The 57,671-nt window shown below is 66.5% G+C and carries 41 protein-coding genes and 1 pseudogene (2 of these 42 cut by a window edge); 16 read left to right on the top strand and 26 right to left on the bottom strand.

The features are described 5' to 3' along the window. The 4 genes from ACW17V_RS11735 to ACW17V_RS11720 form a co-directional block, all read right to left on the bottom strand. A protein-coding gene (locus ACW17V_RS11735) for an alpha-N-arabinofuranosidase (RefSeq protein ID WP_492105307.1) crosses the window boundary here: on the bottom strand, positions 1-1,031 show its 5' portion. It extends 571 nt beyond the left edge of the window; only the first 1,031 of its 1,602 coding nucleotides appear in the window; it begins with the start codon at positions 1,029-1,031; its stop codon lies off the left edge, out of view. A 97-nt stretch (positions 1,032-1,128) separates the two neighbouring features. Then, positions 1,129-3,618, bottom strand: coding sequence for a glycoside hydrolase family 3 C-terminal domain-containing protein (locus tag ACW17V_RS11730; protein ID WP_492105306.1), 2,490 nt, complete (start codon positions 3,616-3,618; stop codon positions 1,129-1,131). A gap of 628 nt (positions 3,619-4,246) precedes the next feature. Beyond that, positions 4,247-4,705, bottom strand: coding sequence for a tellurite resistance TerB family protein (locus ACW17V_RS11725; RefSeq protein ID WP_492105305.1), 459 nt, complete (start codon positions 4,703-4,705; stop codon positions 4,247-4,249). Between the two features lie 239 nt (positions 4,706-4,944). Further along, positions 4,945-5,844 carry a LysR substrate-binding domain-containing protein gene (locus ACW17V_RS11720; protein ID WP_492105304.1) on the bottom strand — a complete coding sequence of 300 codons (900 nt, stop codon included), beginning with the start codon at positions 5,842-5,844 and terminating at the stop codon, positions 4,945-4,947. 117 nt (positions 5,845-5,961) lie between these two features. On the opposite strand from ACW17V_RS11720, the gene ACW17V_RS11715 reads away from it, so the two are divergent. Further along, entirely contained in the window at positions 5,962-6,948 is a 987-nt protein-coding gene (locus ACW17V_RS11715; protein WP_492105303.1) for a sodium-dependent bicarbonate transport family permease, read from the top strand. A gap of 240 nt (positions 6,949-7,188) precedes the next feature. On the opposite strand, the gene ACW17V_RS11710 is transcribed toward ACW17V_RS11715, so the two are convergent. From ACW17V_RS11710 to ACW17V_RS11700, 3 genes are read right to left on the bottom strand one after another with little or no spacing between them, the layout of a single operon-like run. Beyond that, a complete protein-coding gene (locus ACW17V_RS11710) occupies positions 7,189-8,628 on the bottom strand; it encodes an SLC5 family protein (protein ID WP_492105302.1) in 1,440 nt (479 codons plus the stop codon). A gap of 36 nt (positions 8,629-8,664) precedes the next feature. Beyond that, entirely contained in the window at positions 8,665-10,011 is a 1,347-nt protein-coding gene (locus ACW17V_RS11705; protein WP_492105301.1) for an alpha/beta hydrolase family protein, read from the bottom strand. Continuing rightward, entirely contained in the window at positions 10,008-11,972 is a 1,965-nt protein-coding gene (locus ACW17V_RS11700) for a beta-galactosidase (RefSeq protein ID WP_492105300.1), read from the bottom strand. Before ACW17V_RS11700 ends, ACW17V_RS11705 begins: the two co-directional genes overlap by 4 nt. A gap of 206 nt (positions 11,973-12,178) precedes the next feature. Here ACW17V_RS11700 and ACW17V_RS11695 point away from each other — a divergent pair, with 206 nt between their 5' ends. After that, positions 12,179-14,317: an alpha-galactosidase gene (locus tag ACW17V_RS11695; RefSeq protein WP_492105299.1), complete on the top strand. Its 2,139-nt coding sequence runs from the start codon at positions 12,179-12,181 to the stop codon at positions 14,315-14,317. Positions 14,318-14,448: 131 nt separating this feature from the next. On the opposite strand, the gene ACW17V_RS11690 is transcribed toward ACW17V_RS11695, so the two are convergent. After that, a complete protein-coding gene (locus ACW17V_RS11690) occupies positions 14,449-17,211 on the bottom strand; it encodes a TonB-dependent receptor (RefSeq protein ID WP_492105298.1) in 2,763 nt (920 codons plus the stop codon). Positions 17,212-17,411: 200 nt separating this feature from the next. Further along, positions 17,412-18,128, bottom strand: a complete 717-nt coding sequence (locus ACW17V_RS11685) for a FadR/GntR family transcriptional regulator (protein WP_492105297.1) — start codon at positions 18,126-18,128, stop codon at positions 17,412-17,414. A 430-nt stretch (positions 18,129-18,558) separates the two neighbouring features. Here ACW17V_RS11685 and ACW17V_RS11680 point away from each other — a divergent pair, with 430 nt between their 5' ends. Together ACW17V_RS11680 and ACW17V_RS11675 are read left to right on the top strand one after the other, a co-directional pair. Then, on the top strand, positions 18,559-21,366 hold the full coding sequence (locus ACW17V_RS11680) for a M16 family metallopeptidase (protein ID WP_492105296.1): 2,808 nt from the start codon (positions 18,559-18,561) through the stop codon (positions 21,364-21,366). Further along, positions 21,363-23,504, top strand: coding sequence for a tetratricopeptide repeat protein (locus ACW17V_RS11675; protein ID WP_492105295.1), 2,142 nt, complete (start codon positions 21,363-21,365; stop codon positions 23,502-23,504). The genes ACW17V_RS11680 and ACW17V_RS11675 overlap by 4 nt, the downstream gene beginning before the upstream one ends. An 840-nt stretch (positions 23,505-24,344) precedes the next feature. Here the strand turns inward: ACW17V_RS11675 and ACW17V_RS11670 are convergent. After that, positions 24,345-24,626, bottom strand: coding sequence for a hypothetical protein (locus tag ACW17V_RS11670; RefSeq protein WP_492105294.1), 282 nt, complete (start codon positions 24,624-24,626; stop codon positions 24,345-24,347). Between the two features lie 544 nt (positions 24,627-25,170). On the opposite strand from ACW17V_RS11670, the gene ACW17V_RS11665 reads away from it, so the two are divergent. The 5 genes from ACW17V_RS11665 (at position 25,171) to ACW17V_RS11645 (ending at position 32,546) form a co-directional block, all read left to right on the top strand. Further along, the gene (locus ACW17V_RS11665; protein ID WP_492105293.1) at positions 25,171-26,130 is read left to right on the top strand and encodes an AraC-like ligand-binding domain-containing protein; all 960 of its coding nucleotides are present in this window, start codon (positions 25,171-25,173) and stop codon (positions 26,128-26,130) included. A 134-nt stretch (positions 26,131-26,264) separates the two neighbouring features. Next, positions 26,265-28,847 carry a TonB-dependent receptor gene (locus ACW17V_RS11660; protein WP_492105292.1) on the top strand — a complete coding sequence of 861 codons (2,583 nt, stop codon included), beginning with the start codon at positions 26,265-26,267 and terminating at the stop codon, positions 28,845-28,847. An 80-nt stretch (positions 28,848-28,927) separates the two neighbouring features. Next, a complete protein-coding gene (locus ACW17V_RS11655; RefSeq protein ID WP_492105291.1) occupies positions 28,928-30,442 on the top strand; it encodes a benzaldehyde dehydrogenase in 1,515 nt (504 codons plus the stop codon). An 82-nt stretch (positions 30,443-30,524) separates the two neighbouring features. Then, on the top strand, positions 30,525-31,625 hold the full coding sequence (locus ACW17V_RS11650) for an NAD(P)-dependent alcohol dehydrogenase (RefSeq protein ID WP_492105290.1): 1,101 nt from the start codon (positions 30,525-30,527) through the stop codon (positions 31,623-31,625). 75 nt (positions 31,626-31,700) lie between these two features. Then, the gene (locus ACW17V_RS11645) at positions 31,701-32,546 is read left to right on the top strand and encodes an alpha/beta fold hydrolase (protein ID WP_492105289.1); all 846 of its coding nucleotides are present in this window, start codon (positions 31,701-31,703) and stop codon (positions 32,544-32,546) included. A gap of 118 nt (positions 32,547-32,664) precedes the next feature. On the opposite strand, the gene ACW17V_RS11640 is transcribed toward ACW17V_RS11645, so the two are convergent. Beyond that, positions 32,665-34,962 (bottom strand): TonB-dependent receptor, encoded by a 2,298-nt coding sequence (locus ACW17V_RS11640; RefSeq protein WP_492105288.1) that lies wholly within the window; start codon positions 34,960-34,962, stop codon positions 32,665-32,667. Between the two features lie 269 nt (positions 34,963-35,231). Further along, positions 35,232-36,452 (bottom strand): 3-(3-hydroxy-phenyl)propionate transporter MhpT, encoded by a 1,221-nt coding sequence (gene mhpT / locus ACW17V_RS11635; protein WP_492105287.1) that lies wholly within the window; start codon positions 36,450-36,452, stop codon positions 35,232-35,234. 143 nt (positions 36,453-36,595) lie between these two features. Between mhpT and ACW17V_RS11630 the strand changes: the two genes are divergently transcribed. Continuing rightward, positions 36,596-37,057 carry a MarR family winged helix-turn-helix transcriptional regulator gene (locus ACW17V_RS11630; RefSeq protein WP_492105286.1) on the top strand — a complete coding sequence of 154 codons (462 nt, stop codon included), beginning with the start codon at positions 36,596-36,598 and terminating at the stop codon, positions 37,055-37,057. A gap of 27 nt (positions 37,058-37,084) precedes the next feature. On the opposite strand, the pseudogene ACW17V_RS11625 reads toward ACW17V_RS11630, so the two are convergent. Next, positions 37,085-37,195 (bottom strand): annotated as a pseudogene (locus ACW17V_RS11625) (hypothetical protein); the annotation flags it as partial. A 185-nt stretch (positions 37,196-37,380) separates the two neighbouring features. On the opposite strand from ACW17V_RS11625, the gene ACW17V_RS11620 reads away from it, so the two are divergent. From ACW17V_RS11620 to ACW17V_RS11610, 3 genes are read left to right on the top strand one after another with little or no spacing between them, the layout of a single operon-like run. Next, entirely contained in the window at positions 37,381-38,793 is a 1,413-nt protein-coding gene (locus ACW17V_RS11620; protein ID WP_492105285.1) for an aldehyde dehydrogenase, read from the top strand. Between the two features lie 39 nt (positions 38,794-38,832). Continuing rightward, positions 38,833-39,660 (top strand): p-hydroxycinnamoyl CoA hydratase/lyase, encoded by an 828-nt coding sequence (locus ACW17V_RS11615; RefSeq protein WP_492105284.1) that lies wholly within the window; start codon positions 38,833-38,835, stop codon positions 39,658-39,660. A gap of 41 nt (positions 39,661-39,701) precedes the next feature. Beyond that, positions 39,702-41,192: an AMP-binding protein gene (locus ACW17V_RS11610; RefSeq protein ID WP_492105283.1), complete on the top strand. Its 1,491-nt coding sequence runs from the start codon at positions 39,702-39,704 to the stop codon at positions 41,190-41,192. Positions 41,193-41,256: 64 nt separating this feature from the next. Here ACW17V_RS11610 and ACW17V_RS11605 read toward each other — a convergent pair whose 3' ends face one another. Together ACW17V_RS11605 and ACW17V_RS11600 are read right to left on the bottom strand one after the other, a co-directional pair. Continuing rightward, positions 41,257-42,201 carry a PDR/VanB family oxidoreductase gene (locus ACW17V_RS11605; protein WP_492105282.1) on the bottom strand — a complete coding sequence of 315 codons (945 nt, stop codon included), beginning with the start codon at positions 42,199-42,201 and terminating at the stop codon, positions 41,257-41,259. Further along, positions 42,201-43,277: a Rieske 2Fe-2S domain-containing protein gene (locus tag ACW17V_RS11600; protein WP_492105281.1), complete on the bottom strand. Its 1,077-nt coding sequence runs from the start codon at positions 43,275-43,277 to the stop codon at positions 42,201-42,203. Before ACW17V_RS11600 ends, ACW17V_RS11605 begins: the two co-directional genes overlap by 1 nt. A 133-nt stretch (positions 43,278-43,410) precedes the next feature. Here ACW17V_RS11600 and ACW17V_RS11595 point away from each other — a divergent pair, with 133 nt between their 5' ends. Together ACW17V_RS11595 and ACW17V_RS11590 are read left to right on the top strand one after the other, a co-directional pair. Continuing rightward, positions 43,411-44,142, top strand: coding sequence for a GntR family transcriptional regulator (locus tag ACW17V_RS11595; protein ID WP_492105280.1), 732 nt, complete (start codon positions 43,411-43,413; stop codon positions 44,140-44,142). A gap of 100 nt (positions 44,143-44,242) precedes the next feature. Then, positions 44,243-44,683 carry a MarR family winged helix-turn-helix transcriptional regulator gene (locus ACW17V_RS11590; RefSeq protein WP_492105279.1) on the top strand — a complete coding sequence of 147 codons (441 nt, stop codon included), beginning with the start codon at positions 44,243-44,245 and terminating at the stop codon, positions 44,681-44,683. Positions 44,684-44,759: 76 nt separating this feature from the next. Here ACW17V_RS11590 and pcaDC read toward each other — a convergent pair whose 3' ends face one another. From pcaDC to pobA, 8 genes are read right to left on the bottom strand one after another with little or no spacing between them, the layout of a single operon-like run. Next, a complete protein-coding gene (gene pcaDC, locus ACW17V_RS11585) occupies positions 44,760-45,941 on the bottom strand; it encodes a bifunctional 3-oxoadipate enol-lactonase/4-carboxymuconolactone decarboxylase PcaDC (RefSeq protein ID WP_492105278.1) in 1,182 nt (393 codons plus the stop codon). Further along, positions 45,941-47,095, bottom strand: a complete 1,155-nt coding sequence (pcaB, locus tag ACW17V_RS11580) for a 3-carboxy-cis,cis-muconate cycloisomerase (RefSeq protein ID WP_492105277.1) — start codon at positions 47,093-47,095, stop codon at positions 45,941-45,943. Before pcaB ends, pcaDC begins: the two co-directional genes overlap by 1 nt. A 20-nt stretch (positions 47,096-47,115) precedes the next feature. Beyond that, complete coding sequence (gene pcaG / locus ACW17V_RS11575) at positions 47,116-47,766, bottom strand: protocatechuate 3,4-dioxygenase subunit alpha (RefSeq protein WP_492105276.1); 651 nt, start codon at positions 47,764-47,766, stop codon at positions 47,116-47,118. Further along, on the bottom strand, positions 47,759-48,472 hold the full coding sequence (gene pcaH, locus ACW17V_RS11570) for a protocatechuate 3,4-dioxygenase subunit beta (RefSeq protein WP_492105275.1): 714 nt from the start codon (positions 48,470-48,472) through the stop codon (positions 47,759-47,761). Before pcaH ends, pcaG begins: the two co-directional genes overlap by 8 nt. Before the next feature lie 10 nt (positions 48,473-48,482). Then, positions 48,483-49,682, bottom strand: coding sequence for a 3-oxoadipyl-CoA thiolase (gene pcaF / locus ACW17V_RS11565; protein WP_492105274.1), 1,200 nt, complete (start codon positions 49,680-49,682; stop codon positions 48,483-48,485). After that, entirely contained in the window at positions 49,679-50,326 is a 648-nt protein-coding gene (locus ACW17V_RS11560; protein ID WP_492105273.1) for a CoA transferase subunit B, read from the bottom strand. The genes pcaF and ACW17V_RS11560 overlap by 4 nt, the downstream gene beginning before the upstream one ends. Continuing rightward, a complete protein-coding gene (locus tag ACW17V_RS11555) occupies positions 50,326-51,051 on the bottom strand; it encodes a CoA transferase subunit A (protein WP_492105272.1) in 726 nt (241 codons plus the stop codon). The genes ACW17V_RS11560 and ACW17V_RS11555 overlap by 1 nt, the downstream gene beginning before the upstream one ends. Positions 51,052-51,069: 18 nt before the next feature. Further along, the gene (gene pobA / locus ACW17V_RS11550; protein ID WP_492105271.1) at positions 51,070-52,245 is read right to left on the bottom strand and encodes a 4-hydroxybenzoate 3-monooxygenase; all 1,176 of its coding nucleotides are present in this window, start codon (positions 52,243-52,245) and stop codon (positions 51,070-51,072) included. Positions 52,246-52,398: 153 nt separating this feature from the next. Here pobA and ACW17V_RS11545 point away from each other — a divergent pair, with 153 nt between their 5' ends. Continuing rightward, complete coding sequence (locus tag ACW17V_RS11545) at positions 52,399-53,331, top strand: helix-turn-helix domain-containing protein (RefSeq protein ID WP_492105270.1); 933 nt, start codon at positions 52,399-52,401, stop codon at positions 53,329-53,331. A 606-nt stretch (positions 53,332-53,937) separates the two neighbouring features. On the opposite strand, the gene ACW17V_RS11540 is transcribed toward ACW17V_RS11545, so the two are convergent. The 3 genes from ACW17V_RS11540 to ACW17V_RS11530 form a co-directional block, all read right to left on the bottom strand. Further along, on the bottom strand, positions 53,938-55,353 hold the full coding sequence (locus tag ACW17V_RS11540; protein ID WP_492105269.1) for a DUF2254 domain-containing protein: 1,416 nt from the start codon (positions 55,351-55,353) through the stop codon (positions 53,938-53,940). A gap of 134 nt (positions 55,354-55,487) precedes the next feature. Continuing rightward, positions 55,488-56,567, bottom strand: a complete 1,080-nt coding sequence (locus ACW17V_RS11535) for an AI-2E family transporter (protein ID WP_492105268.1) — start codon at positions 56,565-56,567, stop codon at positions 55,488-55,490. Between the two features lie 104 nt (positions 56,568-56,671). Then, a protein-coding gene (locus ACW17V_RS11530; protein WP_492105267.1) for a translocation/assembly module TamB domain-containing protein crosses the window boundary here: on the bottom strand, positions 56,672-57,671 show its final stretch. Its footprint extends 3,131 nt past the window's final position; only the last 1,000 of its 4,131 coding nucleotides appear in the window; its start codon lies off the right edge, out of view — the gene reads right to left on this strand; it ends in the stop codon at positions 56,672-56,674.

Raw genomic sequence — 57,671 nt, 5'->3', positions numbered from 1 at the left:
GGCGCCAGCCACAAGCCCCATTCATCGACCACAAGCGGCACCTTCTTTTCCGGGTCGTGCTTGTCCATGATCGCCGAATGCGTGGCGATCAGGCCGTCCATGCCCAGGGTCTCCTTGACCAGTCGGGCATAGGCGGCCTCGTCGAAGCTGGTGCTGGAGTACGAGGGCGGCCAGCCGCCGGTCGTATAGGAGTGCAGCGACAGGCCTTCGATATTCCAGGCCCAGTCATGTCCCTTTTGCGCAGCCATCACCGCCTCGGTGTAGGCAATATCACCCTGGTTGGGGCCGACGGCGATACGCTGCATCGCTTCGGCGCCGGTCTGCTTTGGGTTGTAGTTGCGCACGAAGCGGGCGTAACGCTTCATCTCGTCGGTGTAGTATTCGGGGCGCATCGCCCCGCCGCAGCTCCAGCTTTCGTTGCCGAGGCCCAGGTATTTGACCTTGTAGGGTTCCCGCCGGCCGTTGGCGGCGCGCTCCTTGCCCGCGGTCGTTTCGGGATCGGCGGTCATGTACTCCAGCCATTCGGCCGCTTCCTGCACCGTTCCCGAGCCAACATTGACCGAGACATAGGCCTCCGATCCGATCTGATCGACGAAGTCCATGAATTCGTCGGTGCCGAAGGTGTTCGGCTCGACCGCGCCGCCCCAGTTGGAATTGATCGTCTTGCGACGGTTCTCGACCGGACCGATCCCGTGGCGCCAGTGATACTCGTCGGCGAAGCACCCGCCGGGCCAGCGGACGTTGGGAACCTTGATCGCGCGAAGCGCCTCGACGACGTCCTTGCGGACGCCGCGCGTGTTGGGGATCGGCGAGTCCTTGCCCACCCAGACGCCGCCATAGATCCCCGTTCCTAGGTGTTCGGCGAACTGGCCGAAGATGTTGCGGTCGATCTTGGCGCCGGGCGCGGTGGCTTCGATCCGCAGGGCGATCGGCGCGTCGGCCCTGGCCTGGGCCTGACCCAGGGTTGGCGCGGCCAACGCCAGGGTTAGGGCTAGCGCGGAAAAGGCCAGCGGTCGGGTCAGCGTGATCATGTCGTCTTCCCTTGGAGGCAGGCGCACCCCGAAAGGTGCGGTGTTGCTGGATGCGGGTGTGGATGGGTGCTGGTTGTGATGGAGGTGGCGACGTGGATTATCGCGCCAGGCTGGCGGCGCCAGTGATCTCGAACGCCAGCGGCAAGCCGGCAACGGGGTCTCCTTTGCGGCGCGTCAAAGGTTGCCCTCCGCCTATCCAGAGATTGGCCTTGCCCGGCGCGACGCGCCGCTCGCCGCGCGGGTCGACCGTGCTCAGAGCCCGATTGTCCACCGTCAGTGACAGTTGGCGACTCTCGCCTGCCGCCAGATGGACCCGCTGGACGCCGACAAGGGCGCGGATAGGCGCGTCCGTCAGACCCGGGCGATCAAGATAGAGCTGGACCACTTCATCGCCCGCGCGGTCGCCGGCGTTGGTCACGGTGACGCTGACCTCGATCGATCCGGTCGCGAAAATGCGCCGCCGCGACAGTTTCGGCTCGGTGTAGGCAAAGCGCGTGTACGACAGGCCGTGGCCGAAGGGATAGAGCACCGGTCCTGTGTAGTAGCGGTAGGTGCGGCCCTTCATGGCGTAGTCGGAGAAGGGCGGCAAATCGTCCGCCGACCGGTAGAAGGTGACGGGCAAACGGCCCGAAGGATTGACGTCTCCGGCCAGGACGCGCGCCACGGCGTCTCCGCCCTGGCCGCCTGGATACCAGGCTTCGAGGATCGCCGGCAGGTGCTGGTCGGCCCAGTTGACGGCGAGGGCGCTTCCATTGATCAGCACCAGGACGACCGGCGCGCCAGTGGCGTGCAGGCGCTCGAGCAGGGCCTGTTGGGGCGCGGGAAGATCTAGGCTGGTGCGGTCACCGCCGGCGAAACCCGGGACCGACATCGGCATCTCCTCGCCTTCGAGCTGCGAGGTCAGGCCGCCCACGAAGAGGGTCAGATCGCTGTCCCGCGCCGCCGCGACGGCGGCGGCGCCGCCCGGATCCGAAGGCGGACTCCACAGCAGCCGCTCATGGCCATCGGTCTCCCGCTGGAACGCCTCGACGCGCAGGCGATAGGTCACGCCCGCTTTCAGTCTGACCGCGCCGGTGGCGATGGACGGACGCCAGTCGACGTTCCAGGCGTCGACCACCTGCTGGTCGTCGACAAAGATCCGGTAGCCGCCATTGGCGTCATAGCGGAAGACGTACTCGCCATCCTCGGGCGCCTTCAGGAAGCCGGAATAGCGCACGGCGCCGCTCTTCAATTCGCCCGACCAGTCCAGTTGGGCGGTCATGGCGTCGGTCGTCGAGCGAGGTAGTCCCGTCAGCGTGCGATCGGCGAAGTGTTCGATCCTGAGACCAGCCTCGCGGCAATCGGCGTCCCTGCACAGGACCGCGCCGGGAACGGCCTCCAGCGCCCGATTGATCAGCCCCGATCCCTCGACATAGGTCACCTGGGCTTCCGGGAACCGGCGCCGGATACCCTCGAGGATGGTGACGGGATGCGAGGGCTCTCCGTTGTAGTTCCCCACCAGCGCGGCCTTGCTGTCGGCGTTCGGACCGATCACCGCGATCCGGCGCGGCGCGGTCTTCAGGGGCAGCAAGCCGTCGTTTTTCAGCAGCACCAGCGCCTTTTCGGCCGACCTCAGCGCCAGCGCACGGTGAGCATCCGTGTCGAAATCGCGCGCGGTGATGGTCGGAAAGACCTTCGCGCCATCGTCGAACTGCCCAAGCTGAACGCGCGCGGTGAACAGCCGCACCAGGGACTGATCGATCGCGGCCTGGCTGAGCACGCCGCTGCGCACGGCCGAGACGATGTGTTCGCTCTCGACCGCGCCACCGCAGATCAGGTCCATTCCCGCATTGAACGCCGCCGCGACGCCCTTTTCCGGCGTGGCGGCGTAGCCATGGTGGTCCGGCTTGTAGATGTCGGCGACCGCCTCGCAGTCCGACACTACATAGCCGTCGAATTTCCACGCATCGCGAAGGTATTGGGTGAGCAGCATGGGGCTGGCGCAGGCGGGCGCGCCATTCACGGCGTTGTAGGCGCACATGATCGATCGGGCGCCGCTCTCCATCACCGTGGCGCGAAAGGCGGGGAGGTAGGTGTCAGCCAGGTCGTGTGGGCTGGGGTGGATGTCGTCGCGATGCCGGCTCGCTTCGGGTCCCGAATGCACCGCGAAGTGCTTGGGCGTGGCGACCGTGCGCAGATAGGTGGGATCATTCCCCTGCAGTCCGCGCACGAAGGCGACGCCCAGCCGCGAGGTCAGGTAGGGGTCTTCGCCGTAGGTTTCCTGCCCGCGACCCCAGCGCGGATCGCGGAAGATGTTGATGTTGGGCGACCAGACCGTCAGCCCGGCGAACCAGTCCGAGCCGCCAAATCTGTGACGCTGGTCCAGGTGTTTGGCGCGAAATTCGGTGCTGATGACGTCGGCGACCTGACCGACATGCGCTTCGTCAAAGGTCGCCGCCAGGCCGATCGCCTGCGGGAAGACGGTGGCGTAGCCCGCGGCCGCGACGCCATGCAGGCCCTCGTTCCACCAGTTGTATTCGCGGATGCCGAGGCGCGGAATGGCCGGCGCGTCGTTGACCAGCTGCGAAGCCTTTTCCTCAAGCGTCATGCGCGACACGAGGTCTGCGGCGCGCTTCGCGGCGGGGGGCGCACGATCGTGAACGATGGGCTCAGCGGAGCCGGGCAGTTGGGCGCTTACTGGCTCCGCCATCCCCGCAATGATCGCGGCGAGCAGTAGACAGCGTTTGATTAGTTTCATTCCGCCCCACCTTGGCCTTAGGCCCCAAGAGTGCGCAGCCGTCACCGGCCGTCGCCAATTGTCGGAGTATTGTGACTCGGAGCATGGTTGAAATCTAGGCTCAAACGCCCGTGGCGATCGGGTGACCCTCATCAGGAAGAAGCGGCTAGGCGCCTGGCCCGCGGCAAGGTTCAACCGACTTGAGCCTGGAGAGCGGAGGCCGGGCCGTATGCATGGGCCGTGCGTAGCTGACCGCGCGCAGTTTTGCGGTCTCTTTTTCGACCGCCGTCACCGTCAAGGCTGGGTCGGCGGCCCAGCCTTCTCCGGCGCGGATATCATGATGATGCTCGCGCTCAACGCGATCACTGCAAAATCCAGGCGCGTCCGACCTACCAGCGCGTGCTCGTCAAGGCCCGCCCCGACAGTTTGCCGCGCTTGTCGCAACATGCACTGCCTGGTCCGCGAGAGGCGCCGACCGAGCCGAAATAGGCGCGGGCGCTCATCGAGTCCCGCGGGTGGTGATCAGCTCGAACTGGATCGGGTCGAGCGCCAGCAATGTGCAGATCCGCAACAGGGCGTCGCGCTCTTCTGCGTCGAGCCCGCCATCCGCCACAGCCACCGCGCAGGCAGAGTTGACGACAACCCGAGCCGCGTCGTCGCGTCCGCGCAGGCGGCGCACCGCGATTTCAGCTTCGATCCGGGCGGCTTCGGGATCTTGCTCAAAGCGTCGGTCGAGAGCTTCAAAGACCTCCAGAGCATCCTCGACGCCAAAGACGGCAAAGACCGCCAGGCCCCGCATCCTCTCCAGCATTCGCCCGCGCTCTTCAGCGGTGACCCGACCATCGGCATGGGACACCAGCGCGCAGGCGGCGACCAGAGCGTCCAGGTGCTCCAGCTGCGCCGGTGTCCAGGCGTCGATAGTCAGCGGACGCGAAGCATGAATAGGGTTCAAGGACATCGATGGCTCTCCTCTGGTGGGAGGGCGCGCCCGATGTCGGGCTTGCTGGGCTCTCGGGGGAACAACCCTCTGGATCCGGCATCGAGCGCACCCGATGCGGTCCGACATCACGATCGCGCCGGTCGGCGTCGCGTTTCGTCAGAGGGGCCCGGCCCGCTTTTGATAGATTGGACTCAACCTCCGCCGACACAAGGTCAGAGTTGATTGATCTTCGGCATGGCTCAGATGAGATATCGAAATCATAACGGAGGTCCGGCCACCTTGGGCAGTGGCTCAAGTCTCTGACGATCAAGGGCGGAGAGGATGTACTCCGCCAGCCGCTCCGCGGCGGGCAGGGCGCCGCCCCGCGCCTTGATGAGAGCGATCTCGGCGTCCTGGAGCTGCGGCAGATCCTCGGTCAGGATCGTCAGGTCGTCCGGAGCCATCTCGCGGGGCAGCACGCTGACGCCAAGCCCGCCCCGCAGGGCGGCCAGCTGTCCGGCCAGGGAGGGGCTGGTATAGGTGGCGCGCCAGGCGCGGCCACTGGTCTCCAGCGCGGCGACGGCGCGTTTGCGATAGACGCAAGGTGAAGGCGCGGCGACCAGCGGCATGGGCCCGTCACGCCGAAGGATATCAGAATCCAGACCCACCCAGACCAGGGGCTCCCGCCAGACCCGGACGCCGAGATCAGGCCCCAGCGGCTCGCGCTTGACCAGCGCGATATCCAGAGCGCCCTCGCGAAGCCGGTCGAGGAGGTTGAGCGTCAGATCGCAGGTGACCGTCAGAGCCACCTTGGGGTGACTTCGGGCGAAGGCGCCCAGAACCGAAGGCAGATGCAGGGTCGCGAAATCCTCGGGCGCTCCCAGTCGCACCTCGCCCTCGACATCGTCAGCCGCCAGGCCCGCGAGAATGTCATCGTTCAACCGCAACAGGCGACGGGCCTGCGGCAGAAACGCCTCTCCGTGCTCGGTCAGGACGACGTGACGTGGATCACGCGACAGGAGCGACTGGCCAAGCTGGGCCTCCAGACGCCGCACCTGCAGGCTGATGGCCGACTGCGACCGCCCCAGTCGACCGCCCGCCCGCGTAAAGCTTCTTTGCTCGCACACCACCAGGAAGGTGCGCACGAGATCCAGGTCGAGATTGGTCAGGCGAGGCATGGCGGCTCCATGATGATCATTTGTGATTATACAAATGATCAAAATCAACAATGGAAATCGGTCGGCATCCCTTAGAGCGGCCGCGCGCCGGTCTGGCGCGCCGGGTCGGAGCGCTTCGTGGACATCATCACCCAAACTCTTGCCGCAGCCTCGACCAACTTGCTGCAGCCGGCCGTGCTGTTTTTCGCCTTGGGGGTTTTTGCCGCCCTGGCGCGCTCGGACCTTGTCCTGCCTCGCGAGGCGGCCAAGACGTTATCCCTGACCCTGATGCTCTGCATCGGCTTCAAGGGCGGCGTGGAGGCGCGCGCGCACGGCCTGGACGCGCACTTCCTCAAGGCCGCGGGTCTCGGCCTGGCCTTGAGCGCGATCATGCCCGTGCCGGCCTATCTCCTGCTGCGCCGCTCCGGGTTGAACGCGGTTACGGCCGCCGCCACCGCAGCTCACTATGGATCAGTCTCCGTCGTCACCTTCGCGGCGGGCCAGAGCTACCTGACCTCGATCAATCAGACGCCGGGCGGCTATATGTCGGCGGTTCTGGCCCTGATGGAGACCCCCGCTCTGTTGACGGCGATCGCGATCGCCGTGTTCAGCGATCGGCAGGGCGCTGACCGGCCGCCTATCGGGCGACTGACCCATGAGGTCCTGCTCAACGCCGCCAGCGTCATACTGGTAGGCAGCTTCGTCATCGGCCTGCTTACGGGTCCCGCGGGAGGCGCCAAACTCGCTGTGTTCTCCGGGCCGGTGTTCCAGGGCGTGTTGTGCCTGTTTCTGCTGGATCTGGGGGCGAAGGCCGGGCGACACTTGGCCAACGCGCGGGGCCTGGATGGCCGGGTTCTGACCATGGGCCTGATCCTGCCGATCCTCGGGGGCGCGACCGGCTTGGCTGTCGGACGACTGGCCGGGTTGGGGGCTGGCGACCTTGCCGCCCTGGCGGTGCTGGCCGGCTCAGCCTCCTACATCGCGGCGCCGGCGGCGATGGGTCTGGCCCTGCCCAAGGCAGACGCGGGAATCTATCTGACTCTGTCGCTGGGCGTAACGTTCCCGTTCAATCTCGCCTTGGGCATACCGCTCTACAGTTTGGCGGCCCATTGGCTGACTGGGTGAAGCAGTTCCTGCTCTCCCTCGTTTCAGTCGGCGCCCTTGCTGGAGTTTCGCAACTGGCGAGGCGCCTCTACGACCGACGCCATAGCTAGCCGATCGCGCCTATATCTTACCGGTAGGAGGTGGCGCTACCCGGCCGCCATCCTCTTCCCCGGCTCTGTCGCAGGATCTTCGAACACCTGGCCGCTATTGGCTACCGGCCAGGTGTTGTGAGATCGGCAGGCGTCCGTTCTCCGGAAGGGGCTAGGCCGCGATCGCCTTGCGAGCAAAGATGAATTCAGCCTTCCTGCCGAAGACCCAGCGATTGAGGGTCAGTGAGAAGGCGACTGTGGTCCACAGCGTGATGAACATCATGTGGATGTAGTGTAGCGGCGCCCAACCGAAGCTGAAGATCGCATAGAGGGCGACCCCGAACACCAGGCCGGCGATGGCCGCGCGGGCGTCGACGTTGCGGAACATCAGCCCGACGATGAATACCGACAGAACCGGCATGCTGGTCAGGCCGTTCAGCTTCTGAACCAGGTTGATGATGCTGTCGGCGCCGTCATAGATCGGGACCAGGATCAGCGACGCAATCACGAAGCCGATGCTGACCAGCATGCTCAGACGCGGCACGTTCGGCTTGGGCTGAATGTACTTCTCGTGGATGTCGCAGACGTACAGAGCGGCCGACGAGTTCAGAACACTGGCGAAGTGAGCCAGAACGGCCGAGGCGATGGCGGCGGCGAAGATGCCTGACATCCAGGTCGGCAGGACGTGCCAGACGATCTTGCCGTAGGCCGCGTCGCCCAGATGGCCGAACAGCTTGTAGGAGACGATGCCGGGGATCACGACCATCGGCGGCACGATCAGCAGGCGCACGACCGTGGCGGCGAAAACGCCTTTCTGCGCTTCCTTGAGGTTCGGCGCGGCCATGGCGCGCTGGGTGATGGTCTGGTTGGTCGACCAGTAGAACATCTGGATGAAGATCATCCCGGTCAGCAGGGTGTGCCAGGGGATCGGCGAGTCGTTGCCGCCGATCATGGTCAGGCGCTCGGGCGGTATGCCGCTGAAGTCGAAGCCGATGGCTTGGAGCGACAGGAAGACGATCAGCATGCACATGGCCAGCAGCAGGATGCCGCTATAGGTGTCGGTGACCGCCACGGCGCGCAGGCCGCCGAAGATGGCGTAGAGCGATCCGGCGACCGCGAAGGCAGCGGCCAGCACAATGATCGGGATCTCCAGCCCGAACATGGACTTCATCATCAGCGCGCCGGTGTAAAGCATGATCGGCTGATAGATGACGACGTTGCCGACCAGGAAGATGGTGGCGATCGTCGAGCGGATGCCGACGTTGTTGTACTTCTTCTCCAGAAGCTCGGTCACTGTGGTGCAGTTGTGCCGGTAGTAGATGGGCAGGAACACCCAGGCCAGGATAGACAGGCCGACCACGCCCGAGAGCTCCCACCAGGCCAGCAAGGCCATCTGGTTGCCGTTCATGCCCACCAGCTGATCGGTGCTGAGGTTGGTGATGGTGATCGAGCCGGCGATGAACATCCAGGACAGGCCGCCGCCGGCCAGGAAGAACTCCTTGTTGCCCCCTTCGGCGCCCCGACCCTGGCCCCGGCACTTCAGATAGGTGATCAGGCCGATCAGGGCCGTCAGGCCTGCGGCGATCCAGGCTTGCGTCAGTTGCAGATGCATGGCGAGAGCGTTTCCGGTGGTTCTTGTTTTTGTCGTTTATCGGGGCTTGGGCGTGTCGTGGCGCAGGGTGAGACCCAACGCCCAGCGGCGCTGGAAGCCCGGCCAGTAGCCGGCCGTGGCGGCGTCATCGGGACCCGCGAAGCGGCTGCCGACTGAAGCGCCCTGAGCCAGCGGCCAGGTTCCCTGGGCGGCGCGAGGCGTCGGCACGGTGAGATAGGCGCCATGCACGCTGTCGCCCTTGAGCTTGGCGTCGAGGAAGGCCGTGATGAAGTGGCGGTTGATCGCCAGGATGCGGTCGCGGCGCCAGACCGGCTCTTCGTGGCGCTCGATGGCCCGGAAGTTACCGGCTTCCGCCTCGGTGGCGCCGTTCAGAGCGACGTTGTGGCGGGCGTTCTCGTAGACCAGCATCTGGCGCTCAGCGCCGCCCAGATTGTCGTAAAGCCAGGCGACGCCCTGATCGTAGCCGCTGACATCGTCCTGATCGCCGACGACCATCAGCGTTGGCGTTGTCACGGCGGACAGGCCCTCGACGCTCCAGGCGCGCAGCGGCGGCGAGCCGCCCCACGGCGCAAAAGCCACCATGGCCTTCACGCCCTTGGGCAGGCTGGCGGTGAAGGTTGGATCCTGGACGGTGAACGGCTTGAGCAGATCGTAGGGGACGAGCTTGTAGAGCGCGCCCTGCGGATCCAGCCCAGCGCCCATGGTCGTCAGCGCGCCGAAGCCACCCATCGAATAGCCGATCAGGGCGACGTCATCGGGGTCATAGACGCCCTTTAGAGGACCCTTGTCGGCCTGGCGGGCGAGCTCGGCGATGACGAAGCGCTGGTCGGCGACGCGGGTGATCAGCGTGGTCGCGAACGACAGCTGAGGCGTCTTCATCAGGGAAGGTTCGAGGTCGCGGTGATCGATCGACGCGACGACATAGCCCTTGGACGCCAGGTTCTCGGCAAGGTCGCTGAAGCTGGTGGCCCAGTTGCGATAGCCGTGGGACAGCACCACGAGCGGGAAGTGCTGGCCCCGAACCGGCTTGGCGTCGGCATAGGCGCCGCCGGACTTGTAGAATACCTGCGGCGCGCCTGAGCTGGGCGTGTCCGGGCTGGGCGCAGGCATGGTGTAGGGGGCGGGCTTGGCGTCTCCGGCGGGTTTGATGGCGGGATACCAGATCGTCACCGGCAGCACGCGGTCGCGCCGGGCGATCACGCCCTTGGCGAGGTCGCTGGCCAGCAGGTCCGGCTGGTCGGCATGGGTCAGGGTTTCCTGGCGGACGCCGACGGCGTAGGCCCCGGCGGACGAGAGGGCCGGACCATCGTCCACAACCTGCGCCTGAACGCCGAGCGGCGCCATCAAGGCCAGAGCGATGGCCAGGGAAGCAAAATGCGTCATGCCGAATGTCTCCAGACGGCGACATCGCGCGCGCCGATGCTCGGGCCGCCGACGACGAACCGCGCGGTGGTGGGGGCGGGGGCGGCCACGGGCTGATCGCCATAGTTGAAGGCGAACGTCAGGTCGCCGCGTCGCCGGACCCGCAAGTCCGGGGCAAGCCGCTGGGTCTCGATACCGGCCTCGCCGCAGAGGCCTTCCAGGAAATCCGTGAGGAAGCGCCGATCGGTCAGGCTGGCCAGATAGATCGCGCGGCCCGCCCGGACGATGGCGGGGCCGCCGTCGTCATAGCGGCCAATGGCCGTGGCCTCGCCGACGATCTCGATCTCTTCGCGCCAAGTCGCGCTCTGATAGGTCTGGCCATTCCAGTTCAGGGTTCCCGAACAGTCGGGGCGCAGGGTCTCGACCGACAGCACGCGGATCGGCAGCAGGTCCCGCAAGGGGCCGGGCGGGAGCTGGTTGGGCAGGGTCAGCTCGTCGGTCTTGGCGCCCGAGCGGGGCCCGAAGACCACGATCGCGGCGCTTGCCTTTAGACGCGCGATCGTCGCGACGCTGGGCATGGCCAGGGATGGAATGACGACCAGCGCATAGGCCGATACGTCGCCGTCCGGAGAGACGAAGTCGACATCCACACCCAGGGCTCGCAGGGCGCGATAGTGATCCAGCAGGATGTGGGTGTAGTCGTAGCTGCGGCCCTGGCGTTCGATCTCGCCCAGCCATTGAGCCTGCACGTCGACCATCAGCGCCACCTTGGCGCGGCTGGTCGGGTGACTCTCCAGATCCAGGGCGGCCAGGTCGTTGACCACAGCCTCGATTTCCGGCCAGGCGGCGGCCTCGCTGCTGTCGGGACGCAGCAGGCCTGCGTGCATCTGCTCCTGGGCAAAGGGCGCCTGACGCCAGCGGAAATAGCTGACCACGCCCGCGCCGTGAGCGAAGGCTTCCAGTGTCCACAGGCGCACCATGCCTGGCGCAGGGCGAGGATTGTGATTGGCCCAGTTCACCGGGCCGGGTTGCTGCTCCATGATCCAGAACGCGCCTGGAGCCAAGCCTCGCGTCTGGTCGAAGAAGAAGGTGCCGAAGTCGGGGTGACCTGTCCGCATATAGGGCGCGAACACCTCGGCCGGCTCGTGCGTCATCAACAGGTCGGTGCGGCCCAATGGGTAGTTGTCGTAGCTGGCGAAGTCGAGGTCGGCGGCGACAGCGTGGTTATCGACACCGGTCTCGTTCATCGGAATGAAGTTGTGGGTGATGAACCGGCCGGGTGAGTGGGCGCGCAGGATCTTCACCTGAGCGTCGTGGAAGCGCACCACTTGGTCGGACGAGAATCGACGATAGGCCAGTCGATGGGATGGGCTGGTTTCGGTGACGGCGCCGACCGGCAGCTCGATCTCATCGAAGCTGCGGTATTCCATCGACCAGAAGACATTTCCCCAGGCGGCGTTGAGCGCATGGATGTCGGCATAACGTGCGGCGCACCACGCCTGGAAGGCCGTCCTGGCGACCGGCGAGGCGCTGAGCGTGGTGTCATGGCAGCTGAGCTCGTTGTCGGTTTGCCAGCCGGCCACACCACGATGGGCTCCGTAGCGTTCGGCCAGCGCCAGGACGATGCGCTCGCATTCGCGCAGATAGACCTCGCTGGAAAAGTCGTAGTGCCGACGCGAGCCGAAGCCGCGTACGCGGCCGGTGTCGGGATCGACGGGCAGGATCTCGGGGTGGCGATCGATCAGCCACTTGGGCGGCGTGGCTGTCGGCGTGCCGATCACCACCTTGAGGCCCGCCTCGGTGAGGATGTCGAGGATCTCGTCGAACCAGCCGAAGTCGTAGACGCCGGGCTCGGGTTCGAAGCGCGACCAGGCGAACTCGCCGATGCGCACATAGGTCAGGCCAAGGGCCTTCATCCTGCGCGCGTCTTCCCGCCAATGGCTGGTCGGCCATTGTTCCGGATAGTAACAAACGCCCAGCATGTCTTTCCTCCCGAAGCGCCGCGCGGGCGGCGCCAATCGTTATTCTCTTCAGCCTCTGGAGAGGCAAAGCGAACGTTCGTATGGCTCGCGACGCGCACTGTACGCAGCGTCTTTTTATGAGATCGTATTTATCCTACAAACGCATCGCGTCAACCGTCGCAGTTCGCAACGGTCTACTGCTTCACTCCAGCGTCACAGGCTTGTCGATGTCCGATCCCGCCCCCGGTTCCTTCGTCCGTCTGGATGGCGCCAGAACCAGCTTGATCATCGACTGCAGCGGTGATGCGCCGGCGATCCTGCACTGGGGCCCCAGTCTGGCGCCGGATGTGGATCCGATGTCGCTGGTGTTCATGGCCACACGCGAGGCCGCGCCGTGCTCGCCCGCCGTTCCTCCGCCTCTGGCGCTGACGCCGTTGCTGGGGCAGGGCTTTCCGGGAACGCCCGGCTTGCAGGCCCATCGCGACGGCCAGGCCTGGGCGACCTTCACCCGCATCGAGCGGATCGATTGGATCGAGGCCAGTGTCGTCGAGATCGTGTCGCGCGACGACCACAATGCCATCCGCCTTGTGCATCGGCTGGAACTGCAAGCCGATCAGGATGTGCTGGTCGCCTCGACCCGCATCGCGAACGAGGGCTCTGCGTCTCTGACCCTGGACGTCTGTGCGGCGCCGACCGTGCCGCTGCCGCCTGCCGCGACGCACCTGATCAATCTGGACGGACGATGGTCTGGCGAGTTCCAGATGCGGCGGACTGAGCTGGGGCAGGGCGCCATGGTGCGCGAGAACCGGCGGGGCCGCAGTTCGCATGACGCCTTCCCCGGCTTGATCGCGGAATGCGCGCCGTGCGGTGAGAATATCGGCGAGGCCTATGGCTTCCATCTGGGCTGGAGCGGCAATCACCGCATCGTCGCCGAGACGCTCTCTGATGCGCGGGCCTTCGTCCAGATGGGCGAGCTGTTCATGCCGGGCGAGATCCGCTTGGCGCCAAATACGACCTATGAAAGCCCCAAGCTTTACGCGGCCTATTCTGACGTCGGTCTGAGCGGGCTTTCACGCGCCTACCATGACTGGATGCGCGCGCGGCCGCAGCATGCGCGCCTGCGGGCCAAGCCCAGGCCTGTTCACTACAACACATGGGAAGCGGTCTATTTCGACCACGATCCGGACAAGCTTATGGCCCTGGTCGACGCCGCCGCCGGCATTGGGGCAGAGCGCTTCGTGCTGGACGATGGCTGGTTCAAGGGCCGTCGCGGCGACGCTGCCGGCCTCGGCGACTGGACCGTGGACGAGGGCGTCTATCCACAAGGCCTCAAGCCGCTGATTGATCGGGTGATCGGCGCCGGCATGGAGTTTGGTCTGTGGGTCGAACCCGAGATGGTCAACCCCGACAGTGACCTCTATCGCGCGCACCCCGACTGGATTCTGGGTTGCCCGCCCGCGCCGCAGTTATCATTCCGCAACCAGCTGGTGCTGGATTTCGGTCGGCCCGAGGTGCGCGACCATCTCTACGAGCGGATCGACGCGCTGCTGGTCGAGCATCCCATCGCCTATCTGAAATGGGACATGAACCGCGATATCAGCCATCCGGGCGGTCGTGATGGATCCGGCGGCGCGCATGCTCATGTCGAGGGGCTTTATGCGGTTCTCGACCGCCTGCGCGTTGCTCACCCTGACGTCGAGATCGAAAGCTGCGCTTCAGGCGGCGGTCGCGCCGACTTCGGAATCCTGGAGCGAACCGACCGGATCTGGACCTCCGACAGCAACGACGCCCTGGATCGCTTGTCGATCCAGAAAGGGCTGTCGCTGTTCGTTCCGGCCGAGCTGATGGGCGCGCATGTCGGCCCCACGGATTGCCACATCACCGGACGCCGGGTGTCTATGGCGACCCGGGTCTCGACGGCCCTGTTTGGACACTTCGGCATCGAGGCTAATCTGCTGGCGCTGACCGAAGATGAGCGCGCCGAGTTGGCGCGGGGCGTGGCTCTTCACAAGCAGCTTCGCAGCCTGATCCATGGCGGCGATCTCTATCGACTGGATCGACCCGCCAATGAGAACGCTTTCGGCATCGTCGCGAGCGATGGGTCCGAGGCGGTCTTTGCCTATACGCTGATCCGCGAACAGGACGCCTATTTCGCCGGCCGTTTGCGGCTTGCTGGTCTCGATCGCGAGGCGAGCTATGAGGTCAAGCTGGTCTGGCCCGATGTTTTGCCGACCCGCTCGACCATGATCGAGCCGCTGCGCCAGGGCGTCGAACTGGACGGTCTGAGCCTGATGACGGTGGGGCTGCAGCTTCCGCGTCTGCATCCGCAGACGGCGTTTATTCTGCACCTGCAGCGGCGGGCCTAAGGCGGCCAATCAGCCTTTAGCCGAGAACGAAAAAAGGGCTGGCCGAGGCCAGCCCTGAAGTCGGGGACGAAACGCGCCATCGCAAGCGCGTCGCGTAAGGCGGGGCGCGCGCAGGGCGCCCCGCCTTACGATCAGAACTGGGCGCGGACGCCGACCGCGTAGCGCGGTCCCGTGTCGACCAGGCTCAGGAACTGGTTGTCGTACTTGCCGACAGTCTCGGTCTTGGCGTCGTTGAGGTTGGTGCCCTCGACAAAGATCGAGAAATTCGACGAGACGGCGTAGCGGGCCTGGGCGTCGATCTGGCCCTGGCTCTTGGTGAAGATGGGATCGCCGCCCGTGCCGTTGGCCGCCGTGCTGACGAAGCCGTCTCGGTGGTTGTAGGCGACGCGAACCTCGATCGGCCCCTTGGCGTAGAAGCCCACCAGGTTCTGGCTGTCGCCGAGGCCTTCCAGAGCGAAGGTCGAGGACGCGGCCGTCAGGTTGGCCTTGCTGTCGACGAAGGTGGCGTTGGCCGTGACGCCCAGACCGTCGAACGGCGCGGGCAGGTAGTCGAAGGTGTGCTGGAAGCCGACTTCCAGGCCATAGACGTCGGCGCTCTGGGCGTTGCGCGGGCGCAGCACGTTGAAGTTGGCGACGCCGCCGGGGAAGTTACCCGCCGAATTGGCGACAGTGAAGGTTTCCGTGCCCAGCGAGCTGACGATGAAGTCGTCGATGCGCTTGTAGAACACGCCCGCCGTCAGATAGCCGGCCTTCTGGTAGTACCACTCCAGCGATCCATCGAAGTTGGTCGACTTGAACGGCCGCAGTTCGGGATTCCCACCGCTGGCCGCCAGGTTGCCCGGGCGAAGGCTGGTGAAGGTGATGCGCGGCGCCACGTCGGTCAGGTTGGCGCGTGACAGGGTCTTGGTCGCGGCGAACCGGCCCACGATGTCTGGCGTGATGTCGACCTTGACGTTCAGCGACGGCAGAAAGTCGTCATAGGTCGTGCTCTTGGAGACCGGCGCCGAGGTCGCTGCGAACACGGCGGTGTAGGCGGTGCTGTCGCCGACGATCGGCAGCAGGTCCAACAGGGTCTGCTGAGTGCCGTTCGATGTCAGCTGGGTGTGCACATAGCGCAGGCCCAGCGTAGCGCTCCAGGGCAGACCGCCGATGTCGGCCTCGAAATCACCCTGCACGTAGCCGCCGGAAATCTTCTCGCTGACCGAGTAGGCCGAGGGCTGGCGGGTGGGCGCATAGCCGTTCTTGGACGCCACGAAGGCGCCGGTAGCGCCCAGCGGACGTCCCGCGGCGACGTCTTCGGCAAGGCCGGCCGCAGCCGATTCCAGGAACTTGAAATAGGCCTCGGGGTCAAACGACAGCCACTGACGCGGGAAGTTGCCGCTTTCGCCGCTCAGGAACGAGCCGGGATCGAAGGTCTTGAGCAGGCCGGCCGGTACAGCGATGCCATAGCCGCAATAGGCGCAGCCGACATCATTGTCCGAGCGGACCAGCGCGTTGTCCTTGCTGCGATCGGTGTAGATGCCGCCGAAGCGCAGCTTGGTGAAGACCTCGTAGTCGGTGCTGAACGTTGCATCGAGGCGGGTCTCGTAGACGGTTTCCTTCACATCGACGCCTTCACGCGTGGCGAAGTGAGCGCGACCGACGGACGGATTGGTGAAGCTGTTGGCGGCCGTCAGGTTGGGCAGGCCGGTTCCGGTGTTGGAGAACGTGATCGGGTTGGTGAAACCGATAACCGCGAAGATCTCGTTGCCGCCGTTGTTGGACGCCGCCTTCGAATAGGCGGTGTCGAACTTGACGTTGATCTTGTCGGTCGGATTCCAGTCCGCGTTAAAGCCCAGCGCCGTCAGCTTGGTCGGACGGTTGAACGTGCGGCTGACATAGTCGGTGTGGGAATTGGTGTTCTGCGAGAACGCCGTGACCGTGCGGTTGGAGTCCAGAGTCACGCCGCTGGCGTCGGCCGGCGAGAAGAAGTGACCGACGCTGTTGGCCGTCGAGTCGACTGTGAACTTGTTATAGAGCGCGTCGGCCGACAGGGTCAGCGAGTCGGTGGCCTTGAACTGGACAGTGCCGGTCACGCCGAGGCGTTCGCGTTCCTGCAGGTCGGAAATCTGGTCGTAGTTGGCCGGGAACAGGGCGTTAGCGATCGCGCTGGCGCCTGAGCCCACCGTCGTCTTGTAGTAGCCGTTGGTCGCGGCCGTATCGACCCGCGCCTTGCGCTGTTGGTACGAGATCGAGCCCAGCACGCCGATCCGGTCGTCGGCCAAGCGCGTGGAGAACAGGCCGAACACCTCGGGAGCCGACTTGCCCGACAGGTCCTCATAGTTGCCCTTGGCGCTGAGAATGACCTTCGAGCCGCGCGTGTCGAGCGGGCGGGCCGTCTTGATGTTGATGGTCGAGCCGATGCCGCCTTCCTGCAGGGTGGCGTTGTTGCTCTTGTAGACGTCGGCGCCCGAGATCAGCTCGGCGGCCAGCAGGTCGAAGCTGAACTGGCGGCCGGTGTTTTCGGTGGCCAGGGTGCGGCCGTTGACCAGCACGTTGTTGAAGGACGGGCCAAAGCCGCGAACCGTGACGAAACGGCCTTCGCCGCCACTGCGGTCGATCGAGACGCCGGTGATCCGCTGGAGCGACTCGGCGACGTTGCTGTCGGGAAACTTGCCCAGGTCTTCGGAGGCGATCGAGTCGACGATGACGGCCGCGTTGCGTTTCACGTCGATGGCGCGGGTCAGGCTGGCGCGCAGACCCGTGACGATGATCTCATCCACCGTGTCGGCGGAAGCCGATTGGGCGGCCGCCGGGCTTGCCAGCGCGGCCAGACCAAGGGCGCCCACGCTGGCGCCGATCATCAGTTTGAGGCCAAAGGCGCGGCCGCGAGCACCGTCTCTCGTACGGATCATAGTTCCCTCCCAAATGCGCAAGGACCGCTTCAATTAGGGCGAGCGATCTTGTCTCGCCGACGTTGCGGCGCATTAAAATGATAAATCACAATAATAGATTTGGGTCAAACGTACGTTCGTTCACTGAGTAGGTCAGCGCTCCGAACTCGGAATAATCTTTGTGGAAGAATGACTTAGGAACGCCCGTTATCGGGCGCCGCTCAGGAGGCCAGAGAGCCTCGCATCGACGCGGTGTTATGGATGAGTCGCAGGACGTCTTGAATGATCGCCTCCATTGCGGCCTGGGCGGCGACGGGATCCCGCGCGGCGATGGCGTCGGCGACCTGTTGGTGGGCGGGGAGGGTGGCCAGATGCCCCTCAATGCTATTGGTGAACCGGATGGAGATCCGCAGCGCCGTGTTCACCAATTCATGCAGGTCGCGATAGAAGGCGTTCTTCGTCGCGTTGAGGATCGCGACATGGAACGCGACGTCGGCCGACAGGGCGTCATCCTGCCCCGCGGCGGCGTCGGACATCCGCGCCAGCGCCTTCTGGATGCTCGCGAGCCCGGATTCATCGGCGTTGCGCGCGGCGAGCGCCGCTGCGGCGGGCTCGATACCCAGTCGCATTTCGGTGAACTGGATCATCAACTTCAGTGAGAATTTGCGTTCAAGCAGCCAGCGCAGGACGTCAGGATCGAGCAGATTCCAATCCGCTTCTGGCGAGACCGCGGTTCCATGGCGTGGTCGTCCGCTGATCAGTCCCTTGGACGTGAGCATCTTGATCGCTTCACGGGTGGCGGTGCGGCTGGCGCCGAGCTGCTGAGAGAGCTCGGCCTCATTGGGAAATTCCGTCCCGACATATTGTCCGGTGATGATCGCGAGGCCGAGCGTCTCCACCAGTCTATGGGTGAGGCTCAATCCATTGGTCTTTCGCATTTCCCCTCCCGCAGGGCACAGATGAGCCCGATCCGCGCCGGAGGACAAGCCGATCAGTTCTCAATGGGGGAAAGCCTCAAACCGTCTTCAACGGCTCAGTTCCGGGGCGCCTTGTCGGCAACCGGCCACGGCGACTTGGGACGATCACAATCCGACCATCCACCGACAAGGGAAGAAGCGCAGCCTCAGGAAGGCTGGCCTGCGAGCGACGGCATGCCGCTCATTCACTTGGCGCGCCGTTGTTCCGCCTCCGGTGGAAAAGACGCGCGGCTCATCAACCTAGTTCTGGGCCGTGAATCGCAAGTGGCATGTCGTAAGCGGAACGCGTGTGGCCAAGCTTCCGGCAAACCTTTAAGTGTGTCCGACTTTAGGGTTGAGTGGCGTCGGGGGCGAAGTGTTTCGTTTTTTGAATTTCGTGCCGGCGCCCGTCTTGCTGGCAGGACTGTTGGCGGTCGGCGATGCGTGGGCGGCGGAGGCTCCAGCCAAACCTGACCACGTCACCATCCGTCCCGATCCGGCGGTGCGCCGGGGCGTGCTGCCCAATGGCCTGCGCTACATGATCATGCGCAACGCCAGCCCCAAGGACGCGGTGTCTCTGCGTCTGACGATCGACGTCGGCAGCTATGAGGAGGCCGACACCGAGAGGGGCTGGGCGCACTTCGTGGAGCACATGGCGTTCCGCTCGACGCGCGGGTTTCCTGATGGCGCGGTGAATCGCGTTTTCGCGCCGCTGGGCGTGGCGTTCGGGCGAGACCAAAACGCGACGACCACGATGTTCTCCACCAACTATCAGCTGGACATGCCCAAGCCCGACCAGGCCGAGCTGAAGAGTGGCTTCGACTGGCTGCGCGACGTGGCTGACGGCATCGTCTTCACCGACGACGCGGTCGCGCACGAGCGGGGGGTGATCCTGGCCGAGATGGAGACTCGCAATAATCCCCTGCTGATGGCGCAGGAGGCTATCGGCGCGTTCCAGGCCGGCGGCCAGCGATCGGTCAATCGCTCGCCGATCGGCTTGCGCACCACCCTGGACGCTGCGACGGCCGCTGGCCTCAACCGTTTCCACCAGACTTGGTACCGACCCGGCCACGCCATGGTCGCGGTGGTCGGCGACCGGTCGGTCGAGGAGATGGAGGCGCTCGTCAAGGCGACGTTCTCAAGTTGGACGGCCAGCGGGCCGCCTCCCACCCGCGCGCCCCTGGTCCAGCCGGGCCTCGAGCGTGGCGTGGAGGCCTTCAACGTCTCGGGGGCGTCCCTGCCGATGGCGCTCAGCGCCTGTCGGCTGCGCTCCGCCTCCCCGCGGGGACCCGATGACGTCCCGCGTCTGCAGCGATTGGCGCGCAGCCAGATCTGGCAGGATGTTCTCAACCAGCGTCTGGTTCGTCTCGTCAACGCCGGAGACTCCGGTCTGATGAGCGCCGGGATGATGGGCAATGACGCCCGTGATTTCGCGGCCAGTTGCCTGGTGGCCGTGCCGACGGGCGACACCTGGTCTCAGGCCCTCAGCGCCGCGCGCGACGAGATGAACGCCTTCGCCAGGGAGGGGCCGACCGAGCTGGAGATGGAAAAGGCCGTCGAGTTGCAGCGCTCGCGCCTGCGCGGCGCCATCCTGGGCGCGGGTTCGCGCGCCTCGCCCGACCTTGCCAGCGCGCTGGTGAGCCGCGAGGTGGCCGGCGAGTTGTTTGTCGCGCCGGACGAGGCCCTCTACGCCTTCGATCTGGCGGTCGAGGACCTGACGATCGAAGACGTCAAGGCCAGCTTCGCCACCGATTGGTCCGGCGGCGCCCCCCTGCTGGCCATGACCAGTCCAAAGCCCTTGGCGCGCGAGGCGATCCTGGCGGCCTGGACACAGAACGCGGCGGGCCCCGTGACCGCTCATGTCGCTGATCAGGCGGCCGCGATCTGGGCCTACGCCTCGTTCGGCAAGCCGGGCAAGATCGTCGAGCGCCGGGGCGTGGACAATCCCGGCTTCACGCGCCTGCGCTTCGCCAACGGTATCCTGGTCAACTTCAAGCAACAGAAGATCGAGCCCAACAAGGTCGAAATACGCCTGCACTTCGGCGGTGGGCGCGGCGAGATCGCCAGCGGCGATTACATCACCGCCGAGTTCGGCGGCATGCTGGTGGTGGCCGGCGGTCTGCGCCGCCACAGTTTCGTCGATCTCCAGGGCATGTTCGCATCCGAAGCCAATTGGAACTTCGCGCTGGGCATGGGTCCGCAGACCTTCGCCATGTCAAACTCGACCTTCGTCGGCAACCTTGGCACGCAGTTGGCGCTCATGGCGGCCTACATGTCCGATCCCGGTTTCGATTCGTCGCTGGACGCGCGCATTCCCACCAGCGTGGACCTGATCTATCGGACGCTCTTCACCCAGCCGGCCGTAGTGGCCAACATCGCCATCGTCGAGCGGGTGGCGCCGGACTCCGACAGTCGCACGCCGCCGCAAGCGGTGATGGCTGGTATCCGATCGGCCGATTTCGAGCGCGTGCTTAAGCCGATCCTGACGACGGCCCCGATCGAGGTGACCATCGTCGGCGATCTCGACGAGGCCAGCGCGATCAGCCTGCTCTCGACCACCTTCGGCGCCCTGCCAGCCCGGCCCCAGGCCACGCGGCCGCAGGGCCGGGCGCGGTTCCTGCGCTATCCCGAGACCTCGCCGCCGCCGATCCTCGCCGAGCATGACGGGCCCATCGACAAGGCCTCTGCCGCGATCGTCTGGCCGCTCTATGTCTCCACCCCCGAGCGGCGCCAAGAGGAGTATGCCTTGAAGCTCCTGGCCTCGGTTTTCGACACCGCCTTACGCCGGCGCATCCGCGAGGAGCTGGGCAAGACCTATGCGCCGAGCGTGCAGACGACCGGTCCTGACTTCGGCGACGAAGGCGCGCTGCAGGTCTCCATCGACGCCGCGCCGCGCGATCTGGAGGCGCTGATCGTCGAGGCCAGGGCGGTCGCCGCGCGGCTGATGGCCGGCGAGATCACTCCGCAGATGCTGGAGGACGCCCGTCAGCCCCTGATGGCCGCCGCGCGCGCGCGTCGCGAGACCAACGCCTGGTGGGCCGGCGCAATGGGCGGCTCTGCTCGCGAGCCGGCGGTGCTGGAGGAGTCGCTGAAGTACGAAGCCCTGATGTCGACCTTGACCGTCGATGACCTCAAACGGGCTGCCGCCCGCTGGCTGGCGCGCGAGCCCATCGTCGGCATGGCCTATCCCCGAGCAACCTCGACAGGAGCAGCCAAATGATCCGTGCGACGCTTCCCCTGGCGGGCTTCCTCGCGCTGTGGCTGACCTCTGCGGGGGAGTCGGCCCTGGCCGCCACGCCGCCGGCCGCCGATCCGCTGACCGCTTGCCTGACCTCCGACTCCTATCCGCCGAGGTCGGATCGCGAGAAGATCGTCGCTGATTGCGGCAAGGCGCTCGACGCCGGCGTGGCCGATCAGGCCCAGCGCGTCCGGGCGCTGGTCAATCGCGGCCTTGCCGCCTGGCGGCTGGACCGCAACGCCGACGCCGAGAAGGACGCCGAGGCGGCGTTGAAGCTCGCGCCGGACGACATCGACGCCCGGTTGGCTCGCGGCTTGGCGCGGATGGACCTGGATCGGGTCGATCAGGCGCTGGAGGATTTCAACGCCGTACTGGCGGCTCATCCGGGCCATCCGTTCGCCTTGCTGTATCGCGGGCGGGCGCGCCAATGGCACAAGGACGATCCCGCGGGGGCCAAGGCCGACTACGACGCGGCCCTCGCGTCCGATTCAAAGTTCATCCGGGCCTATATCCAGCGCGCCGATCTGTTGTCGCAGAGCGATCCGGCCGGCGCCGAGCGCGACCTGAAGTTCGCCCTGTCCCTGGACCCAGGCAACGGCTCGATTCCGCTACAGATGGCGGGGCTGTACGAGGGGCAGGGGCGTACCAGGGAGGCGATGGCGCTCTATGACGGCGCCATCCGGGCCGAGCCGGACAACGTCTACGCCGTGATCTACAGGTCCGGGCTAAAGCGCGGGCAGAACGATGGTGAAGGCGCGCTGCGGGACGCCGATCGGGCGGTCGAGATCGATCCCAAGCTGGCGCGGGCGCACGAGAGCCGGGGCGACGCCCTGGCGATGCTGGGCCGCAACGAGGAAGCCCTCAACGCCTATCGCGACGGCGTTAAGGCCGATCCGGATCATCTCGGTTCGCTGATCGGCGTGGGCTATATGGGCCGCAAGACCGATCACCTGGACGAGGGGCTAGGGGCCGTCGATGCGGCGCTGAAGATATCGCCCAAGGACACCGACGCCCTGTTCAACCGGGCGATGATCCTGGCGGCCAAGGGCGAACCCAAGCGCGCGATCGAAGCGTACGGCGCCGTGATCGCCGTCACGCCCGGCGTCGCGGCTTACTATAATCGCGCGCAGCTGTTTTCCGAGGCAGGCGACCACAAGGCCGCCCTGGCTGACTATCGCAAAGCTGCCGAGTTCGACCCCAAGGACCCAGACCTGTGGAACGGTATCGGCATCGAACTGGGCGAGCTGGAACAGGGCGAGGAGGAGCTGAAGGCCTATGAGACGGCGCTGCAGGTCGATCCGGCCAACGCGGCGGCCAAGGTCAACAGGGCCATCTATCATGTGGAGCGGCAGGATTGGCCTCGCGCGATCGAGGCCTATCGCGTGGCGCTGCTAGGCCAGCCCAAGCGCGCCGACCTGCATTTGGCGCTGGGCGACTGCCTGCTCAACCAGGGCCAGGAAGCGGCGGCCCGCAAGGAATATGACCTGGCCATCAAGCTGGATCCCAAGAACACCGACGCCTGGAGCGCCAGGGCTTCGCTTAACCAGCAGGCCGGACGCCTGCGCGACGCCATCGCCGACTATGGCCGCGCGGTGGCGCTGGCGCCCGACAACATCAACTTCCTGGTCAGCCGGGCGGCGGCGCTGCGGCTTGATGACCGGGACGCCCTGGCCCTGGCGGACCTCGACAAGGCGGTCGGGTTGGCTCCTAAGTCGGCCTATGTATTCAACAATCGCGGCTTGGCCCACGCCAGCGCAGAGCGCTACGACGCTGCTTTGGCCGATTTTGGCCAAGCGATCACGGTCGAGCCAGATTACGAACCCGCCTATTACAATCGCGCCGACGTATTCATCGCCCAAGACCGCTTCGACCGCGCCATCCGGGACCTCAACGTTTCGCTGCGGCTATCCCCGGCAGATAAGATGACCCTCGCGCGCAAGGGCTACGTCTACACGCTACTGAAGGACTATCGGCGCGCCCTCGAGGAACTGGACGCTGCCTTGGTCGTCGATCCCAACTATGCTCAGGCCCTGAAATGGCGCGCTGAGGTGAAGTCCTCGCTAGGAGACGCAGTGGGCGCCGACGCGGATCGCGCCAAGTCTGAGCGGGGCGGTTCGTAGCCGATCGGCATTCGCAACTTCTTCCGGGGTGCAATTTAAACTGCGAAGTCTGGTGACCGCTCGAAGCCGCTTCACGACCCGGGCGGACCAGGGAACCCGTTTGATCAGCAGGTCCGCTCCCCCAACCCATTAAGTTGCTAGCGGCCGATTGACGGCGTCTATCGGCGTGGCGCTGACCGTCCCGTATGCCGGTGTCCTCCAATCGTCTGGACTCACGGTGGTGATGGGCTAACGGAAACTGCACCTACCGCCCAATTTTGACGGGCTGCGCGTCAAGAGGGGCCCGAAACAGCGGAACACGGATGGAACGTTGTGAGGGACTATTGTGGGAAATCGGGTCGCGCAATGGCGATTTTTACCCGTTTGTTCCACCTTCACCGCCAACGCTCGGGCGAATACTGCCAATTGGATTATTGTTTTTCATTATTTATTGTCGTTCCAATTTAGGGCTGTCCGATCAAGTGGTTGAAATCATTGAAATCGGTCTGGCGTCACAATTTGAAGAAACAACCTAACGCTGGCCCAAAAAGGGCTCGAGACAACTTAACGCTGACCCGATTGGCTCGCTTTCGCAGCGCCGCAAAACGCTGCATCACCCGAGACCGTCCAATTTGGGCCGCTAACTTCCGGTGCAAGGTTGGAGGCGTCGGCGTCTCGTCCAGGGTCCGCTGCCCGCGCCGTTCGCCCGCGTACGCTTCGGTAGGCAGGAGTTCGAGGCGATGAAGTTTCGCTCCTTCAGGATTTTGAGCCAATGCCACCAGGCTAGCCACGACCATGAGTCCGGCGAGCGCAACGTGGACAGGGTCTGGCTCCCAAGGTTTGGGCTCTGTCGGCGCTTGGTCACCGTCCGACACCGTCGCGGTCGCGGCGGCGACTTGGATTGTTACCGGCACAACGACCCTGGGTTTTGAGTCGCCTGAGGCAAAGGCGAGATAGATAGCTGTCGTGCCGGCCGAGAATGCCGCCAGCAGGTTTAGTCGCGTAACGCTTGCCCTCAAGAATGGCTCGTTCGGTCTTGAGCCGACGCCCCCGCGCCGCGAGCTGGTCGACCGGGTAGGCGCGCAGTCGCTTGATAAGATCCTGTTCCTTGCGCCAATTCTCCTCAAGAAGCACGAGGACCACGCTCGGAGTCTGAAATGTCCGGATCGCTGTTGGCGCAAGGTCGCCCTGTCCCTAATGCGATATCTGTGTGGCTTCGGAGATCAGCAGGCCGGCCGATACGCGCTGGCCTTAATACACCGCGGCGAGATGGTCCGGGACTAAACCGGCGGCCGCGATTACGCGGGAGGGGGCATCACGATCCGATTGGAGAGAGTCAGGGGACTGAGCGCATAGGGCTCGAAGGGGGATTTGTTACTCATGTCATGGCTCTTCTGCGCCGATGACTGAGAGGCGGCGGTTGAATCCTCGCTGAGTCTTCCATCTGGTCGACGGCGTGACCGCAGTCGAACGCGCTTTGCCGCGGTGACGTCTCGGGCGCGCCGAGCGATGTGTCTGGCTGGGGTTGCCGTTTCGACTCAGGTAGTTATGCTGCATACCTGTTTGGCGCGGGCGTTTCGCCGCCTCGGGCGTTTGGCCTGAAAGGCATTCTCCGACGGCGTCCGACTGGAGAACGTTCTGGATGAGAAGCGGCGCTTAGCCGCCTTTCAGAACAAGGGAGGAACCGATGCAGCAGAGCAGCTTGCCGCGCGACGCGTTCATCGTACGGACCGTTATTCAGAAGCTCGACGACTGGAACGGCGTCGTCAACGGCGCTTTCGAGAACCTCACCGTCGATGCCGTGCGCGACGGTTTCGAAGGGGTGTTGGATGTGCGGCGGTTCGGGGATCTGGACCTGTCGCGGGTGGCCTCGAGCCCGGCGGTCGTGCGTCGAGCCCGTCCCGGCGGCGAGCCCTCCGCCCACAGGCGCTATTTCAAGCTGCATCTGCAGGACCTGGGGTCCAGCCTCAACATCCAGGATGGTCATGAGGCGGTGCTGCGGCCGGGCGATCTGATGCTCTGCGACTCCTCGCGGCCCTACAGCATCCGCTTCGACGATCCCAACCGCATGTTGGTGCTGCGCCTGCCCGAAGCGAGGGTCGTCGCCCGCCTTGGCGATCCCGACGCCATTGTCGGCCGTCGGCTGGGCGTGGAGGGTTTGGGAGCTTCGATGCTCTCGGCCTTCGTTCACAATCTCTGGGCCGCGCCGCCGATGGCGGGCGAGGCCGATTGCGAGGGCGCGTTGCTCGACGCGGCCCTGAACCTGTTGGCGGCCGCCTGCGGTTCCAGCGCTTCGGAGAACGATGGGAGCCCCCGGCAGATTGGCGCTGCGCAGATGAAGGACCGCATCAAACGCTTCATCGACGACAATCTGCGCGATCCGGACCTCAGCGTCAGCGGCGTGGCCCGGACCCTAGGGGTGTCGCCGCGCTACGTACAGATGGTGTTCGCCGCCATGGCGACCACGCCCCTGGCCTATATCCGCCGCAGGCGCCTGCAGTTGGCCGCCCAGCACCTGCGCCGCCACGGACCCGACGGCAGCATCACCGACCTGTCGTTCAGCCTGGGTTTTAACGACCTGTCCCACTTCAGTCGGGCGTTCAAGGCGCGTTATGGCGTCGGCCCGCGCGAGTATCGGGCGGGGTAGGGCGCTCTTGCATCCGAAGAAAAGCGCAATCCCTTCGCGGCTGTGAAAGTCGCCTTCGCGCCTGGCCAAGCATGGCCGCGCCGTCCGTGTTCCCCTGAGATCAACAAAATATAACCTTGGGGAAGGCTCAGGACATGTATCGCAAGCCATCGTATCGAGGCGCGCTCGTCGCCGCCTCGGCCATATCCGCCCTGTTGGTCTGCTCGCCGGCCGCCCATGCCCAGAGCGTCGTCGAGGAGCTGGTGGTTACCGCCCAGAAGCGATCCGAGAACGTTCAGGACGTGCCGATCGCGATCTCGGCCTTCACCGCCAACGCCTTGCAGGAGCGCGCGGTTGGCAATGTCGCCCAGCTTTCCAACCTGGCCCCCAATGTCACCCTGGACGGCGGCACGCCGTTCTCGGGCTCTCCGTCGGTGCTTTCGGCCTATGTGCGCGGCATCGGTTCGGACGACTTCGCCTTCAATATCGATCCAGGCGTCGGCATCTATGTTGACGGCGTCTATCTGGCTCGCACCGTCGGGGCCAACCAGGATCTGCTCGATGTCGAGCGGATCGAGATCCTGAAGGGCCCGCAGGGCACGCTGTTTGGCCGCAACACCATCGGCGGCGCGATCTCGATCGTCACGCGTGACCCCGGCGACACGTTCAGGTTCAAGGGTGACGTCACCACCGGCAGCTTCAATCTGATGCAGGCCCGCGGCAGCGCCGATCTGCCTTTGGCGGAGGGGTTGAGTTCGTCGATCACCTTCGGGATCAAGAGCCGCGAAGGCTATCTTGAGCGGATCCCGTATCCTGACGCGCGGGCCCGCAACAGCACGTCCTACACGGCCTTCCCCTCGTCGGGCTTCGACACCGCGTCGAAGGAAGGCGGCGAAAACAGCTGGAACCTGCGCACCAAGCTGAAATGGACGGGCGACGACACCAGGGTCGTCCTGTCGGCCGACTACACCCGCGAGGACAGCGGCGGTCTGGCCAACACCCTGCTCGGCACGACAGTGACGGTTCCGGGCAATTTCGCGGGCGCGACCAACCTGCCGGGCACGGCCTTCGATCCGACCGGGACGACCGGCTTCCTGTTCGGCGGCCTCTACAATTTCTGCATCGGCGCCAATTCGGCCCAGATCGCCGCCCGCAACGCCCAGGCGCTGTGCGGCGTGCGCGGCACCCAGTACAGCCCAGGTCTGCGGGTGGCCTCGCTGGCCGGGGTCAATGTCGACGGCAATCCCAACAACGACCTGCTGCCCTATGACGGCCGCTTTGTCAGCCAGGACATCGACAAGAGCTACGCCACCGGCAACAGCTTCTCGAAGCTGACCAATTGGGGCCTGGGTACCACCATCGAGCACAGCCTGACCGACGAGGTCACGGTCAAGTCGATCACCGCCTACCGCAAGCTGCTGTGGACGAGCGGCACCGACGCTGATGGCTCGCCGCTCAATGTCGGTCAGCTGAGTTTCAACATGAAGCAGTGGCAGTTCAGCCAGGAACTGCAACTTCTGGGCTCGGCTTTCGACGAGAAATTGAACTACGTGCTCGGCGGCTACTACTTCAAGGAAAAGGGCACGCTGCAAGACTACGTCACCTTCGACGAGGGCCTTTTGCAGGTCGATGGCCTCAATCAGCTGGAGACCAAGAACTACGCCGCCTTCGGTCAGATTGACTGGCGGCCCACCGACCTGATCGGCGTGACGATCGGCGGGCGTTACACCAAGGAAAAGAAGCTGTTCGAGGGCGGCCAGCAGGACCTGAACGGCTTCAACTACAAGCTCTTCGGCTGCTCGGACGCCAATGGCAATATCGCGCCCAACGGCGCCTTTCCGCTGGCCCCGGTCCCTTGCCAGGCGGCGCTGAGCTATCCGGATCCGACCAATCCGGTGCGGGTCTACGCGCCGGGCGTGAACGCGCAGGAGTTCACCAACTTCTCGCCCAAGGTCGGGGTCCAGCTGCATCCCGCCGACGACCTGATGGCCTATGTCAGCTGGTCGAAGGGCTACAAGACCGGTGGCTGGACCACGCGCCTGACCAATCCCCAACTGCTCGCCCAACCCTTCTCCGAAGAAAAGGCCGCCACTTGGGAACTGGGCTTCAAGTCCAAGCTTCTGGACAAGCGCCTGCAACTCAACGGCTCGGTCTTCAGCACCGAATATGACGGCATTCAGCTGAACTTCCAGCAGGGTACGTCACCGACCATCCGCAACGCCGGCGACGCCAAGATCGAGGGCGTCGAGCTGGAAGCGGTGGCCGTGCCGATCGAGGGCCTGACCCTCAACGCCTCCGTCGGCTACCTCAAGGCCCGCTACACCGATGTCCTGGCCGGTGTGCTGGCGGTCAGTGGTCCCAATCCGTTCCAGGCGGGCACGTTTGTCGATGCGCCCCTGCCCAAGACCCCGGAATGGAAGATCAATGTCAGCCCGCGCTACGAGTTCAAGCTGGGCAATGGCGGCGCCGTCACGGCGATCGCCGACTGGACCTACACCTCGAGCATCTGGAACAACGCCCAGCGCACCTACCTGCTGAAGCGACCGGCGGTCCAGGTGGTCAACGCCAACATCGCCTACGCTGATCCGGGCGGCGTCTGGTCGATCACGGTCGGCGGCACGAACCTGACCGACAAGCGCTACCTCACGACCGGCAATGAGAACATCGCCGCCGGCGCGATCTTCGGCACCTACAGCCGGCCGCGTGAGGGCTATGTCCGCTTCGGCGTAACGTTCTGAACCGAAGGGTTCGGCGCGCCGCCAGGTCTCGATAGGCGCGCCGAACCCACCCAGTATCCGCATTCAAGGGTGATGCAGCGATGACCATTCTCCAAGACCGCCCAGCTTCGGCTTCCCAAGAGCGCGCGGCGTCCGCAAAGCCCTTCCTGGGAGACTCGGTGTGGAGCGATCGGCTTTTTTCCAACGGCTGGGTCGCGAGTGGCGGCGGGCGGCTGGAGGTGATCGAACCGGCTACGGGCAAGGTTCTGAGCCGGGTGGCGCGGGCCGGCCGTCAGGACGTCGCCTCGGCGGCGGCGGCGGCAAAGGCCGCTCAGCCGGCCTGGGCCGCCTTGTCGCCCGACGCCCGCCAGGCCGTGTTGCTCAAGGCCGCGGATTTGATAGGCGAGAAGGCCGGCGAGGCCGCGCCCTGGATGATCCGCGAGACGGGCTCGATCGACGCCAAGGCCGGGATGGAGCTTGAACATGCCGCCGGCTTCGTGCGCCAGGCGGCGATGATGGCCACCGAGGCCCAGGGCCTGCTGCTGCCATCGTCAGACGGCCGGCTCAGCATGGCCCGGCGGGTGCCGCTGGGCGTGGTCGGGGTGATCTCGCCGTTCAACTTCCCGCTGGTGCTGTCGATCCGCGCCGTGGCTCCGGCCCTGGCGGCCGGCAATGCCGTGGTGCTCAAGCCCGATCCGCGCACGCCGATCAGCGGCGGCTTCCTGATCGCCCGGCTGTTCGAGGCGGCGGGCCTGCCGGCGGGACTGCTGCATGTCTTGCCTGGCGACGCCGAGGCCGGCGACGCCATGTGCCGAGATGCGAACATCGCCATGATCGCCTTCACCGGCTCCACCGCCGCCGGCCGCAAGGTGGGCGAGGTGGCGGGCGCGCACCTGAAGAAGGTGGCCCTGGAGCTGGGCGGCAAGAACGCCCTGCTCGTGCTGGATGACGCCGATCCCGACGTCGCCGCCTCCAACGCCGCCTGGGGCGCCTGGCTGCACCAGGGCCAGATCTGCATGACCACCGGCCGGGTGCTGGTGCAGCAGGGCCTGCATGACGCCCTGGTCGAGCGGCTGGTCGCCAAGGCCTCGCATCTGCCGGTCGGCGATCCGACCACCGGCCGCGTGGCGCTGGGACCGCTGATCACCCAGGCGCAGCTGGAACGGGTCCACGGCATCGTCACCGACACGGTCGCGGCCGGCGCCACTCTGGTGGCCGGCGGGACCTATGAGGGGCTGTTCTATCAGCCTACCGTGCTGACCGGCGTCCGGCCTGGCATGCGCGCCTTCGACGAGGAGATCTTCGGCCCGGTGGCGGTGGTCACCGCCTTCGGCGATGACGCCGAGGCCGCCGTCCTGGCCAATCTCGGTGACTATGGCCTGTCGGCCGGGATCATCACCGGCTCGGTCGGTCGCGGCATGATCCTGGGCGAGCGCCTGGACGTCGGCCACCTGCACATCAACGATCAGACCGTGGATGCGGGCCCGCACTCGCCGTTCGGCGGAATGGGAGCCTCGGGCAACGGCAGTCGCATCAGCGGTCCGGCCAATCTCGATGAATTCACCACCTGGCGCTGGACCACGGTCAAGCCCGCGGCGACGCCCTATCCGTTCTGAGATCCTCCCACTGTCCCGGTCGGCTTTCGGGTCGTCCGGGGCCTTCTTCCTGGTCCCTGCCTTCGTCACCTAGGAACATCCCATGCAGATCACGGCCGCCGTCCTTCGCAGCCGCTCAGGCCCGTTCGGCCTGGAAACCGTCGACCTTGAAGAGCCTCGCGCCGGCGAGATTCTGGTGCGGGTGATGGCCACCGGCGTCTGCCATACCGACATGGTCATGCGCGACCAGGACCTGCCGACCCCGCAGCCGGTGGTGCTGGGCCACGAGGGCGCCGGCGTTGTCGAGCGGGTGGGCGCCGGTGTGACCAAGGTCGCGCCCGGCGACCACGTGGTCATGACGTTCAATTCCTGCGGACATTGCCCATCCTGCAGCGATCACGCCCCGACCTATTGCCACGAATTCTTTCCGCGCAACTTTATGGGTGACCGGAGCGACGGCACGTCGGGCCTGTCGAAGGACGGCGAGACCATCCACGGCAACATCTTCGGCCAATCCTCGTTCGCCACCTTCGCCCTCTGTCACGAGCGCAACGCCGTGAAGGTGACCAAGGATGCGCGGCTGGAAATCCTGGGTCCTCTGGGGTGCGGGGTGATGACCGGGGCCGGGGCGGTGATGAACGCCCTGGAGGTCAAGGCCGGCCGTTCCCTGGTGGTGTTCGGGGCGGGGGCGGTCGGCCTCAGCGCCGTGCTGGCGGCCAGAGCTGTGGGCGCCGCACCGATCATCGTCGTCGATATCAATCCCGCCCGGTTGGCCCTGGCTCTCGAGCTCGGCGCCGATCATGCGCTGGACGGCCGCAGCGAACCGGTGGTCGAGCGGATTCAGGCGATCACGGCCGTGGGCGCCGATTACACGATAGACACCACGGCCAATCTGAAGGTCATGCGCCAGGCCGTCGATTGCCTGGCTCCGCGGGGCGTCTGCGGCCTGGTTGGAGCCTCCAGGATGGGCGACGAGCTGGCCCTCGACGCGGTGGCGGTGATGAGCGGTGGCCGCACGGTGCGCGGCATCGTAGAGGGCGACGCCGATCCGGACGTATTCATTCCGCGTCTCATCGACCTGCATTTGGCCGGCCAGTTCCCGTTCGAGCGGTTGATCGCCTTCTATCCGATGGACCTGATCAATGAGGCCGTGAAGGACGGCGAGACGGGCACGGTGATCAAGCCGGTGGTCCGCATGGCTTGATCAGCCGCCGGGCCATTCGCAGACCGTCCAGGTCGCTCCGATCGCCATCTTGGCCTTCACCCTTGAGAGAGTTTCATGATCGATAAGTGGGTCACAGTCGGCGGTCTCGAAATCCGCTACGTCGATACCGAAGGGGAGGGGATCCCGATCCTTCTCTGCTCTGGCATCGGCGGGTCTCTCGAGCTCTGGTCCAGGCAGCTGGAAGCGCTGGGCGACGGCTTGCGGCTCATCGCGTGGGACTATCCCGGTCACGGTCTCTCCAACACGGGCGACGGGATCCACGATCCCGACAGCTTGGCCGCCTTTGCCCTGGACCTGATGGACGCACTTGGGCTGCAGCGCGTGGTGGTGGTCGGCAACTCGCTGGGCGGGGCGATCGCGTTGCGCATGGCCGGACTGGCGCCGGATCGCGTCGCCGGCATGGTGCTCGCCTCACCGGCGATGACCGGCCCCGAGGTCTTCCTGCCGTTTCGCCTGATGACATTGCCTCTTCTCGGCGAGGTGATGACCAGGCCTGGCAAGCTGGCGGTTGAGCAGCAGATCGCTGCGCTGTTCCATGACCCTGCGGTGGCGACCGACGAACTGCGGCGGGTCATCTGGCGCAATGTCCATAAGGACGGGGCGTCGCGAGCGCTTCTGGCGACCTTGCGCAAGACGCTTCGGGTCGGGGGAGTGCGCAAGTCCTACTGGCTGCGAAGTCGCGATCTATTGAGGGCGTCGACCTGTCCGATCCTGTTCATCCACGGAAAGCAGGACGTCGTTCTTCCATTCCAGCAGTCAGTCGATGGTTGGTCTCTGGCGTCGCGATCCAAGGTGAAATTGCTCGAAGGGTGCGGGCACACGCCTCAAATTGAGTGCGCTGAGGCCTTCAATGAGGCGCTGGCGGCGTTCGTAAGTGACGTCGGCGGCGGTCTTGCGTAGCGGCGTGAGCGCGGCCGTCTCCACCTCACGCGATGAGGTCGAGACGGCCGGGACGGCCCTGAAAGAAGGGCTCGCGCGGGCGGCGGGAGCGACGCAGAGCGAGCCCTTCAGGCCTTGGCTAGAACTTCCTGCTGAGGCTCAGGCCCCATTCGCGCGGACGGCCGAAGCTGGCTTCCTTCAGGCCAAAGCCGCTGGAAGCGTTGCCCGACACCATGTAGCGCTCGTCCGACAGATTGGAGCCGAACACCGCCACCTGCCAGAGTTGGTCGGCCGAGGTGTAGCCGAGCCGTGCGCCGTAGAGGTCGTAGGCCGGTTGGGTCAGGTCTGGGTCGTTGGCCACGTCGTTATAGACGGTGCTGTAGTGGGTCCAGTCGACGCGGGCGACGATGCGACCGCCGACTGGTAGTTCGCGGGAATACTCGATCCCGCCGTTGGCGGTCCATTCCGGCGCCTTGACGAAGTGGGTCGCCAGAGTGATCGGCAGCACCTGGCCGGCGGCGAGACCCGAACCGACCTCGGTATATTTGGCGTCCATGTGGCCGACGCCGAGGTTGAAGCCCCAGTTGGCCGTGGGGCGGGCCTGCAGTTCCAGCTCGACGCCCTTGACCTCGCCCGCCGCGGCGTTGGCTACGAAGTTGCGCGGCGTCTGGTTCACCGTCACCTGGATGTCCTGGTAGTCGCTGAAATAGCCGGCCAGGTTCAGGATCAGGCGGCGGTCGAACCACGCGGTCTTGGCCCCCAGTTCGTAGGTCAGCAGGGTCTCGGGCTGATACTCGGTGATCTCGGTGGCGTCGTTCAGCGGCCGGGCATTGAAGCCGCCGCTTTTGAAGCCCTTGCCCGCTGAGGCGTAAAACAGCACGTCCGGCGTGGCCTTGAATTCCAGGCCCACCTTGGGCGTGAAGGAATCCCACGAACCGCCCTTGGCCAGCTGAGCGATGACGACGCCGTCGCGGATGCGCCGATGGTCCAGAACATAGTCCTTCTCGTCGCGGTTGGCCCGCGCGCCGACCGTGGCGCTGAGCCGGTCGGTAAGGCTGTAGCTGCCTTGGGCGAACAGGGCGTAGGTCGTGCTGGTCACCTTGGTATAGACGGCCGCCGAGGGGCTGAAGGGCGGGGGCGATACGCCGGCCGCCAGTCCCAGGGCCAGTTTGGCGTAGCCGGAGTCGGTGCCGCGTTCCTGGAAGGCGTAGGCGCCGGCCACCCAGGTCAGCTTGTCATCGAAGGCTTCGCCACTGAACTGGAACTCCTGGCTGTATTGGGCCTGGACGTCGTGGTTGAAGGTCTCGCGGAACGTGAAGGGCGTGTTGTCGCCGTCACGGGCGAAGGTGGCCTTCAGGCCACGCACGGCGGTGATGCTCTTGAACCCGACTGCGCCCAGGTCCCAGTTCAGGGTCGCCGAGGCGCCCCACAGGTCCAGATCGTTGACGTTGGGACCCGTGCCGTAGGTCGTGTACGGATCATTGGTCAGGAACGAGGTGTTGAGGGTCTTGGCGCCGTTGGGCGCGGTGATCCCCAGGCCCGGCGCGACATAGGTGTTGAAGTTGGCCATGAACGGGCCGACCGCGAAACCGGGAACGGCGCCGATCACCAGCAGCTTCTGCGGTGCGGAGTTTTCGCGGGCGCGGGTGTAGTCGGCCGACAGGTCGATGGTGACGTTGTCCGAAGCCTGCCAGCGCAGCTGGGCGCGCGCCGCCGTGGCGTTGCGATCGCCCAGGTCCTCGCCGGTCAGCAGGCGCTTGCCGTAGCCGTCGCGCGTCAGCCGAGCCGCTGACACGCGCACGGCGACCTTCTCGCTCAGCGGGATGTCGACATGACCCTTGAGGTCGCGGCGATCCAGGCTGCCGATCGTGCCTTCGATCTTGCCTCCGAGCGCGTTGCCCGGCTGGGCCGTGGAGATCACGACCGCGCCACCGATGGTGTTCTTGCCAAACAGCGTGCCCTGCGGGCCGCGCAGCACTTCGATCCGGCTGACGTCGAAGGCGTCCATCGTGCCGCCGATCGAGCGGGCGTAGTAGACGCCGTCGACATAGACGCCCACGCCGGGGTCGCTGAAGATCGCGAAGTCGTTCTGGCCGACGCCGCGGATGAAGACCGTGGCGTTGTAGTTGCCGCCGCTGAGGGCCGCCGCGCCGTCGAAGCGGATGCTCGGCGCGAACTTGGCGATCTGGTCGACGCTCTCGACCCCACGGCTTTGCAAGGCTTCGCCGCCGAGGGCGGTGACAGCCACGGGCGCGTCCTGCAGTCGCTCCTCCCGGCGGCGGGCGGTAACGACGACCTCCTCGATCTGAGCCGTGGCGGTCGCCGGGGCGGCGGTCTGGGCGAAGGCCGCCGTCGAGATCGTTTGAACTCCGGCTGCTGCGCAAGCCAGCAGCCCCCCGGCCCGCAAGCGGCCGGAGATATTCCCAATCCTGGGCATTGGTTTTCTCCCTAGTCGTCAGGATCCGATGAGCGGACGCGCTCTCGGATTTCGTTTGTTATGCGTACTAATTATTTCAGATCATGATTGTATGGCAGATTCAATCGGGCTCTTGGGAGGTGGGTGAATTCAGAGAACAATGTTGCGTCACCGCCACGCGCAAGCGTCCACGGACGCCGCGAGAAGAGACGGCATCCATAGTCGCCGACCTTGATGTCGGGGCCTTGGTCGCGGACTTGAAGTCGTCGGGCGCCTCTCGGCGCGCCCGCTCAGTCGTCGGTCGCCGTGGGCCTGCTGCCGAGCCAGAGACAGATCGCCCCGCCCAGCGCGAGGATCGGCAGTAGCGCCAGCAAGACCTGACTGGATTGCTGACCGGCTCCGATGAGGATAGCCGCAAGGAGCGGACCGCCCGCCGAGCCCAGGCGTCCCATCACAACCGCTGCGCCGACGCCGGTGCCGCGCAGGCGGGTAGGGTAGAAGCTCGGAGCCATGCCATAGACGATGGATTGGACCCCCGAGACGGTTGCCCCCAGCGCCGCGCCTACGATCAGGAACACGGCCAGGGAGGCCGGCGCTCCGGCCGCGACCGCCAAGGCGGCCGCCGACGCGCCGAAAACCATGAGGATGGTCGCGGGGCGCCGACGCGGGTTGTCCATCAGCCACCCCGTAGCCACGCTGCCCACCGCGCCCGCCAGGTTGAAGGCCATTTGCACCAGACCGGCATCGGGGCGGCTCAGGCCCTTGGCGATCAGCAGGGACGGCAACCAGCTCAGCAGCAGATACATGACCAGCAGGGCCAGGAAGAACGCGAGCCAGAGCAGAAGGGTGGTCAGAGCGCGTCCCCCGCCGACAGCGGCTTCGACAAAGCCCGACTTTTGATCAGAGCCCGCGTCACGAGGAGTCTTCGACGCGTTCGGCAGCAGCGGTATGGCCAACGCCAACGCCAGCAGAGGCCCGACGCCGCCGACGTAGAAAATCATGCGCCAGTCGGATGGATCCGCGCCGGCCAGGCTCACCAGGCTGGCGATGGCGCCGCCGCATGGCAGGCCCGCATAGAGAATACCGACGGCGAGGCTTCGCTGCCTGGGCGCAACGCTTTCGGCCACGATCGCGATCAGGTTCGGCAAAGCGCCGCCGAGGCCGACGCCTGTGAGGAAGCGAGCGACAAGCAGGCTGTTGAGATCCGTCGCCAGGCCTGTCGCGATCGACAACAGCCCGAACAACCCCACTGAGACCAGCAAGGTGGTCTTGCGCCCCAAGCGATCGGAAAGGCGTCCGCCGATGGCCGCGCCGAACATCAGGCCAAAGGTGCTGACGCTGAAAAACCAGCCCAGATCATCGGGCGTAAGGCCAAGATCGGGCGCAAGACGCGGCGCCGCCACGCCCGCTGACTGCAGATCGAAACCTTCGAAAATCGCCAGAAGGCAACAAACCGCAACAGCCGCCAGCCGAATGGGGCTGCGGGTCTCAGCATCATCACGAAGGGTCATGGAGCCTCCCGGTGTTTCCCGTCGCACTCTTCGGTGCGATAATAGATACGTTACATAACCATAATGTGGTGTCGCTATTATTCGTATCGCTTGCGCGAATCCAGCATCGTGGTGCGGAATGAAACTGTGAGGACGAGGCAGTGATGACCGACGTTTTGGAATACAAGGCCGACGGCGACACCCCCTCGATGGGCGGGCTGGAGACGACGGTAGGTTTTCTGCTGCGTCTGGCTCAGGTGGCGGTGTTCAAGGATCTGCTGGCCGCGCTCAAACCCTTCGATCTTCGGGTCACCGATCTTTCGGTTCTGATGGTCGTGGAAGCGACGCCGGGCCTGCAGCAACGCGTCATAGGCGAAATGCTGCGAATCCAGCGCCCTAACCTGGTGATCATTCTCGACCAGCTGCAGGCGAGAGGTCTCTTGCGTCGTGGTCCCGTGCCGGGTGACCGCCGATCCTACGCCGTTTCATTGACCGCCGAGGGCGAGGCCTTGCTGCGGGAGGCCAAGATCGCTCACGCCGCGCACCATCGCAAGGTTCTGGAGGCCTTGGGCGATCTGGATCAGGAGCGGATGCTGGCCGCCTTGGAGCGGATCGCCGCGATCTAGAACCGGGCGATCGGTCAAGCTGTCAGATCATCTCCGCCGCTTCGGCAACGGCGGCGTGTTGCCCGCCGGAACGCCGGCCTGGATGGCTGGCTGCATCAAAACCTCGATCAATTCGTCCTGCGTGAAGCAGCGCTGATCCCGTCGTGACGACCGTCGAACGGCGTGGAGACGTCCCGGGCGGCGCCTACCACCCGCGTCGACCTCGGAAGGCCTGGATTGCGTCTCCACGGCGCTTGCGCATATTGTTTCCTTGGCATACAAAATGGCGAGCGTACAAAATGATAGGCGCCACGATGCGCTTTACGCCAAGGGAAGGAACGACCATGAGCTCGACCCAGGCCGTCTTTGAGCGCCTTGACCCCGTCACCGGCGCGGTCGCCACCACCTCTGTCGCCATGAGCCCGGATCAGGCGCGCGCCGCGGCCAACGCCGCCCAGGCGGCCCTGCCGGCCTGGAGCGCGCTGGGGCCGAACGCGCGTCGCGCCTTGCTGTACAAGGCGGCCGAGGCGCTCGAAGCGCGAGCGACTGACTTCGTCACGGCGATGATGGGCGAGATCGGCGCCACCGAGGGCTGGGCCCGGTTCAACCTCATGCTGGCGGCCTCGATGATCCGCGAGGCGGCGTCCCTGACCACCCAGATCAGCGGCGAAGTGATCCCCTCCGACAAGCCGGGCTGCGTCGCCATGGCGGTCCGCGAGCCGGTCGGTGTGATCCTGGGCATTGCGCCCTGGAACGCGCCGATCATCCTGGGCGTGCGCGCGGTCGCCACGCCCTTGGCCTGTGGCAATACCGTCGTGCTGAAGGCTTCCGAAAGCTGCCCGCGCACCCACGAACTGATCGCCGAGGCCTTCGCGGCGGCGGGCCTTCCGCCGGGCGCGCTCTCGATCGTGACCAACGCTCCGCAAGATGCGGCCGACGTGGTCGGCGCCCTGATAGACCATCCGGCGGTGCGGCGGATCAACTTTACGGGCTCGACCGCGGTGGGCAAGATCATCGCCAAGCGCGCGGCCGAGCACCTCAAGCCGGTGCTTCTTGAGTTGGGCGGCAAGGCGCCCCTGATCGTGCTGGAGGACGCCGATCTGGACGAGGCCGTCAAGGCCGCCGCGTTCGGCGCCTTCATGAACCAGGGCCAGATCTGCATGTCGACCGAACGGATCATCGTTGTGGACGCCGTGGCCGAAGCTTTTGTCGAGAAGTTCGCCGCCAAGGCCGCCAGCCTGGCGGTCGGCGATCCGCGCGAGGGCAAGACCCCGCTCGGCGCGGTGGTGGATCTGAAGACGGTCACCCACGTTCAGGGCCTGGTGGCCGACGCCGTGGCCGCCGGCGCGGTCCAGGTCAGCGGCGGTCCGGCGCACGGTGTGCTGATGCCGGCCACCGTGATCGACAAGGTCACGCCCTCTATGCGCCTGTTCCGTGAGGAGAGTTTCGGCCCGGTGGTTGGCGTGATCCGCGCTCGCGACGAGGAACACGCCATCGCCCTGGCCAACGACACCGAATACGGCCTGTCGGCCTCGGTCTTCACCCTCGACATCGCCCGTGGCCTGAAGGTCGCGCGACGGATCCAGTCGGGCATCTGCCATGTCAACGGGCCGACCGTGCACGACGAGGCCCAGATGCCGTTCGGGGGCGTCAAGGCCTCTGGCTATGGCCGCTTTGGCGGCAAGGCCGGGATCGACGCCTTCACCGAGCTGCGCTGGATCACGATCGAGACCCAACCCGGCCATTTCCCGATCTGACGCCTCGCGTCGCCCCTCTTCGAATTCCAAGGACTGATCATGACCGACGCCGACCAAACCGCGACCTTCACGGTCGAGAACCGCATTGCCTGGGTGAAGTTCAACCGCCCTGACAAGCGCAACTGCATGAGTCCTACCCTCAATCGTCGCATGATGGAGGTGCTGGACGAACTGGAGTTTCGCGATGATGTCGGCGTGCTGGTCCTGACCGGCGAAGGCTCGGCCTGGTCGGCGGGCATGGACCTGAAGGAGTACTTCCGTGAGACGGAGGCCAAGGGTCTGGGCGCGACCCGTCAGGCCCAGCGCGAGTCCTACGGCTGGTGGCGGCGCCTGCGCTGGTACCAGAAGCCGACCATCGCCATGGTCAACGGCTGGTGCTTCGGCGGTGGCTATGGTCCGCTCTATTCCTGCGACCTGGCGATCGCGGCCGACGAAGCCCAGTTCGCACTGTCGGAGATCAACTGGGGCATCCTGCCGGGCGGCGGCGCCACCAAGGTCGTGGTCGATCTGATGCCGCTGCGCGACGCGATGTACCACGCCATGACGGGCGAGCTGATCGACGGCCAGAAGGCCGCCGCCTGGCGCCTGGTCAACGAGAGTGTGCCGCTGGAGCGCCTGGAGGCGCGGGTGCGCGAACTGGCTGAAGTGCTGCTGAAGAAGAATCCCGTGGCCTTGAAGGCGACCAAGGACGCCGTCCGACGGGTCAAGGAGATGACCTACGACAACGCCGAGGACTTCCTGGTCCGGGCCCAGGAGGCGGCCAATTCCTTCGACAACGACGGTCGCAAGGAGGGCATCAAGCAGTTCATTGACGACAAGACCTACAAGCCGGGGCTCGGCGCCTACGATCTCGCCAAGCAGAGCTGAGACGGGGCAGGGGAGGGTATGACGGCGGGAGGGACGATCAGATGACCCCGATGGATCATGTCGCCGTCCAGGCGCGCCTCCAGCCAAGCCGGCTGGCGGCCGTTGATCTGGCCGGCGGTCGCCGCTGGACCTATGCCGAACTGGATACGACCCTATCCCGCGCGGTGCGGGTACTGCGCCATCGGGGTGTAGGTGAGGGCGACCGCCTGGCGGTGGTGGCCCGCAACAGGGTCCTGCTGGCGGTGCTGCACCTGGCTTGCGCCAGGCTGGGGGCGATGTTCGTGCCGCTGAACTGGCGGCTGAGCGCCGCTGAAATCGCCGCCCTGGTCGAGGACGCCGCGCCGACCCTGCTCGTCGGCGACGCCCTTCTCAGCGCGCTAGGGCTGGAGGGGCTGGACCTCGACGTTCTGCAGGCCGAGATCGACGCGGCGGAGCCCGACACGGTCGCATGCGCTGATCGTGAACGGCCGTCGCTGATCCTCTACACCTCGGGAACTTCGGGGCGTCCCAAAGGCGCCTTGCTCTCCGAGCGCAACCTGGATCAGACGGCGATCAATTTCGGCCGATTGGGCAAGGTCACGCATCAGAGCGCCTTTCTTGTCGATTCGCCGATGTTCCATATCATTGGTCTGGTCACCTCGATCCGCCCGGCTCTGATGCACGGGGGGACCGTGCTGGTGTCCGACGGCTTCGAGCCCGGCCGAACGCTGAGTCGACTGGGGGATCCCGCCCTGGGCGTCACCCACTATTTCTGCGTACCGCAGATGGCGGCGATGCTGCGTGGCTTGCCCGATTTCGACGGCTCGGCGCTTCAGGGTCTGACGGCCGTATTCACGGGTGGCGCGCCTCATCCGGCCGCTGACATCCGCGCCTGGCTCGCCTGCGGCGTGCCGGTGGTGGACGGCTACGGTTTGAGCGAAGCCGGGACCGTGTTCGGCATGCCGGCCGATCTTGAGCTGATCGACGCGCGGGCGGGCTCGGCGGGTCTGGCCATGCCCGCCGTGGCGACCCGGATCGTCGATGAGCAGGATCGCGACTGCCCGCCCGGCGCCGCCGGCGAGCTGCTGCTGAAGGGCGACAACATCTTCAAGGGCTACTGGCGTCGCTCCGAAGAGACCGCTCGCGCCTTCACCGAGGATGGCTGGTTCCGCACCGGCGACATCGCCCGCGTCGATCCCGAAGGCTATCACTGGTTGGTCGATCGCAAGAAAGACATGTTCATTTCCGGCGGCGAGAACGTCTATCCGGCCGAGATCGAGGCGGCCCTGGCCGACCATCCGGCTATCGCCGAGTGCGCGGTTGTCGGCATGCCCGATCCGCGATGGGGCGAGATCGGCCATCTGGTCGCGACCTCGCGCGACGGCGCCGTGCTGGATCTGACCATCGTCCTGGGCCATCTCGAAAATCGGCTGGCGCGCTACAAGCTGCCCAAGGCTCTCACGCTGGTCGCGGCCTTGCCGCGCACGGGCTCGGGCAAGGTCCTGAAGGCGATCCTGCGCGAACAGTTGCTCGCCGGCGACCCAGGGGCATGAGCGCCGGTTTGTAGGAGCGGGAAGTTCGTCGCCGGCGCGGCCGCCGCGCCGGCTCTTCCTAATTCTATAGGTCCAGCACGAGGCGCGGCGTGCGCGCCCGTGAGCAGCAGGGGGTGAACTGGTCGTTCGCCGCCCGCTCGGCGTCGGTCTGGAAGGCGTCGCGATGGTCGGGCTCACCGCCCTTCACGCCGGTCAGGCAGGTTCCGCAGACCCCTTGCTCGCACGAGACGGGCACGAAGACGCCGGCGTCCTCCAGGGCCTGGGCGGCGGTCTGGTCGGCGGCGACCGGCACGACCTGTCCGGTGCTGGCGATCAGCAACTCGAACGGCCGGTTCTCGCCTTGGGGCGCGCTGGCGAAGTGCTCCTTGCGGATCTGGTCCGGAGTCCAGCCCCGCGCCAGGGCGCCGTCGATGATGTGGGTCATGAACCCGCCGGGCCCGCAGACATAGAGACGGCGGCCGGGCGCGGGATCGGCCAGCGCCGCGTCGAGTTCCAGCCGCGTGTCCGGCTCGTCGTCGAAGGACAGACGCACCGCTTCGGCGAAGGGCGCCGCCGCCAACTCGTCCAGGAACGCCGCGCGAGACCGCTCGCGCGCGCAGTAGTGCAGGACGAAGCGGCTGCCCAGCGCGTGCAGGCGACGGGCCATGGCCAGGATCGGCGTCACGCCCACGCCGCCGGCGAACAGCAGGTGTTCCTCCGCTGTCTCGTCCAGCGCGAACAGGTTGCGCGGCAGGCCGATGTCCAGCGTCGCGCCCTCGGTCAGGGCCTCGTGCACATAGGCCGAACCGCCGCGCGAGGCCGGTTCGCGCAGGACGGCGATCCGGTAGCGGCCGCGATCGGCGGGGTCGTTGCACAGCGAGTACTGGCGCGTCAGGCCGTTGCCCAGGAAGAGATCGACATGGGCCCCGGCGTCGAACGGCGGCAGGTCGCGGCCCTCGGCGCAGACGAGATCCAGCCGTAAGATATCCTCGGCGGCCTGGGCGCGGGACGCCACTCGAACCTTGATCATCAGGCGGACGCCGCCGGGGTGACGGCTTCTCCGGCGATGGCCTTGTCGATGGCCATGCGCGAGCGCACGCCCCCAGCGTCGATGTTCAGCTTCAGCAGTTTACGGTCTGGGTGGGCCAGCAGGTTCTTCTGTTGCCGCTCCAGCATCTCCAGGTCCTCGGAGAAGATCTTGCCCTGGCCCTCGCGGATGGTGTCGGTGAGGGCTGCGTCAGCCACGGCGAAGCTGCGCGCCATGCCCCAGAAGTACCAGTGCGAGGTCTGGGTCTCGGGCGTGATGAAATCGACGACGACGCTGGAGACCTTCTTGTCGGCCGGAGCGTGGTAGCCGCCATGGCCGGCCAGGGCCACGCCGACCTCGATCATCACATGGCTGGGCAGGGAGAAGCGGCAGATCTGCCAGCGGTCGACGATCGCGTCCTCGGGCAGGCCCGCGCCGCGCAGGGCCATGCGCCAGAACGGCGGCGCCTGAATCCCTTCCATGAAGCGGCTGGTCACCACTTCCTCGCCTTCGAGGCGGGTCGTGACGGGGGCTTCGTCGATCTCCTTCTGCCCAATGCTGGTGGCGTGGACATAGGTCTCGTGTGTCAGGTCCATCAGGTTGTCGACCATCAGCCGATAGTCGCAGGCGATGTGATAGAGGCCGCCGCCATAGGCCCAGTCGGGACTGTCGGCCCAGAACAGCGGGTGGAGTTTGGCCGGATCGGCCTGGGCAGGATCGCCGGGCCAGACCCAGACGAAGCCGTGGCGCTCCAGCACCGGGAACGCGCGGATCGCGGGGAAGGCGGCGACGCGTTGCCCCGGCATCGACGTTGCCCGGCCTTCGCAGCCCATGACCAGGCCATGATAGCCGCAGACCAACTCGCCATCGCGGACGAAGCCCAGCGACAGGGGCGCGCCGCGGTGAGGGCAGAAGTCCTCCAGGGCGACGGCTCGGCCATCCTTGCCGCGATGGAAGACCATGGCCTCGCCGCAGATGCGCCGGCCCAGGGGCTTGTCTGCGATCTCCTCGGGCGTGCAGGCGACGTACCAGGCGTCAAGCGGCCAGGGGGCGGTCTTTGCCTCCGTCTCGGGACCCATCGTCGTCTCCTCGCGTCGTACTTTCGGCCCGTTCGACCTATTGGATCCAATTTTGATCGCAATGACGACGACGTCAAGATGGATCCAATAGATGGCTTGTGAGCGTCTCGGCGGGTCGGCTAGGGTTGCGGACATGGACATGCCCCGCATGAAACCGGGCCAGCGCGTGATGATGGCTCTGCGTAAGATGATCGCCTCAGGCGAGATCAAGAGCGGCGAGCGCATCGCCGAGATCCCGACGGCCGCCGCGCTGGGCGTTTCGCGCATGCCTGTCCGAACGGCGTTGCGGAGCCTGGAGCAGGAAGGGCTGGTCGTGCGTCTGGGCGCGCGAGGCTATGCGGCGCGCGGCGTGTCCGGCGGGCATATCCGCGACGCCATCGAGGTGCGGGGCGTGCTGGAAGGCTTCGCGGCGCGCCGCCTGGCCGAGCGCGGCTTGGATCCTGACACGCGGGCGCGCTTCGCCGGGCTGATCGACGAGGGCGAGGCCCTGTTTGCCGCCGGGCGCCTGAGCCTGGAGGATCTGGATCGCTACGGCGCCTACAATCTGGCCTTCCACGACTTGCTCGTCGGCGCCGCGGGCAATACGGCCCTGGCTTCCGCCCTGGCCCGCAACAACCTTGAGCCGTTCGCCGGCGCGGGGGCCATGGCGCTGGATCTCGCCGATCTGAGGGCGGAGTACGACCATTTGCTGGCCGCGCATCGCCAGCATCGCCTGGTGTTCGAGGCGATCATACGCGGTGACGCCGAGGCCGCCGAGGGGACCATGCGGGCCCATGCCTGGGCCGCCATCCGCAACGCCAGGGTCTTTGAGACGGGCGCCGGCGAGCGGCCCGTGGGGGCGGCGCTGATCATTCGCTCCGATTGAGACGAACGGCGCGAAGAGCCTAGAGCTTCCGACGGGAAAGCCTTAAGCGTAGCTGGAGATACAGTTTCGTCGGCGTGCAAATTTAGCTTGAGGCATCGATATGGAAGAGATCGCGGCCTTCGGCGTCTTGGGCGAGAGGTTGGGGCTGCAGCTCCACTACGCCGACATACGGGTCATGGCCAGACTGGCCGCGCGGCTGGCGCCTTTGAAGGTCACGCCGGCGCGCGCCACGGCGATCGTCTATATCGCGCTACACGCCGGCTGCGACCAGACCACCCTGGGGCGCGCCCTGGGCATCAATCGGGCCAGCACGATGAAGGCCGTCGACGAGCTGGAGATCCTGGGCGCGATCGAGCGGCGCCCCGGCCGGGACCGCCGCACCAACGCGCTTCACCTCACCGCCGCCGGAGAGACCCTGCGCGCACAAATCGAGCAGGCGACCCTGGCGCACGATCAGGCCACGTTTGCGACGCTCACCTCGACTGAACGCGCCGAGCTCAGCCGCCTGCTGGCGAAGGTCCGGTCGGACGACGTCGCTTAGTCGACGCGGCGACCCGCAGTCTTCTCGTCATTCCCATTTTCTGGCGACGCCAGCCGAGTGTGTGGATCAGTCGGCTCTAGCCGAGCTCCGCGATAACCTCGGCGGCCTCGGTGAAGGCCGTGTTGGCGGCGGGCACGCCGGCATAGATCGCCGTCTGCATCAGCACCTCCTTCAGCTCGTCCTGGGTGAAGCCACCCTGTTCCAGCCCGGCCTTCACGTGCAGGCGGAACTCTTCCCAGCGCGCCAGCGAGGCGCAGATCGCCAGGACCAGCAAGCGCCGCGTCCTGTGATCCAGCCCCGGACGGCCCCAGATCTCGTTCCAGGCATAGCGGGTGATCATCGCCTGATAGTCGGCCGTGAAGGCCGTGCGCTTGGCCAGGGACTTGTCGACCCAGGCGTCGCCCAACACCTTGCGGCGATTGACCAGGCCGGCCTCGAACAGCACTTCCGCCGCCTCGCTGATGCTCGGACCGTTGCGCGTCCTGGCCAGAAAGTCGCGCACGGCGCCGGCGAAGGCGGTGGGGTTCTCCAGGCAGGGCAGATGGGCGGTGTCGAGCATCGCCGAGCTTGCGTTCGGGATGGCCGCCACGATCTGGTCGCCGTGCCCCGCGAATGGGGTCGAGACGTCCTTCAGCCCGCCGATCACCAGGGTGGGGGCCGTGATGGCGGAGACTCGCGAGAGCAGGTCCATGTCGCGGATTGCGGCGCCGCAACCGCTGTAGCCGTCGGCGCTCATGGCCAGCAGGCCGGCGCGCACGGTCTCGACCGTGGCGGGATGCTGGCTGCGGAACGGCTCGGAGAAGAATCGGCCCAGGGCCATCTCGGCAATGGCCGCCAGGCCCTCGGCGCGGACGGTGGCGATGCGGGCGGCCCAGGCGGCCACGTCCATGGCCGCCGAGGTGCAGGCCAGGACAAGGCCCTCGACCCGTTCCGGGGCCTTCAGGGCCAGCGCCATGGCGATCATGCCGCCCAGCGAGACGCCGCACACGCTGGCCGTGGCCAGGCCCGCCGCGTCCATGGCCGCCAGCACGTCGCCGGCCAGCAGGTCCAGCGTGTAGTCGCCGGCCGGGGCGTCGGATGCGCCGTGGCCGCGCGTGTCGATGCGCAGCAGGCGGAAGTCGGCCAGCAGCAGCGGGGCGGCGGCGTCGTACAGCCCCATGTCCGTGCCGATGGAGTTCAGAAGCACCAGGGCGGGCTTGTCGGCGGCGCCGTCCAGCCGCCAGTAGATCCGAACGCCGTCGTGGGTCGCGAAGGCCATCAGCGGTCTCTTTCGAAATGGGCCAATGCGCGGGCGACCAGCGCTTCGGATTCGCCGGTGTCGGTTCCGACGCCGGCTGCGGCGAGGTTTTCGGCCATGCGGGCGGTGTCGACCTCCAGTCCCTCGATGACGGGAGCCATGGCCGCCAGGGCGCCGTGGGCGAGCTGGAACAGGTCGGCCAGAACCGGACCCTCGGCCTGCCAGCCGCCCAAGCCGCGTTCGTGCTGCTGGGGCAGGGCCGAGACGATGGTCGCGGCAAGATGAGGCGCGCGGATCGCCGCTGTCAGGGCCGTCTGGCAGCCCGTGGGATTGCGCTTGTGGGCCATGGCCGATGAGCCGCCCCGACCCGCGACGCGCGGCTCGAAGGCTTCCGCCATCTCGTTCTGGGCCAGAAGGGCGATATCGCCGGCGATCTTGCCGACCGCGCCGGTCAGTATGGCCAGGGCCGAAGCCAGGCCCGCCAGGCCTTCACGGCGCGCATGCCAGGGGGTGACGGCGGCGGGCAGACCCAGGATCGCCGCCAGGCGTTCGATGACCTCGATGGCCTTGCCGTCCAGGCCCGCCAGAGATCCGGTCGCCCCGCCCAGTTGAAGCTGGATGGCGACGGTCTCGGCCTCGAAGCGGGCGAGGGCGCCGACAACACCTTGCAGCCAGCCGGCGGTCTTCAGGCCAAAGGTGATCGGCAGGGCGCCTTGCAGCAGGGTTCGACCCAGCATCGGCGTGGCGGCATGGGCTCGGGTCAGGGCGGTCAGGGCCGAGGCCAGCCTTTCGGTCTCGGCGCGGATCAGGGCCGCTCCAGCCTGGGCTTGCAGCATCAGCGCAGTGTCGGCCAGGTCCTGGCTGGTGGCGCCCTTGTGGAGCAGGGCGGCGGCGCGGGGCGAGTTGGCCGCCAACCGTTCGCGCAGCAGGGCCACCAGCGGAATGGCCAGCGTGCCCGCATGGGCCGCCGCATCGGCGAGGTCCTCAATATCGGGGAGATCGACGCAGGCCGCCGCGATGGCTTCGGCGTCCTCCGCTGCGATCAGCCCGGCTTCAGCTTGCGCGCGCGCCAGACCCGCCTCGAACCGCAGGGCCGCGCGCAGCAGAGCTTCGTCGCCGAAGGCCGCCAGCATGGCGTCGGTGGATCCCGCGCGGTCGCGGATCAGGCAGGACAAGGGCGACTCCTTCAAGACCGTCAGATGTCGAAGAAGACGGTTTCGGCTTCGCCTTGCAAGACGATGTCGAAGCGCCAGACGTCTCCGACCGGTTTGGCGATCAGGGTGTCCCGCCGCTCGGCAGGAACCAGGGCCAGCACTGGGTCATCGCTATTGGCCTGGTCGCCCTCGAAATAGGCGCGGGTGACCAGACGCTTGAGCAGGCCGCGACCAAACACGCCGACGGCGATGTGCGGAGCCTGGGTGTCGTCCACCCGGCCCGGACGGATCGTGCGAAAGCGATAGACGCCGTTCTCGTCGGTCGAGGATCGACCAAAGCCGATGAAACCGGTGTTGCTGCTGCCGTCGGCATAGCGACCGTCGGCGTCGGCCTGCCAGATCTCAATCATGGCGTCGACGATGGGGACGCCGGCGGCGTCCAGAACCGCGCCCTCCAGGGTGATGACCTCACCCTCGATCGCGCCCTTGGGCGAGGGCTGGTTCAGGACATAGTGGTCCTGCGGAAACAGCTCCGGCCGGGCGCCGATCTCTGACGCGCCGATCAGGTCGGCTCCGCCCTTCCAGGCCAGGCCGTAGTGAAAGAAGGGGCCCACGGTCTGCCACGGCGTCTGGCCAAACAGGCCCGGGTCCTGGTTGTCGAGGCGCGGGGCGGGATTGATCTGGTCAGTCATGGTGATCGTCTTCCATCGGCGTGGCGTCGCGGCCGCGCAGCACCACGTCGAACAGATAGCCCAGCGCCCAGTTGGGTCGGGTGGTCTCGATGTCGAACCGCGAGACCATCCGCTGGCGGAAGGGCATGGGCACGGCATTGGCGATGGGGTCGATCTCGATCAGCGGATCGTCCGGGAAATACATCTGGGTGATCAGGCGCGTGGCGAAGGCCGGACCCAGCAGGGACAGGTGGATGTGGGAAGGCCGCCAGGCATTGTGGTGGTTGCCCCAGGGATAGGCTCCGGGACGCACGGTCACGTACTGGTAGCGGCCATCGGCGTCGGTGATCACTCTGCCCGCGCCGGTGAAGTTGGGATCGTGGGGCGCGTCCCACTGGTCCTTCTTGTGGATGTAGCGACCGGCGGCGTTGGCCTGCCAGATTTCCATCACCGTGTTGGGAACGGGACGGCCGCGCTCGTCCAGCACGCGGCCGGACACCACGATCCTCTGGCCTTGAGGCATGGCCTTGTGCTGGGTGGTCAGGTCGGCCAGGGACCCGCCCATCAGCCGCTCCCAGTTCGCGGCCGGACCGGTGGTCTCGGTCAGGGTCTGAGGGATTTTGATCAGGGGCTGGCGCGGTGAGCGGGCCACGGTCGAGGCATAGGCGGGATAGAGCGACGGCGGCTGGCCGGCGTCTTCGCGCGCGAAACCGATCAGGTTTGTCATCGTGGGTCTCCTAGACGCGTTCGAGCGCTAGCGCGGCGCCCTGGCCGACGCCGATGCACAGGGTGGCGAGCGCGCGCCGGCCGCCGGTGGCTTCCAGCTGGCGCAGGGCCGTCAGGGCCAGGCGGGCGCCGGAAGCGCCGAGCGGGTGGCCCAGAGCAATGGCCCCGCCGTTGGGGTTCACGTGGGCGCCGTCATCGGCCAGGCCCAGCTGACGCAGAACGGCCAAGCCCTGGGCCGCGAAGGCCTCGTTCAACTCGACCACATCGAAGTCGCCGATGGAGAGGCCCGTGCGGGCCAACAGGCGCTGGGTGGCGGGCACGGGGCCGATGCCCATGACCCGCGGAGCCACGCCCGCTGTGGCATAGCCCAGGATACGGGCGCGGGGCGTCAGGCCATGGCGCTTGACCGCCGCTTCCGAGGCGATCAGCAGGCCTGCCGCGCCGTCATTGACGCCCGAGGCGTTGCCGGCCGTCACCGTGCCGCCTTCGCGGACGACGGGCTTCAGCTTGGCCAGGGCCTCCAGCGTGGTCTCGCGCGGGTGTTCGTCGTGATCCACGAGGGTGGGGCCGGCCTTGCCGGGGATCTCGACCGGGGTGATCTCGCCGTCGAAGAAGCCGGCCTTGATGGCGGCGGCCGCGCGCTGCTGGCTGCGCAGGGCGAAGGCGTCCTGGTCGGCGCGGCTGACCTGGAAGTCGGCGGCGACGTTCTCGGCCGTCTCCGGCATGGAGTCGACGCCATAGGCCTTCTGCATCGCCGGATTGACGAAGCGCCAGCCGATGGTGGTGTCCTCAATCTTCGCCGCGCGGGCGAAGGCGCTGTCGGCCTTGCCCATCACGAAGGGGGCGCGGCTCATGCTCTCGACGCCGCCCGCGATCACCAGATCGGCGTGGCCGGAGAGGACGGCGCGCGCGGCGTAGCCGATGGCCTCCAGGCCCGAGGCGCACAGGCGGTTGACTGTGACGCCCGGCACCGTCTCGGGCAGGCCGGCCAGCAGAGCGGCCATGCGGGCGACATTGCGGTTGTCCTCGCCGGCCTGGTTAGCGCAGCCCAGCACCACCTCGTCCACCGCGCTCCAGTTGAGCCCGGGGTTGCGGGCCATCAAGGCCTTGATCGGGATGGCGGCCAGGTCATCGGCGCGGACCTTGGCAAGGCTTCCGCCGTAACGGCCAAACGGCGTGCGGATCCCGTCGCAGAGATAGGCAGCGCTCATGCGAAGGCTCCGGCGTCGAAATCGGCCTCTGTCTTGGCCTTGACCTCGTCGAGGGAAACGCCCGGCGCCAGCTCGATCAGGGTCAGTCCGCCGCCCTTACGATCCAGGTCGAAGACGCACAGGTCGGTGATCACCATGTCCACGCAGGCCGCGCCGGTCAGGGGCAGGGCGCAGCGCTTGAGAACCTTGCTCTCGCCGGCCTTGTTGGCGTGGTCCATGACCACGATCACCCGCTTGACGCCGGCGACCAGATCCATGGCGCCGCCCATGCCCTTGACCATCTTGCCGGGGATCGTCCAGTTGGCGATGTCGCCGTTCTGGGCCACTTCCATCGCGCCCAGCACCGTCAGGTCGACATGGCCGCCGCGGATCATCGCAAAGCTCTGGGCGCTGTCGAAGAAGCTGGAGGTCGGCAGCATGGTGATGGTCTGCTTGCCGGCATTGATCAGGTCCGGGTCGGCCTCGCCCTCATAGGGGAAGGGGCCCATGCCCAGCATGCCGTTCTCGCTCTGCAGGGTGACATGCACGCCCTCGGGAATGTGGTTGGCCACCAGGGTCGGAATGCCGATGCCCAGATTGACGTAGAAGCCGTCCTGCAGCTCACGCGCGGCGCGGGCCGCCATCTCGTCACGGGTCCAGGCCATCAGACGGTCTCCCCAGCTTGGGCTTCACGCGGGCGAGTGGTCAGTTTCTCGATGCGTTTTTCATTGATGGTCGACCGGATGATGCGGTCGACATAGATGCCGGGGGTGTGGATCGTGTTGGCGTCCAGCGCGCCGGCTTCGACGATCTCCTCGACCTCGACAATCGTGATCTTGCCGGCCGTAGCCATCACCGGATTGAAGTTGCGGGCGGTCATCCGGAACATCAGGTTGCCCTCGGGGTCGGCCTTCCACGCCTTGATGATGGCGACATCGGCCCGCAGCCAGGTCTCGCGGACATAGGCCTCGCCCTCAAAGGTCTCGACGGGTTTGCCCTCGGCGACCACCGTGCCGACGCCGGTCTTGGTGTAGAAGGCCGGGATGCCCGCCCCGCCGGCCCTGATGCGCTCGGCCAAGGTGCCCTGGGGGTTCAGTTCCAGCTCCAGTTCGCCCGACAGATACAGTTGCTCGAACAGCTTGTTCTCGCCGACATAGCTCGAAATCATCTTGCGGATCTGGCCGTTGTTCAGCAGCTGCCACAGGCCAAAGCCATCCGCCCCGCAATTGTTGCTGATCACGGTCAGGCCCTTGACGCCGGTGTCCTTGAGGGCCGGGATCAGACTTTCCGGGTTGCCCGACAGGCCAAAGCCGCCGGACATCAGGGTCATGCCGTCAAAGACGACGCCGTCCAGCGCTTGCGCCGCGCTGCCGTAGATCTTGCTTTTCATGGTGAACTCCGGGGCCTTCTAGACGAGGGGAAGGCCGACATAGTTTTCGGCGAGTGTGACCTGGGCGGCGCGCGAGCCCTTGATGTAGGCGAGCTCGGCGATCTGCATCTTGCGGTCGAAACCGTCACGGTCGGGGAAGCGGTGGGTCAGGCTGGTGAACCACCAGGAGAAGCGTTCGGCCTTCCAGACCCGGGCCAGGGCGCGGGCCGAATAGCCGTCGATGCCGACCGTCGAGCTCTCCTGGTAGTGTTCGACCAGGGCTTCGGACAGCATGACCACGTCAGAGACCGCCAGGTTCATGCCCTTGGCCCCGGTGGGCGGCACGATATGGGCGGCGTCTCCGGCCAGGAACAGGCGGCCGTGGCGCATGGGCTCGGCGACGAAGCTGCGCAGGGGCGCGATGGACTTTTCGAACGAAGGACCGCGCGTGACCCTGGAGGCCGCGTCAGGCCCCAGGCGTAGGCACAGTTCGTCCCAGAACCGCTCGTCGCCCCAGTCCTCGATACGCTCGTCGAGGGCGCACTGGATGTAGTAGCGGCTGCGGGTGGGGGATCGCATCGAGGCCAGGGCAAAGCCCCGCTCGTGATTGGAATAGATCAGTTCGTGATCGCACGGCGGCACCTCGGCCAGTATGCCCAGCCAGCCGAAGGGATAGACCCGCTCGAAGGTCTTGAGCACATTGGCCGGGATCGCCGCGCGGCTGACCCCGTGATAGCCATCGCAGCCGGCGATGAAGTCGCAATCGAGACGTTTCTCGACGCCGTCCTCGCGCCAGGTGACGAAGGGCCGGGCGTTGTCGATGTCGTGCAGGGCCACATCGTCGGCGCCGAACACGATCTGGACGCCGCGGGTCTCGGCGGCGTCGAACAGGTCCTTCATCACCTCCTGCTGGCCATAGACCATCACGGTCGAGCCGCCGGTCAGTTCGGCCATGTCGATGCGGAAGACGTCGCCGTCGCTGGCCAGATTGGTCCCGCCATGGACGAGGCCCTCGCGATGCATTCGGTCCGCCAAACCCAGGCGCTCCAGCAGATCGACTGTGACCTGCTCCAGCACGCCGGCCCGCACGCGGCCCTCGACATAGGCGCGGTCCTTGCGCTCGATGACGACGGCGTCGATTCCGGCTTGGTTCAGCAGATGGCCAAGGAAGAGCCCGGCCGGGCCCGCGCCGATGATGGCGACCTGGGTGCGCAAGATGTTTCCTCGGCTTCTGCAGCGCCGCTTGTCGCGACTTGCGGAAAACCTAAGCCGCGTCCGGTGAATTGGGATGGACAGAGCCGTCATAAAGATGGACTTTTCGTCGCTCCTGAGGTCAGGCAATGCGACTTCGGTGGAGGCGAAAAATCGATGCAGAGAGCCGCCGTTCCGAGCTTTTTCCTGTTCGGGGAACCGCTGAGAACGGTCGAAGGCAAGTTCCTGCATCTCGAAGCCTTGGACGATCGGACGCGGCCCAACGACTGGAACATCCGCGCCCACGCCCACGCTGACCTCAACCACGTGTTCCACATCACGTCCGGCGCCGGGGTGATGTATGTCGACGGCGAGGTCATCGCCTTCGCCGCGCCCTGTTTGGTGCTGGCGCCGTCGGGTACGGTTCACGGCTTCGCCTACGAGGCCGAGACCACCGGATCGGTGCTGACCATCGCCGACAGCTACCTGCGGGATCTGACGCAGCGCGAAGCCGATTTCGTCGGTCTGTTCCGCATGCCCTGCCAGCTGCCGTTGGGCCCGGAGTCACGGATCGCCGCGTCGCTGGAAAGCCTGTCGCGCGAACTGGTCTGGACGGCGCCGGGCGGTGGCGCGGCGGTCGAAGCCCATCTGCTGAGCGTGCTGGTCGAGACCCTGCGGTTGCTGGTTCACGCCTGGGCCGCCAGCCCCGCCGTCCAGGGTGTTCAGGCCACGCTGGTGGCGCGCTTTCGCGAGCTGATCGAAACCCAGTATCGCGCGGGCCTGTCGATGGAGGCCTATGCCGAGCGGCTGGGCGTCACGGTCGCGCGGCTCAGGGCGGCCTGCCTGAAGGTCGCCGCCGCTTCGCCGCTACGCCTGGTGCAGGACCGAATGATACTGGAGGCCAGGCGGGCCCTGCTTTATTCGAACATGACCGTCGCCGAGGTCGGTTATTATCTCGGCTTCGAGGACCCCGCCTATTTCTCGCGCTTCTTCGCCAAGGCTGCCGGCCTGTCGCCTCGTCGCTATCGCGCCGAGCGCCTGGCGACCCCAGTTGGGCGCGCTGGCCCTCAGAACGCCCAGGATTCCTCGACGACAAGTTTGGGCAGCTAACCTAGCGGGCAGAATCTACCTCGCTAGGCCTCGTTCGGCGCCGACGCCAAAAGGGGACGAGCGCCACCATCGCGCGCCGGACGCGTTTTTGGAACATCACGAGGGCGCAAGTCGCTATCCTTGGGTGGCGCCGGATGGGCGATCCCAACGGACACTTCGTGTCTCAGTTTCAGGGGGCGTCCTTCCACGCCCGCCTGTTTGAGATCGCGTGCTTCTCGTACCTCGAAGCAGCTAGGTTCATCGCGGAGAGCGGCTTTACAGCACCAGATTTCATGGTGTCGAAGGGCGGGATCGAAATCGCCGTTGAAGTCACGACCGCCAATCCTCCGGATGGCGCTGACCGAGACATCGGCGCGACGCGGATCAAGGATCTGGGACATCCACTACCGGGTGCGATCCGCGCTCGAACGGGTAGCGGACCTTGGCAAGGTTCGCGTTCGGCGGCCGGAGACTTCATACATCCCGGTCAGCCGACTCCGTCGAGCTGTTGGATGGCTTTTTGCGTCCTCGACAGCAGTGGATCGTCGGCGGGTAATGCGCGCAGGGCCGCCAAATCACTGCGATCGCCAAAACGTCCAGTGACGTCGAGCGCGTAGGAGGGGCCGACTAGCCAGTCCCCCCGAGCCAGGCGGCGCTATCGCGTAGGCGACGTTTGTAGTCGGGCTCGGCCAGAGCCGCCTGTAACTGCGCGGCCCGCAGGATCACCTGCTCAAGATTGAACCCCGCAAGCCTGGGGCGCGCCAGATCCGCCAGCCTTGCGCCATGAACGCCGATGAGCTTGAGCCGGTCGGCATCATCGCAACCGAGCGACACCGCGCCCAGCGCCCGGATGAAGCCGAGCGCGGCGACCATGTCCCCGGCGCAGTATTGGGCCAAGGCCCCGAAGCCGCGCTCCATATAGGTCTCGAAGGTTACGGGATGGGTGATCACGCGCAGCGCGCCCTCCTCGTCCACTCTCAGAGGTGACGGCAACCGGCGCTGCGCCAAATCCGAACAGGCCGCTCCCAGCCAGTCAAGGCAGGTCAGGGCCGTGAAAGGGTCATTGACGCCTGGCGACAGGGCGCGGCCGGCGATCTCGACGAGTTCGTCGATCAGGAACCGCAAATCCTGCAGCGCCGTGCGCCTGGAGCCGACCGCGAAGGCTGGGGTCACCGACGCGGCGCTGGCCTCATCGTAGCGTTCCGGCGGCCAGGCCTCCACGATCGTGCGACCCTTATGGATGAAGTCGCCCGGCTGATGCTGCAGGCGCAGCACCAGGTCGTGCTCGCGGGCGTACGCCATCAAGGCCTCGTCCTCCACCACCTGCAGGTAGCCGGTGCTCGGGGCGGCGATCAGGGCCCGGTTGGCGGCGTCGGCCGCGCTGGCGTCCAGCCGGAATGCGGCGGGAATAGAAGGCGCCGTGTCGTCGTCGGCTTGATGGGAAGCAGGGGCGCCGATGAAGCAGGGATAGCGCCGGCCGATGCCCGCCAGCAGGCGGTCGCCGACGTCCTCGACGACCCGGTTGATGTGCAGCTGGCGCGGCACGTGATGAATGAAGAAGATCAGGACCGCGATCGAGCAGAGGGCCAAGCCCACCCCGACCAACAGCGCAAGGTTGGGCACGAAGCCGCCCTGCGCCCCGGCCTCCTCGGCCGAGCGGATCGTCCGCAGGATCAGCAGGCAGTAGACGAAGGTCGCGATGAAGGTGCCCAGCGTGACCTGGTTGCCGCGGTCGCTCATGAAGTTGCTGAGCAGTCGGGGACCATACTGGCCCGACGCGTAGACGACCGCGGCGATGGTCACCGAAAACACCGTGCCGGCCACGGTGATCATCGAGCTGCTGATCACCGAGAGCACCTGTCGCGCGCCGTTGGGACGCGCGGCGTAGAGCCAGGGCAAGCCGTCCATCCAGCCCGACCCGGCGTGGGTGTCGGCGAAGATCATGCCGCCGGCCAGGGCGATGGCGGCCAGGACCATGATCGAGGGCAAGAACCAGTAGCTGCCTTGCAGGTCGTCGGCCAGCTTGCGCAAGGTGGATCTCATCGGCCGGGCTCCTTGGCGACATGGCAGGGCGTGGCGCGGCCCTGAGGAAGGCAACGCTTGGCGAGGCGAGATGCTGCACGCTTGGCCCGGCGGCTTGCCCGGCGTGGGCGAGATCGGGGACTTGGGGCGAGCGGCTAGGGCTTGGTCTGGCCGGGCGCGTGGGCGTCCTCGTCATGCAAGATGTCCTGCCGGTAGAGCATGGTTAGGGCGGTGTAGACGACCAGGCAAAGCGGCGTGGCGAACAGCACGCCGAGCGGTCCAAAGACAAGGCCCAGGCCCACGACCGCGAAGATGCCCAGCACGACCGGAAGGGAGGCCAGGTTCTTTTGCACCATCGGCGTGATGACATTGGCTTCCAGCTGCGAGACGGCCGCGTAGAGGGCCAGGGTCAGCCAGAAGGTCTGGCTGCCTTGCATCACGGCCAGGATCAAGGCGGGCGCCGCCGATGCGATCGGCCCCACGATCGGCACGAACTGGGCGACGCCGGTGATCAGGCCAAGCGCCACCGGCGCGGGCACGCCGATCGCCCAGAGGCCAAGGCTGACGAAACTTCCGACGAGCGTCATCGACACCAGCTGGGCGCGCAGCCAGCCGTTCAGCGCCGCGCCGCAGGCGTTCAACACTTCCCGCAACCGGGCGCGGCGCGCGAGGGGAACCATGGCCAGAATGCCCTCGCGGCTGCTTTGGGGATGGATGGCGAGGAACACCCCCGCCACCAGAACCAGCAGCAGCGTCGCAAACCCGGAGACCATCGCCAGGGCGACCCCGGGCGCGCGCGCCAGGGCGCGTCCGGCTTCGGCGCCCAAGCCCTTCAATTGGTCGAGCACCACGCCGGCAAAGGGCGAGGCCGCCCACCGCGCCTGGATCGTCGCCCAGGCGCGCGGCAGGCTCGTGGATAGATCATCCATCTGGTTGAAAATCTGCCGGCCAAATAGGAAGCCGATCGCGCCCAGAATCGACAGGACGATCAGGACGGCCAGGCCGACCGCGAGCCCGCCCGGCAGTTTGAGCCGCTTGACCAGCGGATCGGCGATTGACCGCAGGACAACGGCCACCACGATCGAGCCGAAGATCAGGATCCACAGGCTGGCAAGCTTTGCAGCGATCTGGGCCAGGCCGTAGGTGACGACCAGCGCCACGGCGGCGCGCACGAGCGTTCCGGTCGAGACCGTGCGGACAGCGCCCCGACCGCGCGACGAGGACTCACTGGCCATGCGCTTGGCTCCAGAGGCTGCTGCGCCAGAGCGTCGGGGCGCGGCGTGGGCGGAGGGGCTTTGTCGCCGGCCCCGCCGGCGCGGATGGTTGCGGCTTCATGGCGCTAATAGTCCTTGGAATATTTGAGTTGGACGCTCGAGCCGCCGAACGAGGCGGTCTGGGTCAGCAGGCTCAACGTCCGCGACAACGCGATCTCCAGCTGGGTGGCGGTAAAGCCCCGCGCGTCGGTGATGATCTCGATATAGACGTGGCGACCCAGATAGGCGCCGGCCGCCAGGGCCGTGCCGCGACCGCTGGCGGCGTCGGCCCCCAGCACCCGAAGGCGATCCACGCCGGCCACGGCGCGCAGCTTGCCCAACGGATTGAGGCCGCCGCCGCCGTTGCGCAGGCTGTTGAGCGCCGCGGCCACCTGGATCGCCTGGGTCGGCGACAGCTGGCCGATGGAGGATCCGAACAGCAGTCTGGAGAGCACCTCGTCCTGGGGCAGGGCGGGCGTGGAGGTGAAGGCGATCTGCGGGTCCTGGGCGCGCCCGGTGACATTGACCGTGGCGGTGACCCCCTCGACGGTGGTCGATGCGGCGATGTCGATCAGCGGATTGGTCGCCTGGCGGCCATCGAACCGCACCTGGGCCTTGCTGATCTCCAATCGCCGGCCGGCGAACGCATAGGTTCCGCGAACCAGGTCCAGGTGGCCGGTGACGGATGGCGCGCTGGCCGTTCCGCCGACCCGCAGGTCCGCGCCCCATTCCGACTCCAGTCCCATGCCGCTGACATAGATCCGGTTGTCGGCGCGAACCTTGATGTTGAGTTTCCAGGTGTCGGGCAGTCCGGTGACGGGCGCGGTCTTGGCGGCGGCGAGGGCGGCGCCAGGCGCCGGCGACCCACGCCGCCGCACGCCTTCGAGGACCGCCACCTCGGCCGAGCCTTGGCGGACGATCTGATAGCGCGCCTCGGGAATGCTCAACTCGCCTTCGATCAACGCCCCGCGCGCGCGCGTGTTGGTCACAGACAGCGTACCCGACACGCTGGCGTCCAAAGCGTCGCTGCCGGCAAGCTGGGCGCGGTCGAGGGTGGCGCGCAGGTCCAAGGGAAACCCCTGGGCC

This window comes from Caulobacter sp. FV2ye17ST (assembly GCF_058680955.1).
Note: the sequence above shows the minus strand (reverse complement) of the source record. Positions and strands in the feature narration are given on the sequence as shown.

Coding starts and splice junctions, on each gene's coding strand:
- ACW17V_RS11730 (WP_492105306.1), bottom strand. CDS start 3,618: ATGACGCTTGAGGAAAAGGCTTCGCAGCTGGTCAACGACGCGCCGGCC.
- ACW17V_RS11725 (WP_492105305.1), bottom strand. CDS start 4,705: ATGTCCTTGAACCCTATTCATGCTTCGCGTCCGCTGACTATCGACGCC.
- ACW17V_RS11720 (WP_492105304.1), bottom strand. CDS start 5,844: ATGCCTCGCCTGACCAATCTCGACCTGGATCTCGTGCGCACCTTCCTG.
- ACW17V_RS11710 (WP_492105302.1), bottom strand. CDS start 8,628: ATGCATCTGCAACTGACGCAAGCCTGGATCGCCGCAGGCCTGACGGCC.
- ACW17V_RS11705 (WP_492105301.1), bottom strand. CDS start 10,011: ATGACGCATTTTGCTTCCCTGGCCATCGCTCTGGCCTTGATGGCGCCG.
- ACW17V_RS11700 (WP_492105300.1), bottom strand. CDS start 11,972: ATGCTGGGCGTTTGTTACTATCCGGAACAATGGCCGACCAGCCATTGG.
- ACW17V_RS11695 (WP_492105299.1), top strand. CDS start 12,179: ATGTCCGATCCCGCCCCCGGTTCCTTCGTCCGTCTGGATGGCGCCAGA.
- ACW17V_RS11690 (WP_492105298.1), bottom strand. CDS start 17,211: ATGATCCGTACGAGAGACGGTGCTCGCGGCCGCGCCTTTGGCCTCAAA.
- ACW17V_RS11685 (WP_492105297.1), bottom strand. CDS start 18,128: ATGCGAAAGACCAATGGATTGAGCCTCACCCATAGACTGGTGGAGACG.
- ACW17V_RS11675 (WP_492105295.1), top strand. CDS start 21,363: ATGATCCGTGCGACGCTTCCCCTGGCGGGCTTCCTCGCGCTGTGGCTG.
- ACW17V_RS11665 (WP_492105293.1), top strand. CDS start 25,171: ATGCAGCAGAGCAGCTTGCCGCGCGACGCGTTCATCGTACGGACCGTT.
- ACW17V_RS11660 (WP_492105292.1), top strand. CDS start 26,265: ATGTATCGCAAGCCATCGTATCGAGGCGCGCTCGTCGCCGCCTCGGCC.
- ACW17V_RS11655 (WP_492105291.1), top strand. CDS start 28,928: ATGACCATTCTCCAAGACCGCCCAGCTTCGGCTTCCCAAGAGCGCGCG.
- ACW17V_RS11650 (WP_492105290.1), top strand. CDS start 30,525: ATGCAGATCACGGCCGCCGTCCTTCGCAGCCGCTCAGGCCCGTTCGGC.
- ACW17V_RS11645 (WP_492105289.1), top strand. CDS start 31,701: ATGATCGATAAGTGGGTCACAGTCGGCGGTCTCGAAATCCGCTACGTC.
- ACW17V_RS11640 (WP_492105288.1), bottom strand. CDS start 34,962: ATGCCCAGGATTGGGAATATCTCCGGCCGCTTGCGGGCCGGGGGGCTG.
- mhpT (WP_492105287.1), bottom strand. CDS start 36,452: ATGACCCTTCGTGATGATGCTGAGACCCGCAGCCCCATTCGGCTGGCG.
- ACW17V_RS11630 (WP_492105286.1), top strand. CDS start 36,596: ATGACCGACGTTTTGGAATACAAGGCCGACGGCGACACCCCCTCGATG.
- ACW17V_RS11620 (WP_492105285.1), top strand. CDS start 37,381: ATGAGCTCGACCCAGGCCGTCTTTGAGCGCCTTGACCCCGTCACCGGC.
- ACW17V_RS11615 (WP_492105284.1), top strand. CDS start 38,833: ATGACCGACGCCGACCAAACCGCGACCTTCACGGTCGAGAACCGCATT.
- ACW17V_RS11610 (WP_492105283.1), top strand. CDS start 39,702: ATGACCCCGATGGATCATGTCGCCGTCCAGGCGCGCCTCCAGCCAAGC.
- ACW17V_RS11605 (WP_492105282.1), bottom strand. CDS start 42,201: ATGATCAAGGTTCGAGTGGCGTCCCGCGCCCAGGCCGCCGAGGATATC.
- ACW17V_RS11600 (WP_492105281.1), bottom strand. CDS start 43,277: ATGGGTCCCGAGACGGAGGCAAAGACCGCCCCCTGGCCGCTTGACGCC.
- ACW17V_RS11595 (WP_492105280.1), top strand. CDS start 43,411: ATGGACATGCCCCGCATGAAACCGGGCCAGCGCGTGATGATGGCTCTG.
- ACW17V_RS11590 (WP_492105279.1), top strand. CDS start 44,243: ATGGAAGAGATCGCGGCCTTCGGCGTCTTGGGCGAGAGGTTGGGGCTG.
- pcaDC (WP_492105278.1), bottom strand. CDS start 45,941: ATGGCCTTCGCGACCCACGACGGCGTTCGGATCTACTGGCGGCTGGAC.
- pcaG (WP_492105276.1), bottom strand. CDS start 47,766: ATGACTGACCAGATCAATCCCGCCCCGCGCCTCGACAACCAGGACCCG.
- pcaH (WP_492105275.1), bottom strand. CDS start 48,472: ATGACAAACCTGATCGGTTTCGCGCGCGAAGACGCCGGCCAGCCGCCG.
- pcaF (WP_492105274.1), bottom strand. CDS start 49,682: ATGAGCGCTGCCTATCTCTGCGACGGGATCCGCACGCCGTTTGGCCGT.
- ACW17V_RS11560 (WP_492105273.1), bottom strand. CDS start 50,326: ATGGCCTGGACCCGTGACGAGATGGCGGCCCGCGCCGCGCGTGAGCTG.
- ACW17V_RS11555 (WP_492105272.1), bottom strand. CDS start 51,051: ATGAAAAGCAAGATCTACGGCAGCGCGGCGCAAGCGCTGGACGGCGTC.
- ACW17V_RS11545 (WP_492105270.1), top strand. CDS start 52,399: ATGCAGAGAGCCGCCGTTCCGAGCTTTTTCCTGTTCGGGGAACCGCTG.
- ACW17V_RS11540 (WP_492105269.1), bottom strand. CDS start 55,353: ATGAGATCCACCTTGCGCAAGCTGGCCGACGACCTGCAAGGCAGCTAC.
- ACW17V_RS11535 (WP_492105268.1), bottom strand. CDS start 56,567: ATGGCCAGTGAGTCCTCGTCGCGCGGTCGGGGCGCTGTCCGCACGGTC.